This is a genomic window from Rhizobium sp. CF142, assembly GCF_000281145.1.
Taxonomy (GTDB): Bacteria; Pseudomonadota; Alphaproteobacteria; order Rhizobiales; family Rhizobiaceae; genus Rhizobium.
The window spans coordinates 55,379-110,727 of sequence record NZ_AJWE01000098.1 but is presented as its reverse complement, the minus strand read 5'-3'; the positions used below and the strand labels follow the sequence as shown (position 1 = coordinate 110,727).

Genomic DNA, 55,349 nt, shown 5'->3' with positions numbered 1-55,349 from the left:
AAAGGCAGGACCGGATAAGGTAAGCCCGGTCCCTCCCATCATGGGAAGCTCTGATCCGTGTTTCACACGAGAACCCGCGACGTGGCCCGCATGCGAATGCGGGGTCCCGGCGGCATGCGGAGCGTTAAAAGACGCACTCCTCCGGGATTTTATTCTCAAAGGAGATAGTCATGCGTTTGAACCATCTTGATTTCTACGTGCCCGATATTGCCGCTACGGCCGATTTCTTTGTTCGTTATTTCGGTCTGGAATTGCGGCAGATGAACGAACGGATCGGCCGCGCGATCCTTCATGACGACCAGGGAACGGAGATCGTCTTGAGCCGCCCGCTGCCGAAATTCGGCGGTGCCGATCAGGTGGAGCTGCAGCGGCAGACCTATCATATCGGCTTCATCCTCGCCGAAAGATTGGATGTCGATCGGCTTCATGGCCGTCTGGTGACAGATGATGCCGCCGTCTCAGGACCACCGGCCGCCATTCGCGGCGGCTGGCTCTTCTATTGCACCGCGCCCGGCAACCTTCTTGTCGAAGTCGGCTGGCGTCCACCAGCCTGAATAAGGACCTGAAACGAAAATGGGCGGCCGAAGCCGCCCATCCTCATTCAATCATGTCTTTTGCTCAGAATTCCGTCCAGTCGGCTTCCTGGCTGCTGGCGGGGGCTGCGCTGTTCGCGCCGAATGCGCTGGCAAGCTTCTGGCCAAGGGCGCGGGCCGGCGAAGCCTTCGGGCGTGCGGTGCTTTCGGCAACGCGGACCGGGGCTCTGGCGGCCGGCCGTGCGGCAGCGCGCGGCGCGGCCGGTGCCGTCGAGATCGGCGCGCTTGCAACGAAGCCACCGGTGCCCGTCAGGCGGAACTGGCCGAGCAGGCCGTTGAGCGCCGTCGCTTCCGTGGCAAGGCTGTGGCTTGCCGCGGTGGATTCCTCGACCATGGCGGCATTCTGCTGCGTGCCCTGATCCATGGTGTTGACGGCTGTATTGATCTCCTGCAGGCCGGTCGACTGCTCGCGGGCGGCCTCGGCGATCGCATGGACGTGCTGGTTGATCTCCTGCACCTCGTGGACGATCGCATCGAGCGCCTTGCCCGTTTCGCCGACCAGCGAAACGCCGGTCTGCACATGTGTGCCTGACGTGTTGATCAGTGCCTTGATTTCCTTGGCGGCGTTTGCAGAGCGCTGGGCGAGTTCACGCACTTCCTGTGCGACGACCGCAAAGCCCTTGCCCGCTTCACCGGCACGCGCTGCTTCGACACCGGCGTTCAGCGCCAGAAGGTTGGTCTGGAAGGCGATATCGTCGATGACGCCGATGATATTGCCGATCTCGACGGAGGACTGCTCGATCTGCTGCATGGCAGCGACCGCCTTGCGGACGACGTCGCCGGATTTCTCCGCACCAAGGCGGGTGCGGGCGACGAGCTGGCTTGCCTCTTCGGCACGCTTTGCCGCGTCCTTCACCGTTATGGTGATTTCCTCGAGGGCTGCTGCCGTTTCTTCGACGGAAGCGGCCTGCTGTTCGGTGCGCTTCGAAAGCTCATCGGCGGACGACCGGATCTCGTTGGCACCGGCGCTGATGGCACGGGCGTTGGAGCCAACTGCGTGCAGGGTTTCGTTGAGCTTCTCGACCGAATTGTTGAAGTCCTGGCGCAGCGCGTCGAGATGCGCGACGAAAGGCGTTTCGATATGTGAGAGGAGGTCGCCCGCCGAAAGCCGGCGCAGGCCGTCTCCGAGCGCATTGACCGCACGCTCGAGATCGGCGGCTTCCGCGGCCTTCTGTGTTTCGCGTTCACGGCGCTCGCTGTCGCTGAGGCTGCGGTCGGCTTCGGCACGCGCCTCGATCTGAGCACGCTCGATCGCGTTGTCGCGGAAGATCGAGACGGCCTTGGCCATCTGGCCGACCTCGTCGCCGCGGTCGAGACCGCTGATCTCGCTCGCGGTATCGCCTTCGGCAAGCCGCGTCATGCGCAGGCGCAACTGCATCATGGGGCCGGCGATGCCGATCTGCGCCACGGCCACGCTGATCCCGACAGCCGCGAGAACCGCAATGCCGATCAGAATGAAACAGAAGACGATCCGCTCATTGACGGAAGCCGAAAGAGCGTCGCCGCCTTCGTTGAGCATCGCCATCATCGCATCGTTGTTGGCGATCATCTTCGGCGTCAGCGCGTTGAGCTTGGCATTGATCAGGGCGACATTCGCCAGGGCGCCGGCGCTGTCTTTGGCCTTGCTCTGCTCGATGATCTTGTTCGACAGAGTTTCGATTTCATCGATGGCGGCCTGGATTTCATCGATCGCCGCCTTGCGGCTGGGCACAAGCGCCAGCGCCTGTTTCATGCGGTCGCGTGCCTGCGGCAGCTTGCTCGGTGCGGCGACCGCCGTTTGGAATGCCGGCGTATCGGGCTTCATGTCGGCAAGCAGGCTTACCTGCAGCACCGAGGCGACGACCGATGCGCTCGCTCGCGCGCTCAGCATCGAGGCCAGCGCCTCATGATCGATGAAGGCGCTGTAGGCCGCGTCCGTTCGGCGGAATTCGGACATGACATAGATCAGTCCGGCCATGGTGATCAGCCCCAGGAGCGCCACGACCGATATGACTTTTGTGCGGATTTTCAGATGTTTCAGCATGGAAATGTCACCCGATTGGCCGGGTGTGTTGCGAACCCGGTGCTTTTGAAATCGTTTGTTGCAGAACAATTCTTCGGTATTGCGGTGTGGGAGATACCTTGAGAGGTTCGACATGCGCATCATGCGGTCGGCCGGTGAGGTCGGTGTCGTCGGTAACAAATAAGATCGGATATTGCTTAATTCCGCGCTAACGGGCTCGGAGGATTGCCCGTTAATTTTGAGGGCATAGTTGTCATTTGTGCTTGGGTGTTCGAAAAATGCAATTTATGCGGAATTTCTTGTGTGGCTGGCGCAGAGCCGTGTCTTCCGAAAGACTTGCTCTGAAGGCCTGCGCGTATCGCAATTCTGTCCGATCGCCGTCTGCCGTCCGCCAGGCTATATTCCCCGTTGGGCGCGATTCTGTTACATCTCGGCCTGTGGCCAAGCGCCGCTCTTACTCCCGAGGCAGGTTATAATGGTGCAATCTAGACCGGCGTTTCTGGTTCCCAGAGGGATTTTCGTCCTTTGCCTATTTTCGGTTGTACTGCTTTCGGCTTTTTCCGCTTTTGCGCAGCAATCGGGCCTGTCCGTGCCACTGCTTTTCGATTCCCGCGAGCGTCTGGCCAAGCCCGATCTCTCCTCGCTCGTGCGCCTGCGTTTCCTGACCTCGGTGGACTTCCCGCCCTTCAATTTCACCGACCAGAACGGCAAACTCTCCGGCTTCAACGTCGATCTCGCCCGCGAGATCTGCACCGAGCTGGAGATCGCCGACAAGTGCCAGATCCAGGCGCTGCCCTTTGCCGACCTGCAGAAGGCGCTCGCCGGCTTACAGGGCGATGCCGTCATTGCCGGCCTTGCCGTTACGCCCGAGCTGCGCCGTGAATTCCTCTTCTCCCGCCCCTATCTGATGCTGCCGGCCCGCTTCGTCCGCAACGTGGGCGCCTCCGTGACCGGAACGACGGCTGCCGGCCTCGCCGGCCATTCCGTCGGCGTCGTCAAGGGCACTGTGCATGAGGCGATGCTTGCTGCCTTCTTCCCGGCCATCAAGGCTCAACCCTTCGACAATAAGGAAGCGTTGCTGACGGCCTTGAAGGAACACAAGATCGAGGCTGCCTTTGCCGATGCGCTGCAGCTTTCCTTCTGGGTCGCTTCGTCAGCGTCGGACAAATGCTGCGCCCTGTTCGACGGTCCCTATATGTCCGAGCATTTCCTGGGCGAGGGAATGACGATCATGCTGCGCCAGAACGACAGCGTGCTGACGGCGGCGATCGACCATGCGCTGGCAACGCTCTCGCGCAATGGCCGCCTGCAGGAAATCTATCTGCGTTATTTCCCTTACGGGCTCTACTAGCAATTCCAGCAAAAGTGTGTAGCGGTTTTGCGTCCGGAATTGCGTAAAAACAAATAGATAGAGCATTTCCGTGTTTCGAAGAAAAACGGAAATGCTCTAAACCCGATGAAGCTTTAGCCCTTGCGGAAGCGGGCGATCGCGCTGCGCTCGATGGCGGCGCAGGTCAGCTTGTCGAGGCCGAGACGGTCGCGCAGCAGGCTGAGCAGCCGCAGTTCTTCGGCCTTGACGGAAAGGTCGGCCGAGGCGACTTCGACCGCCAGTGCATAGGCCGTGTCATAGAGACGGGCAGGCAGCGTATCGCGAACGGTCTCCAACACGACGTCAAGCCCTTCAGGGCCTGCCAGCAGCGAAGCGCAGTCGCGGGCGATGGAAATCAGATTGTCGTCGTCGAAATCGCGGAAAACCGGCAGGAAGCCGATGAGCTGACCGATCCTCTCCATTTCCCGGTCGTTCATGGTGCTGTCGACGGCGGATGCCATCACCATCACATAGATCAGCGCGTCATGGGCGGAAAGCGGCTTATTCATGTCTGATTCCCTCTTCGATGAGCGGAGATTAGGAATTGGCGGTCTTTATTACAAGGGAGCAGCGGTTTCGGGCCGGGGTGCAGCCGCCGGCCTGCGGCGCGGATCCTCGCCGTGAATGCCTTGCTTTGCCTGTTTTGCTTTTTCGCCGGCAGCGGCAAGCGGTGAGCCCGGCTGCGCTTCCACCCAGCCGTTTTCAACCAGCCATGCGCCGATATCCTGCTGCCCCAGCCGGCAGGCCGCACGCGCCATGTCCTCCCACGCATCGGAAGGCAGATCGCAATCGATCGTGCGGTTGCGCAGGTAAAGCCGCAGCGCCGTCTTCGCCATCATGCCGCACGGCCACTGCTTGCCATCCGATCCGCAGCTCTTGTCGGCGGGCGTCTCGATGACATTGGCAATCTGCAGCCTGCGTTTGCCGAAAGAGAGAATGCCGGCGCTCTCCACCGTCGGCCGCAGCAGTTCCACGCTGTCCTTTCCAGCAGGCGCAATTGATGGCGTCTCAGTCGGCGCAGGAGCGCTTTGCGCCGTTGCATCCGCTGGCGCATTTTCGGAAGAGGCCCCGGCTGTGTTTTTGGATGGAGCCGCTGCCGGCTCTGACGGCGCAGGCTCCGTTGCCCGAGCGATCAATTCGGCATCTTCGTCTGTGAGCGATACGGGCGGTTTTGCTACATCGGCGGTTGTATCGGGCAGCGCCGCAGCTACGCTTCCGGCCTCGGCGTCAGACGACAGGCCCCCGCCTCCATTGAGCCGCGCTTGCCCGGCCAAGAGCAGACCAACCACAACCGCCATCCCCGCGATACCTGTGATGAAGGCTGCAGGGCGCATGATTATTTTCCTATTGGCTGGCCCAGATGATACGGGCAATCCATTCGATGTCAGAAAGCTCGATCGTCCGGTTGGGGTGTTCGGGATTGAGCGACAGCAATTCGATGGAGCGCGGGCTCTGGCGCAGAAGCACCTTGGCCATGACCTCGCCCTCGCGTGTCTTGACGACGACACGGTCGTTGCGGCGCACCTGCGCACCGGGCTCCACGATCAGCACATCGCCGTCGCGATAGAGCGGCATCATGCTTTCGCCCTGTACCTCGAGCGCATAGACGCCAGCCTTCTGCGACGGGCCAGCCGGAAATTCCACCACGTCCCAACCTTGGCCCGCAGGAAAACCGCCATCGTCGAAAAAGCCGCCGGCGCCCGCCTGCGCAAAGCCGAGCAGGGGAATGGAGCTTCCCTGCGAGGCAAAAATACCTTCCGGCAGGCTGGCGGCGGCAGCACCCGCCGGCCGCATGAAGCCGAGGAACTGCTCCATGCTCGCCCCCGTCGCTTCCAGCACCTTGGCGATGGATTCCGTCGAAGGCCAGCGCAGACGCCCGTCTGCCGAGAGCCGCTTGGACTTGTTGAAGGAGGTCGGATCGAGGCCCGCCCGCCGCGCAAGACCGGACGGCGTCAGGTCATGCCCTTCGGCAAGCCTGTCGATCGCTCCCCAGATCTGGTCATGTGACAGCATATGCGTCCGGTTCCGCGGTCCATCCGGCCGCTTTCTATCGCCGGCAGATTAACCGAGGCACTTCCCCGAGTAAAGTGAAAATGAGGAATAAAATCCTGTCTCTTTAGAGCGCCGTGCGTCCATTCGGACGCACAAAGGACGCTCTAACTGTTTAAATCTACGCATCAGGCTTTCCGAAAATCGAATCCGATTTTCGGGCCGATGCCTGTAGGGCGCAGGCTCAGGCGACCATCGCCATATTGATCTTGCCGAGCTGGATGACCGCCTGCGTGCGGCTGTCGACGTTGAGCTTCAGGAGGATTGCCGAGACATGTGCCTTAATCGTCGCTTCGGAAACGCCGAGCTCATAGGCGATCTGCTTGTTTAGGAGTCCTTCGCCGAGCATGGTCAGCACCCGGCTCTGCTGCGGTGTCAGCGTGTGCAGGCGATGGATGAGGTCGGCGACATCGGGATCCTGTTCCTGTCCGTCGCGATAGCTCTCCGGCGTGGCAATGTCGCCCGCGAGCACTGTCAGGATGCCGCGGCGGATATCCTCGATGCCCGAGGATTTCGAAATGAAACCGGAAGCGCCGAGCTCCAGCGCCCGGCGGATCGTCGTGGCGTCATCGGTCGCCGAGATGATGACGATCGGCAGGCTGACGAATTCGGAGCGCAGCGCCATCAGGCCGGAAAAACCGCTGACTCCAGGCATGGCAAGATCGAGCAGCATCAGGTCCGCATCCGGGTGCTCTCCCGCAGCCGTTCTTGCCGCGGAAAAATCCCCGGCTTCGATGATCTCCTGCCGTCCGTCCATGCCGGTCACCGCCTGCCGCAACGCGTCGCGGAAAAGCGGATGGTCGTCAGCGATGATGATGGTCTGTTCCTGCATCGAAAACTCCCTCCCAAGAGCTCGATCCCGTCAGTCCTGTCCGGCTCCTCGCACGAACATGACCCCCTACTTATATGAATATAACCAGATCAACTCCGCTGCGGAAGGGCATTGGCCCCGTCTTCCGCCTGGAATTCCCGAACTATACCCATGAAACTGCGCATCATCCGTTCCATGATGCCAATCGAGCGGTCGACTTCCGCATCCGTCGGCAAGGCGGACCGGGCGGCTGTATTCTTCTCCAGCGCGCTCACCCGGTCGGCAAGCCGGTCGAGTTCGTCCTCATAGGCGGCGCGTTCATCGGCAGCCATCCGGCAGACCAGCGCCCCGTCTTTTTCGGTGCAGAGCGACATCGCCCCCGTCTGCCGGTCGAGGCGCACGAAATGGTCGCCGCTGCGCTCGAGCTGGAAGCGGGCTGCGTCCGGCTCCGCCGCCAATGCCGCAAGCGGCAGAAGACCGGCGGCAAGCATGATTGCAAATGCCTTCATCGTCTCATCCTCCGCAAAGCGTGGTGACTGCCCGTTTTTGCGCCCGCAGGCGTGGACATCGCCGTCTCTTTGGGGCAAAGCCCTCAATAAGAAGGCCAGCCAACGGGATTATCATGACCGCGACACCGACCCTTTACAAGATCGTGCCGGAGGCGCTCTGGCAGGAAGCCAGACAAACCGGCGTTTTTCATGGCGCCGGCATCGATATCAAGGACGGCTTCATCCATTTCTCGACGGCAGACCAGGTCAAGCAGACGGCAGCCCTGCATTTTGCCGGCCAGACTGGCCTTGTCCTAGTTGCCATCGACGGTCGTAATTTCGGTGACAAGCTGGTCTTCGAACCCTCGCGGGGCGGTGCTCTCTTCCCGCATCTCTATGCCGATCTGCCGCTTTCGGCCGTGCTCTGGGAGGCGCCTTTGCCGCTCGACGATGCCGGCCTTCACATCTTCCCGGAGCTTGCCCCGTGATCGATCCCTTCAAGCGCATCGCCCGCCGGGGACTCTTCCTCTTCGATCCGGAAACCGCGCACGGCATGTCGATCGCGGCGCTGAAATCGGGCGTCGTGCCCGCCTGCCGCATCACGCCGGATCCGCGTCTGCGCCAGACCGTTGCTGGTCTCGACTTTGCCAATCCGCTCGGTATGGCGGCAGGCTATGACAAGAACGCGGAAGTGCCGGAAGCACTGCTGAAACTCGGCTTCGGCTTCACTGAGATCGGCACCGTCACGCCGAAGCCGCAATCGGGCAATCCGCGCCCGCGCATCTTCCGCCTGGTGGAGGATGAAGGCGTCATCAACCGCCTCGGCTTCAACAATGAGGGTCATGAAGCGGCCTTCCGCCGTCTGTCGCAGATCGGCCGCGCTGGCATTGTCGGCGTCAATATAGGTGCCAACAAGGACAGCGAGGACCGTATCGCCGATTATGTCGCCGGCATCCGCCGCTTCTATTCGGTCGCCCGCTATTTCACCGCCAATATTTCCTCGCCCAATACGCCGGGCCTGCGCGATCTGCAGGCGCGCGAAAGCCTCGCGGCTCTCCTGTCGGCCGTGCTGACGGCACGCGACGAGGAAGCTGAAAAGGCCGGTCGAAAAATCCCGGTCTTCCTGAAGATCGCCCCTGATCTTACCGAAGAAGGCATGGATGACATTGCCGCGGAGGCGCTGTCGCATGCGCTTGATGGCCTTATCGTCTCGAACACGACGCTCTCCCGCGATGGCCTGAAGGATCAGCTCCAGGCGAAGGAGGCCGGCGGCCTTTCCGGTGCACCGCTCTTCGAGAAATCCACGGTCGTGCTCGCCAAGATGCGTAAACGCGTCGGTGCGGCCCTGCCGATCATCGGTGTCGGTGGAGTCTCCTCGGCCGAAACGGCACTGGAAAAGGTCAGGGCCGGCGCCGATCTCGTGCAGCTCTATTCCTGCATGGTCTATGAAGGCCCAGGCCTTCCCGGCACGATCGTGCGTGGCCTGTCGAAGCTGCTAGATCGCGAGAAGGTTGCCTCGATCCGCGATCTCAGGGATAGCCGCATGGATTACTGGGCCGCGCGGAACGTCTGAGCCGCGCGCGGCTTGATCAGCACCGCCAGGAAGAAACCGCGAAACAGCAGGAAGGCGTTCATCGCCAGCCACAGGCCGTGATTGCCGAAGAGCGGCACGAAGACGGCAAGCATGGCGAGATATCCTGCAAAGGACATCAGCATGCGGTTACGCATGTCGACGGACCATGTCGCGCCGATGAAGACGCCGTCCATCAGAAAGGCAAGCGCACCTGTCAGCCCCGTTACCGCCGCCCAGGGCAGATAGGTCTCGGCCGCTGCCTGTACATCAGGCGAACTGGTCAGCCCGGAGATCAGAGAGGGGCCGGCGAAATAGAAGAAGGCGGAAATGATCGCCGCCAGCCCGAAGGACCAGAGGGTGGTGAGCCTCAAACCGCGGTCGAAGGCCGGCCGGTATTGCGCGCCGATCGCCCGGCCGGTGATCTGCTCGGCGGCATTGGCAAGACCGTCGAGATAATAGCCCGACAATAGGAAGAAATTCATCAGCACGGCGTTGGCCGCCAATGTTATGGCGCCGAAGCTGGTGCCGATGCGGGTCATGATTGCAAATGAGCCGATCAGCACGAAGGTGCGGATCAGGATGTCGCGGTTCAGCGCGAAAAGCTCGGCGAGTTTGCTGCGCGAAAAGATTTCCGTCCGGCTTGGCCGATGTGCCCTGTCGAAGCCGCGCAGTACGATGAAAAGACCGGCAAGCGCCCCTGCCGTTTCACCCGCCATCGTGCCCCAGGCGACACCCGAGACGCCCCAGTCGAGCGAAAGCCCGAGATAGATGGAAAGCAGGATATTGATGCCGTTGATCAGCGCCTGCAGCATGAGCCCGGTCCGACCCTGACCGCGGCCAAGGACGAAGCCGAGAAGGGCGTAGTTGGCAAGGGCCGCCGGCGCCGCAAGGATGCGGATCGAGAAATAGGTGCTGGTCGCCTCGGCAATCCGTCCCTCGGCCCCCATCAGCTTCAGCCCGACAAGGATCAGGAGCGGTGACAGCACCAGAAGTGCCAGTCCGGAGCCGAGCGCCGAGACGATCGCCCGCCAGAAGACGGCCTGCTGCTCATGCGCGTCGCGCCGCCCGAGCGCCTGTGCCGTCAGCCCGGTCGTAGACGCCCGCAGGAAATTGAAGCTGCCCATGATGAGGTCGAACAGCATGGCGCCTATGGCGAGCCCCGCCAGCGCTTCCGGATCGCCCATATGGCCGACCACGGCGGTATTGGTGATGCCGAGCAGCGGCGTGGTCATGAAGCCGAGCGTCATCGGAATGGCGATCGACAGCACCAGCCGGTGCGTCACGTCGAAGGCCAATGCGTTTCTAGGTCTGCCGGTATCCATATCCGCCTCTTGGGGAAAGAGGCGGGGTAGCCTCAGCTGGAAAGCACCATTGCCCAATAGGGCAGATTCTTGGAAGACGTATTATGTGCAACGGCAACGCCGATACCGCTATAGCGTCCGAGCATATTTTCCAGATGGTGGGGGGAGTTGATCCAGGCGGTGACGACCGCATCGACGCTCTGCTGGCCCGAAGCGATATTTTCGGCGGCCGGCAGGGCAACGCCACTCGCCTTCACGCGGGCGCCGAAACTGTCCGTCATGCCCATCAGATGCTTCATCCTGCCCGCACTTGCCATGCGCTTGGCCTGGAAGATGGCGGCAGCACTGGCATGCGGATCGACGCTGAGCGGCGGCAGGCCGTTCTTGGCGCGAAGCTGGTTGACGAGCGGCAGTGCCGAGGCGGTCTCGTCTGCGGCATTGGAAGGCGTGGTCGCAAATTTCGGGGTCGTGGTGCAGCCGGCAATGCCGGCCACCAGTGCGAGGCCGGAAAGTTGCAGCAGGCCGCGGCGTGAAAGGATGATTGAGCTCATGTTATTTGCGATAGCTGAAAAGACGGATGATGATGAAGATCGGGATGACGATGGTGGCGCCGAGGATCAGATAGTCGCCGACGCGGCCGAGCGCAGAGAAGCCCTGCCGCCACAGATGGATCACGAAATCACGGAAGTTGTAGATAAGTTCCCAGGGGGTCAGCCCGAAGATGGCCATGACGAAGCCGACGATCAGCGACACCACCAAAAGTTTGATGATCGTGCGGCCAATGGAATCGCCGAGGAACCTGTTCACTTGATCGGACATGCGCCATCTCCTGTTTGCCTTGAGATACGGTCGCGGCGATTCGCCCGCAAGCCTTTTCCGCCAAGACAGCACCGCCTCTGAAATAGGACTTGAGTTTTTTTGTGGCCGAAGCCAAATGCCGCCAGCCAAAGGGTCCAATCATGCAGCCAAGCCAGCTTTCCTCCGGCGATGTCATCGCCGACCGCCGTGCCGATTACGCGAAGATGCTGGCCGAGGGCGGCGATGCGGAAGCGGCGGCCGAGCTGATGGAACAGGCGCTGGAACTCGCGCCCGCCTGGGCGGCAGGCTGGTATCGCCTTGCCACCTATCGCGAGAAGGCGGGCAGGGTGGGTACTGCCGTCGAAGCCTATCGCCGCACGTTGGAACTCGACCCTGAGGACATTTTCGGCGCAGGCCTGAAACTCGCCTTGCTCGGCGACACTGAGATGCCAGCCCAGCCGCCAAGCCGCTATGTTGAACGCCTCTTCGACGATTATGCCGATCGTTTCGAGACTTCGCTCGTCGAGAAGCTGGACTATTCCGTTCCGCAGAAACTTGCGGCGCTCGTCGCATCGACTGGAAGGCACTATCGGCGTGCCGTCGATCTCGGCTGCGGTACGGGCCTGCTCGGCCCTGAAATCCGCGCCCAAGTTACGGAGCTCGAAGGCTTCGACCTGTCGCAGAACATGCTGGCGAAGGCTGCCGAAAAGCATATCTACGACCATCTCGCCCAGGCAGACCTGTCGTTGGCGCCCGAAGCCTCCGGTCTCTTTGCCGATGGCGGGCGGCACCGCGCCGATCTCGTCACCGCCGCCGATGTGCTGATGTATCTCGGCAATCTGGAAAGCGTCTTTGCGATCGTCGACGACCTCGCCGTGGCGGGCGCCGATTTTGTCTTTTCGGTCGAGGATGGCGGCGAAGGCGATGGCTTCAGCCTGGCCCCGTCACTGCGTTATGCCCACTCGCAGACCTATGTCGAAGGGCTTGCAGCGGCGCACGGTCTCAAAATCCTCGATATCGTCAAAACTATCATTCGCAAAGATGGCGGCAAACCGGTTTCCGGCATTCTGTTCCTTACGCGCAAGGCTGCCTGAACGTATATTTCTTGCGATTTTAAAATAGGTCAGCATTGCTTACATATTTCGCTTGCGTGCAACCTTGCAAGGCCTGATAATCCGGCCATTCCGCGAGAAGCGACGCGCCCCCCCAAAGCGTAGCACACACTGCATCCATCTTACATTTTCTCTTCCTCCGGCCGGCCCGGAGCAGCCGCTATCGGAGATCGCGTCATGAGCCAGCTCATCAATGCCCTCGGCTTCTGGAATACCACCGCGACGCGTCACACGCCGGTCGAGGACGTCCAGGGCATATTCTCCGGCAGCCTCGTGTCTGCGCTCGGCCTTTATGTGCTCGCCAGCGCCGGGCTTCTCACCGGCAGCACCGCCGGCATTGCCTTCCTGCTGCACTACGCTTTCGGCGTGAATTTCGGCCTCGCCTTCTTCCTGCTCAACCTGCCCTTCTTCTACCTCTCGTGGAAACAGCTCGGCATCGCCTTCACGATCAAGACCTTTGTCGCAATCGGCCTGACTTCGGTGCTCACCAGCCTGCAGCCGAAGGTCATGGAAATCGCTGCCATTCATCCGGCCTGGGCCGCTCTCCTTGGTGGCCTGCTGATTGGCTACGGCCTTCTGGCGCTCTATCGCCATCGCGCCAGCCTCGGCGGCGTCGGCATTCTCGGCATCTATATGCAGGAGCGTTTCGGCATCCGTGCCGGCCTTGTGCAGCTCGCCATCGACATGTGCGTTCTGGCTGCCGCCTTCTTCGTCACCACGCCGTCGGTCGTCTTCTATTCCGTGCTCGGTGCCGTGGTCCTCAACCTCTTCGTCGCCGTCAACCACAGGGCCGACCGCTACATCGCGCTCTAGGCAGTTCCAACGTTACAAATCGGTAAGCCATTATAAACAAAACGTAACTTGCCCGTGATCGGTCCTGGCGCGACACTTCTCCTCGCGCCGGATATGATGAGGTGAGCTATGTCAGATTTGGAAAAGCTTGTCAGACGCCGCATGCAGGAAGAATACGCCAAAGGCTCTTCCGCAAAGGAAATCGCCAAGGTCGTTCGCGACATATTCAACAGCATGGACCTCTCGGGCAAATTGCCTGAAGCCGTTGCCGTGAGGTCCGATACGCACCACAGACGATGAATTATTCAACCGACCCGATCTCTCGGGTCGGTCACCGGGACAAAGCCCCTTGTCAGCAAAGAGGTATCAGGCCGCCTTCTGTGGCGTATCGATCGGATGCTGGCTGCGGAAGCCGACGGCAAGCCGGTTCCAGATATTGATCGTGCCGATCGCAACCGTGATCTTGGTCATTTCTTCTTCGGAGAAATGCGCCCTCAGGGCTTCGTAATCGGCATCCGGTGCGCCGGTCTCGGCAATCTTCGTCACCGCATCGACCCAGCCGAGCAGCGCGCGTTCGCGGGCGTCATAGACAGGCGATTCCCGCCATACGCACATCAGGTTGATCCACTGTTCGGAAAGCCCGTGATGGCGCGCTTCCTTCACGTGCATGTCGACGCAATAGGCGCAGCCGTTGATCTGCGAGGCGCGAAGCTTGATCAGGTGGATGAAGCGCTTATCCAGTCCGGATTCCTGCACATACTGCTCCAGAGCGACGACAGCCTTATAGGCATCCGGAGCGGCTTTGCCGAAGTTGAAACGTGCTTGCATGGTATTTCTCCTTGGGTTGGGGGTTTGGGTTGGGGGCTCAGCGAGCCACTTTTCGTTCATGCATGTCCATGAAGGCGCAGCCTCTGGCTGCGATCCCGCCGTCATCATCAGCGGAAAGCTCTGTCAGAATGTCGGCGATGCTGGTGCTCGCGAGTTCGGCGCGATAGGCGCGCTCGGCTCTGAGCATTGCCGCCGTGACCTGGCAGGGTTTGGTGAAATAGCGCTGCGGCAGCGGATTCGGTCCGCGCTGGCGGATCTCGGCGCATCGGAAGGCAGGCGCCGGTCCTTCGACCGCAAGCACGATATCGAGCAGTGAAATGTCTTCCGGCTTCTTCGCCAGCCGGTAACCGCCCTTCGGCCCCGGCACGGTCTCCAGAATTCCGGCTCCCGAAAGCGCCTGCAGGTGCTTCAGCAGATAGCTCGTCGATACGCCGTGATATTCGGCAAGCGCTGCTGCCGATAGCACGCCGCCCGCCGAAAGCCCTGATAGTACCGCCGTGCAATGAATGCTCTGTTCGACGCCGTCACCAAGCTTCACAGCTGATCTCCTTTAATCATGGATATTATTTATCCACGATTATACCGGGGAGTCAATACCGCTTCTATTCGTCCGCGTTTGAACTACATTTGCCCCGTGGATCAGATCGATGCCGAAACCAGCCTTGCCTTGCCTACACCCTTCCTCCGCTGGTTTGCGGAAAAGGGCTGGCGCCCGCGCGCCCACCAGCTTGACCTGCTGGCCCGTGCCGAAGCTGGCGAGAGCACGCTGCTCATCGCGCCCACCGGCGCCGGCAAGACGCTCGCCGGCTTTCTGCCGTCGCTGACCGACCTCACGCGCCGCGGCAAGATCCCGCCGGGCTCGGCCTTCACTGGCATTCATACGCTCTACGTCTCGCCGCTGAAGGCGCTGGCGGTCGATATCGAGCGCAATCTCATGAAGCCTGTCACCGAGATGGGCTTGCCGATATCGATCGAGAACCGCACGGGCGACACGCCGAACGCCAAACGACAGCGCCAGAAGCTCAATCCTCCCGATATCCTGCTGACGACGCCGGAACAGGTCGCCCTCCTATTGGCAAACCGGGAAGCCGAACGCTTCTTCAAGGATTTGAAATACGTCATTTTCGACGAACTCCACTCGCTCGTCACCTCAAAGCGCGGCCATATGCTTTCGCTCGGCCTTGCCCGCCTGCGCAGGCTTGCACCCGATCTGAAGACCATCGGCCTCTCCGCCACCGTGGCCGAGCCCCGGGATCTGCAGAAATGGCTGGTGGCGCAGCAGGAGGGCAGGGAAAACCATGCCGGCCTCGTGCTCGTCGAAGGCGGCGCCAAGCCCAATATCTCCATTCTCGATACCGAGGAGCGCATCCCCTGGTCCGGCCATGCCGCCAAATATGCGATCCCGGATGTCTACCGGCAGCTGATCGATCACAAGACGACGCTGCTCTTCGTCAATACCCGCTCGCAGGCCGAAATGCTCTTCCAGGAGCTCTGGACGGTCAACGAGGAAAACCTGCCGATCGCGCTCCATCATGGTTCGCTGGATGTTGCCCAGCGCCGCAAGGTCGAAGCCGCGATGGCCGCCAACCGACTGCGGGCCGTCGTCGCCACTTCGACCCTCGACCTCGGCATCGACTGGGGCGATGTCGATCTGGTCATTCATGTCGGTGCGCCGAAAGGTGCGTCACGTCTCGCCCAGCGCATCGGCCGCGCCAATCACCGCATGGATGAGCCGTCGAAGGCGATCCTGGTTCCTGCCAATCGCTTCGAGGTCATGGAGTGCCAGGCAGCACTCGATGCGAATTATATCGGCGCGCAGGATACGCCCCCCGTCGGCCGCGGTGGGCTCGATGTACTCGCCCAGCACGTGCTCGGCATGGCCTGCGCCGAACCCTTCGACATGCTGGAACTCTATGACGAGATCACCAGCGCCTCACCTTATGCCGATCTTGCCTGGGAGACATTCGAGCGTGTCGTCGATTTTGTGGCGACCGGCGGTTATGCGCTCCGCACCTATGAGCGTTATGCCCGCATCCGCAAGACCAAGGAAGGCCGCTGGCGCGTCTCCAATCCGCAGGTCGCACAGCAATATCGCCTGAACCTCGGCACCATCGTCGAGGATCCGATGCTGAATATCCGCATGGCCAAACGCGGCGAGGGCGGCAGGCTCGGCCGCCCCGGTGCCGTGCTCGGCAAGGTCGAGGAATATTTCCTCGAACAGCTCGCACCGGGCGATACGTTCATCTTCTCCGGCAAGGTGCTCCGCTTCGAAGGCATCCGGGAAAACGAGGCGCTTGTGAGCCAGGCCTATTCCTTCGATCCGAAAATCCCTTCCTACGCCGGCGGCAAGTTCCCGCTCTCGACCTACCTTGCCGATCAGGTCCGCTCGATGCTCGACGATCCCGACCGCTGGCACCGCCTGCCGGATCAGGTGCGAGACTGGCTCTCACTGCAGCAAGAAAAATCTCTCCTGCCGAAACGCGACGAGCTGTTGATCGAGACCTTCCCGCGCGGCAGCCGCGGTTACATGGTCATCTACCCCTTCGAAGGGCGGCTCGCACACCAGACGCTCGGCATGCTGCTCACCCGCCGTCTGGACAGGGCAGGCGCAAAACCTCTCGGCTTCGTCGCCACCGATTATTCCCTCGCCATCTGGGGGCTTGAAGATCTCGGCCTGATGATCGCCAACGGCCGCCTCAGTCTTTCCGATCTCTTCGACGAGGACATGCTGGGCGACGATCTGGAATCCTGGCTGAATGAATCCTTCCTTCTGAAGCGCACCTTCCGCAATTGTGCCGTGATCGCAGGCTTGATCGAACGGCGTCATCCCGGAAAGGAAAAGACCGGCCGACAGATCACCGTCTCCGCCGACCTGATCTATGATGTGCTCCGAACCCACGAGCCCGACCACATCCTGCTGCAGGCAACACGACAGGATGCGTCTACCGGCCTTTTGGATATTTCCCGACTTGGCGATATGCTGAGACGAATCAAGGGCCACATCACCCACCGGGCGCTGGACCACATTTCGCCGCTTGCCGTGCCGGTCATGCTGGAAATCGGCAAGGAATCGGTGCCCGGTCAGGCTCACGATGCACTGCTTGCCGAAGCCGCCGACGATCTGATCGCCGAGGCGATGGCCTGAAATTTTTAGGCCTGAAATTTTAGGAATGAAGAGAGTGATGAACCGCCTTGCGCTCGCGCGCGACATGAGTGGCCTTGCCGCAATACCGGGCGTCGAAACCGCCATTCACGGTGTTGCTGCCGTCTGCGATCCGCTTGGCGCGCTCTATCTGCCGGATGCCGGCATTCTCGTCGTCTCCGACCTGCATCTGGAAAAAGGGGCGGCCTTTGCCCGCCGCGGCATGATGCTGCCGCCTTACGATACGCTGGCGACGCTCACTGTGCTCGCCGCCGTCATCTCCCGCTACGATCCGAAACTCGTCATTTCGCTCGGCGACAATTTCCACGATCGCGTCGGCTCCGAACATCTGCCGGATGCCTTCCGCACGCTGATCATCGAGATGGCCCGCGGTCGCGAATGGATCTGGATCAACGGCAACCACGATCCCGACGGCACCGTCAACCTGCCGGGCACCTGTTCGGACGAGCTTCACTATGCCGGCCTGACCTTCCGCCACGAGCCGCGGGCCGGCTTGCAGAGGGGGGAGATTGCCGGCCATTTGCATCCGGCCGCCACCGTCCGCCGCCGTGAAAAATCCGTCCGCCGTCCCTGCTTTGCTACCGATGGCGCCCGCCTGCTGATGCCCGCCTTCGGCGTCATGAGCGGTGGTCTCGACCTCGGCCACAAGGCGATGAAGGACCTCTTCGACAAGGCGTCGCTGATCGCCCATCTGCTCGGCCGCGACCGGATCTATTCGGTCAGATACGGCAATTTGCGAGGCTGACACGTTCTCCCTCTCCCCGCCGGGGGAGGGAAATAGCTCTAATTACACCCCTGCAACTGCTGCTGATAGCTGCCGGCCATCCGCGCAAATTTCTGTGCCGTCTGCTGCAATTGGCCATTGTTGCGCCAGTCGCCGCGCTTGTATCCGGTTGGGCCGGAATAATAGGCGAGGTAGAGATTGTAGGCGTCGTTCGGTTGAATGCCCGTCGCCTGGCTGTTGCTGTAGTGGTACCAGCCGATGAAATCGATCGCGTCGGCGAAGTTGGTACGCGTTGCGGCCCAGTTGCCGGTTTCAGACTGGTAGTGGTCCCAGGTTCCGTTCAGCGCCTGCGAATAGCCATAGGCCGTCGAAGGCCGCGTCCAGGGGATGAAGCCGAAGAGTTTCGTGCGCGGCGGCCGCGCATAAGGCTGGAAGCCGGATTCGACATACATGGTCGCCATCAGGATTGGCACCGGCACGCCGTATTTCTTCTCCGCACGCTCCGCAGCACCCTGCCAGCTTGTGAAGAGACCGTCCTTCTGATCGAAGACGGCGCAGATATTTCTCGTCTGGCGGGGCGCTGTCGCGCAGCCGGCAAGCAGGGCCAGCCCGATGACCGCGAGCACGATACGAGTACGCATGACACAAACCTCTCGTTTCCGAGAGATTACTAACTCGTAAACGTTAAAGAGCGGTTTTTATGCGAATACGAGATGTTCCGACGGCTTTTTACCAGGCCAGGGATTGGTGCCGTCCCGCAGCCAGAGCAGAGTGTCGAGCCAGAAGCCGGCGGCGTGGCGCACGTGGAAAAGATCGAAATGTCCGATCCTCGGAAATCCAAGATCTTCAGGCATCAGCAGCACTTCTTCCACCTTTGCGTTGTGATAATGAGAAAGACCGCGCCTGATAGCCCGGACGGTCGCAATCTCGTCATCGGTGACGGTGAGGCTCAGGATTGGCGCATGAAAATTCTCAAAGGGCTTCGATGCACCGGCCCTTTCGGCAGCCGACGGATGAGGGGCGATCCACCCCCGCTGGAACGCCCAGTCGAGCGCAACGCCCTTCGGAAGATCCTCGAGCCAGCCGAGACGCCGCCCCGGAAAATAGCCGAACAGCAAGGTCGCCGCTGGCATGAAAAGATGCCATTTCAGGAGCAGCCGCCAGCGGTGCGCGAGGGTATAGTCTCGCCAGTTCCCATATTGCGCGCCGACCGCAAGCATGCGCGTGATGCGGTCGGCATGCACCGAAAGGCCGGGCAGAAAGCCGCCGATACTGTGCCCGACGACGAAAAGCGGCTGGCCGGGTCGCGGGCCTTCCATAAAAAGCAGTGCCGCATCGAAATCCCGCTCGCCCCAGTCCCGCCAGCGATAGCCGCAGCCGCGTAGCCGTTCCGGGCGCGACAGGCCGATGCCGCGATAATCATAGGTCAGCACGTCAAAGCCGTGTTCGGCAAGAAAGCGCGCATAATAGTGATAATAGCGTGCAACAACGCCGGTTGCCGGATTGATGATAACGCTGCCGATGCTGCGGTCGCTGACTGCACTCCAGAGATGGCCGCGAAGTTCCACCCCGTCGCGGCAGCCGATCGCGACAGCTTCCGCCTCCTGTGCAAGGTCGCTCTTCCTCCGTTTTCCTGCAGCCGGCATATCTCTCTCCCCTTGCCTGCACTTGGCCGGGACAGTAGGCGACAGTTGATGTTGAGGATACTCACTAGTCGGTATACATTGCCGACATGGTCAAATCCGCTTCCGACACACGCGAACGCATCGTCGCCGCTGCCGCCAAACTGTTCTACAGCGAAGGTATCCGGGCCGTGAGCGTCGATGCCGTGGCGGAGAAAGCCGATGTCACGAAGCGTACCCTCTATTATCATTTCGACAGCAAGGACGACCTGATCGCCGCCTATCTGGAAACCCGCGACCAGCCCAATCTTGCAGTTTATCGGCGCTGGTTTTCGGAAACGGATGGGGATCTGCCGGCGAAGGTGAAGGGTATCTTCGACAATCTGGCTCGCTCGGCCCGGCATCCGAAATGGAAAGGCTGCGGTTATCTCAGGACCTCGGCCGAACTCGCCAATATGCCCGGCCATCCCGCTATCAAGGTTGGCGCTGCGCACAAGAAGAATGTCGAGCAATGGCTCGCTGCTCTCTTCGAGGAACAGCACCTTGTCGAGGCGCCAAAGCTCGCCCGCCAGGTCATTCTGCTGCTCGACGGCTCCTTTGCCGCCGTGCTCCTGCATCGCGATCCCACCTATATGGAAACAGCGGGCGAAGCGGCCGCAGCCTTGGTGGCTGCAGCCGGTAAAGGCAAATGATCATTCTGCCCTGACGGGCTCGTAACGCAGGATCACCGCGCCGCTCTTCGTCACAGACGAGTCGAGCAGTTTCAGCGGCTGCTGTGCATCCGCGGGCTTGAAATGCGGATTACCGCCACCGAGAATGACGGGCACGAGGCAGATGCGGATTTCATCCACCAACCCCGCCTTCAGCAGGGTATCGGCAAGCTCGGCGCTGCCGAAGATGAAGATCGTCTTGCCATCCTCTTCCTTCAGCTGCTTCAGTTCGGATACCGGATCATTGACGACGCGCGTATTGTTCCAGTCCGCCTTTTCCATGGTCCGCGAGACGGCGATCTTGGCGATGCCGTTCATATAGGCCTTGATCTTGTCTTCGCTCTCCGCGCTCGGCCAGTAGGCGGCCATGCCCTCATAGGTCTTGCGGCCAAAGACCAAAAGGTCGCCTTCCTCGCCGAACTGCTCTGCATATTTTTCGAGCTCTGGTCCCCAGGCCAGATTGTGGAACTCGATGTCCCACGGCTTCGCCCCTTCGAAGTACCCATCCAGCGTCATCAGGTTCCAGACAACAAGCTTCCTCATCTCATCCTCCATGCTCTTCAAAACCAGTTGCTATAAACAACTGGTTTTGAAGTTAGCTTGACTGATAGCAAAATGCAAGCGGTAGGGTTCAGGGAGAGTTTGAATGGTGGTTGTGGCGGGCACCGGGACGAGCGTCTGCCACCGGGCACGTCGTTGTCCCCGGACGTTTGATGAGAACTTATTTGAAAGTCATCGCCCGATGGCGGAAATCCGCCCGATCAATCCTTGCGGAAAATCAGGCTGGCACCCCATCCCGTCAGCACGGCCAGCAGCACCGCAAAGCAGCCGTAGAAAATCGGTTGCTCATGCGCCGCATCGGTAATCGTCTGCTCGATGCCCGTCTTGATGACGCGCAGCGGCTGCGATTTCTGCGTCACGAACTTCCCGCTCTTGAACAGGTAGGCGCGCACCGTATGCACGCCGTTCGGAATATTGGCCGGCAGCCGCAGGCTTGCCTTGAAGAGGTTGGAGGAGACGAAACGAACGCCGCTCGGATCGCGCTCGTAGAGCCCGCCCGACTGCTGCAGACGCCGGAAGGCGGTGCGGAATTCGTTGAGACTGTTGAAGTTGCCGGCAAAATCGATCGGCCGCAGCGGAATATGGTCGATGCCGATACCCTCTCCGGTCAGGTCGAGCGGCGTCGTGATGTCGTCGATGGAGCGCGAACTCGACATCGAATAGGAATGCGGTACGTCGGCAAAGGTCATTGACGAGGTATTGATCCAGATGCCGAAGACCCGCTCCTTCTTGCGCACCGTGGCGTCTTCGCGCGGGCCTTCCAGAACCACGATGACATCATACTGGCCGATGGCGAGCAGCAGGTCGTCGGTATTCGTCACCGCGCCGAAAATCGTTAGGTCTGCCCCGCGGAAATCGGAGGTGATGGCGATTTCGCTGGTGGAAGTACCGATTTCCAGCCCCTCCCGCTCGGACTGTGTTCCCTGTCCGGGCAGCATCTGTGCCGCCGCCAGCGATGGCGGCAAAAGTGCGAGCAGCAGGGCAAGAACGCGCCAAAGCATCAGTTTCCCGCTCCCATGACCACCGAATAGATGTCTTCCGGTGTCACGACCAGTGCGACTGCAAGGCGCAGGCCGACGGCAAGAACCAGCAGGCCGAGCAGGGCGCGCAACTGTTCGCCACGCAGCCGCTGGCCGACGCGCACGCCATATTGCGCACCGATGACGCCGGCGAGCATCAGGAAGAAGGCGAGCACGATATCGACGGAATAGTTGGTCGCCGCCTGCACGATCGTCGTGTAGGCGGTCACGAAAATGATCTGGAAGAGCGAGGTCCCGACGACCACGTTGGTCGGGATGCGCAGCAGGTAGATCATCGCCGGCACCATGATGAAGCCGCCGCCGACACCCATCACAGAGGTGAGGATGCCGATCGAAAATCCGAGTGTCACGATCGGGATCACCGAGAGATAGATCTTCGATTTCTTGAATCGCACCTTGAGCGGCAGCTTGTGCACCCAGTGCTGATGGCCGGGCCGGCGCGGCGCTGGCGCTTCGTTACGGGCCGCACGGCGCATGGCGTTGACGCTTTCCCACAGCATCAGCCCGCCGACCGTGCCGAGGAAGACGACGTAAAGCAGGGAGATGAAGAGGTCGAGCTGACCGATGGCGCGCAGCAGCGAGAAAATCCAGATGCCGACCGTCGCGCCCGAAAGACCGCCGACAAGCAGCACCGTGCCGAGCTTCACATCCAGCGTGCCGCGCCGGAAATGCGTGATCGCCCCTGATATCGAGGAAGCCACCACCTGGTTGGCGCCTGTCGCGACGGCGACGACCGGGGGGATGTTGTAGAAGATCAGGAGGGGCGTGATCAGGAAGCCGCCACCGACGCCGAACATGCCGGACAGGAAGCCGACGGCAGCCCCCATGCCGAGAATGATGAAGATGTTCACCGACAATTCTGCGATGGGCAGATAGATTGTCACAGCCGACCCCGCTTGTCGCCGCGCCCGCCGCGGCGGTCCGTCTCACGTCCCGTTCGAATGGCGCATCCTACTGTGAAATCGTTGCCAGAGGCTTTCGAAGGGAAAAAGCGCGATCAGCCGGATGCGGGCCTCGATATGTCCCGCATAATCCGGCTTTTTTCAGGTTTTGTGACAGCTGGCCCTAAAAGGCGGAAAGCCCTGCGGCAGAGTGCCGCCGGGTTATCTCAGATAGCCTTGGCGCCTGGTTTGTTACGCTCCAGAAGCGCCTTCACCGTGTCGTCGTTGACCTTGCCGGTCGGTTCCTGGCCGATCGACTTCTGGAAGTTCTTGATGGCGGTCACCGTCTTGGCGCCCATCTCTCCGTCCGGCGGGCCGGCGTCGAAGCCGTTATTGTTGAGGATCGCCTGGATGTTGCGGATGGCCTTCTTCATGTCGACGGTTGCCGTCTTCGGCGCAGCGCCGCTTGCCCATGCGTCCGGAATCTCGACGCCGTTCGCCTTGTTGTCGAGTGGCTGCGGCTTCCAGAGGTCGGCCTTGGCACGGGCGCGCTCGAGCTGGTCCGGCTTCATGGCATTCGCCACTTCGTCGCGCTTCTGGGCGGCATCCTTGTCGCCGGAGCGGGCAGCGATCGCAAACCACTTGTAGGATTCTTCCAGATCCGCCGGCACGCCATTGCCGCGGGCGCAGAGGATGGCGAGGTTGAACTGGCTGTCGGTGATGCCGAGGTCGGCCGCCTTCTGGAACCACGAGGCGGCCGTCGCATAATCCTGCTGGCCGAGTGCGCCGGAGGCGTAGAGTACGGCGAGATTGTGCATGGCGCTGGCATTGCCCTGGGCTGCGGCCTGTTCGTAGAGGGCCTTGGCCTTCTGCACGTCGCGGCCGACGCCATTGCCCTTCTCATACATGCTGCCGAGACGGTACTGCGCCGGCGCAAAGCCCTTGCCGGCCGAAAGCTGGTACCAGCTCGCGGCCTGCTTCTGGTCGGCTGCAAGGCCGTTGCGGCCTTCGGTATAACGCGCACCGATCTCGAAAAGCGCCAGCGCATCGCCGTTGCGTGCCGCGTCGGCGAGCGGCTGCGGCTGGATCGTGTCGGGAACGATGATGGCGGCAGCAGCAGGAGCTGCCAGCGTCGTTGCCACCGGTGCGGCGGGCGCGTTCGGAACGAAGCCGGACATCTCCTGTACCGGTGCCTGATCGAAGGATTCGGCTCCTTCGCCGTCAAGCGGCGCGGCATCGGTCAGGTGGTCGGGTGTCGCCGCCTGCGGCTCCGCAGGAGCGGCCGCCTCGGGAGGTGTTGTCTCCGGCGTCATCGCCGGCGCCTGGGCCCCGATTTCCGGCGCGGTTGCTTCCGGCGCAACCGGTACAGGGGCTGCCATGTTGGCCTGCGGCGTTTCGGCCGCGCCGGTCAGGGCCGAGACTTCAGCCGGCGGCGGGGCCTTCTCGCCCGTCGTCAGCGTGCGGGCAAGCGGGAAGGCCATGATGGCAAGCAGCACGGCGCCGACTGCCAGCAGGATCGGCCGGCGGAAGCGCGAGAAGGCGCCACCCTTGCCTGCTTTTTCAGGCTTGGCGGCACGACGCTCGGCGCGCGTTGCAGGCTTGGCGTTGCTGTCGATCTCCATGGCGGCAGCCTGTGCGGCGCGGCGCGCAGCGGCGATGTAGTCCGCCCGATCGTTTTCGGTGGTCGGCTTGCCGCGCTGGGCGTTCTGGCTGGCTCGAACGCGCTCCAGGATCTTCTTCACGTCAGGTGCGCCAGAGCCCGGTTCCAGCAGTTCGTTTGCCGCCTCAGTCGGCATCACGTCGACGGGATCGATCGACGGAGCGGGATCGATGACCGTGCGCTCGGCGACCGCCTTTGCTTCCGGCTTGCGCGATGGCATCAGCTTGCGGCCAAGGGTTGCGAACAGGCTGCCTTTGGCGGGAACAACAGGCTTTTCCGGCTGGCTGGTGGCTTCGATGGCGATTGCGCTGGTGCTGTCGGCCAACGCCGCTTCCGGCATACGCGGCGTCTCTTCGGCGATAGCGGCCGTGCGCAGCACAGGCGAAGCCTTCGGCGCCTGCATCATCGGAGCTTTAGCCTGCTCCCGGGCTGCGTCGACCAATGCGTAGGGATCGACGTCGAAATCGACTTCTGCCGCTGGTATTCGGGCGGCCGGGCGAACCCGCTCTTCCATCGTATCCAGCCGGTCAGCAATATGTACCAGCGTCTCGTGCAAGGCCTGGAAGGTCTTGTGGGTGCGCTCTTCGCCGTCGCGGCTCAGATCTTCGAGATGCCGCAGATCTTCGGCAAGCGCGACCAGGGCCGACATGTCGGCTGCTGCAGGTGCAGCGCCTTGCGTTCCGCCATTGCGCGAATAGGCATCGACCACCGCTTCTGCCGCCTGCCGCGCCGCCTCGATGATATACTCGTCGTTCGTCGCGATATAATCTTCGATCGCGCCCATGCGGCGGTCGAGATTTGCCGACACTTCGGCGTTTTCGCGCGGTGCGCTCAAGAGTTCGGAGAGATTGGCGATCTGATCTTCGAGGTTCTTCAGCGCGCGTGTGTCGGTCGGCGCAGCTGCCGTGCTTTCTTCGAGCCGCGCGGCGATGTCGCTGAGCCGCCCTTCGAGACGCTGAAAAGCGCTGTCGTCGATAACGGGCGCCGGGGCAGGGCGGATTTCCATCTCGTCGATGCGGCGTGCGAGATAGTCGAGCCGCTTGGCGAGCGCATCATTGACCGAGCCGCTTTCCAGCGCATCGATCTTGCGGGAGATGTCGGAAAGCGTGCCGGTCAGGTCCGGCTGCGGCGCGACCTTCTGCGTGCGTTCGAGCAGATAGGAAAGGTGCTCCAGCCGCTCGTCGAGACGCGAAGTCGCTTCGGTCTTGGCGAGGTCTTCAACGCGCGCCGTCAGCGCTTCCAGCCGGCCTGCCATCTCGTCGGCAGGGTTGGGGCGACTCATGGCGGTCCGGCCCATCAGCTCGATCTGGTCGCCAAGTGCTGAAAGGCGGTTTTCCAGCCGCTGCATCAGTGCCGGGTCGGTACCCGTGGCAGTGCGTCCGCTGGCGGCGATCGCGCGGCTGATCTCGTCGAGCCGCGTATCCATGGCGGCGAACTGTTCGGACATGATCCGGTCGTGCGGCTGGATCAGATTGCCGAACTGCTCGACGGCGGAGGCGATGGTGATGAGCTTGTCTTCCAGCGCCTGCACGGCCGGGCTTTCGCCCATGCCGCCAAGATGCCGCTTGATGTCGTCAAGCCGGTAGGCGAGCGATACCAGCTCTTCCTGCAGCCCGGCCGTGTCGAGCTCTGCCAGGCGATTTTCCACATTGTCCCAGCGCTGTTCCATGTGGCGCATCGAATCCTCGCGCGCCAGCCCGTCCATCAGCGAACGCAGTTCCTCGAAGTCGTTGCGCAGGCCGGTAGCCTCCGGTCCGGCCGAGCGGTTGCTGAGCTGCGCAATGCTCTGTGACAGACGACCCATGTCGGCGCGGATGTCGTCGGCGAAATGCCGGTCCTGCGCGCTGGTCTTGATCTCGCGCAGTTCCGTGCGCAGCGCATTCATCTCGCGCGTGACACCTTCGGAAATGTCGCGCTTCAGGTCCTGCCGCAGGTTGACGAGCGCCTGGGCGATTTCAGTCATCGTGTCATCGGAGGCACGGAAGGCGGGTGCCGCCGGCTGCGGCGCCGGAGCGCGCTGCAGGGCAGGCGCGAGAGCCGGTTCGCGCAGAAGAGCCGGTGCCGCTTCGCGCGTATAGGCGCGCTCGCGGTTTTCTCTGGTAGCGTCGAGCGCGCGCTGGCGCTGGCGGATTTCCGCAAGCGGATCGGCTGCGCGCGGCGCGTAGGAACTGGCGTAGGGATCGCGTTCGGGCGTCGGATTGCGGGGCCGCTGTTCGCGCCCGCTGCCCATCAGGCCTTCTATCCGCGCTTCCAGCCCTTCGATGGTGCGGTTCAACGCGTCGAGCGAGGTCCTGTCGGAATGCCGGGAAGAATGTGATCGCGATCCGTTCATGTTCTTGCTCGCTTCGATTGCCCGGTCCGGGCCCGATCATTGCCTTTTCCGAAGCATACCGGGGTACACGTCGGAGAGCGCCATCCATAAGGAAATAGTCAATTAGACTTTCCTCAAGCTGGATAGGTTTTGGCGGCACTCCTGAAACGCGAGACAAAGAAAAGGAATGCAGATCGCCAATGCTCACCGCGCACCTTTTACGAAACGTGGTAAAGAACTCGTTAACCCGGATGAGAATTTTTTAACTTTTGCCCTTTTCGGCGCATTTCCACTGATGGAAATCGTCAGATCGGCCGTTTGTACTGCAGCTCGATCTTCACGCCTTCGGGGCCGTAGACGAAGACCTGGCCGAGATCGGTTTCCGGAATATCGTAATATTCGTAGCGATAGCCGCTCGCCTTGATGCGGGCGAGCGCCGGTTCGAATTCGAAGAGGCTGAAGGCCACATGGTTGAAGATGCCGGGCGGAAAGTCGCCTTCGCGCTCCGTCAGACTCAGATGGATCACCGGCCGGTCGTCGAGATAAAGCCAGTGGCCCGGCGTGGAAAAGGGCGGCCGATAGCCTTCCTTCACGCCGAGAATGCTCTCGAGAAAGCCCATCATCACAGGCGCATTGCGGGTATCGATCGTCACATGGTCCAGGCGCAGCATCGTTCCCTCCCAAGCTTTCGAAGCCAGTCAGATCCTACCGGTTTCGGCGCCTTCGGGAAAGCGCATATGCCGCGCCGGCCGGATCAGAAACTTTCCGTCCAGGGCCGCAGTTCCACCTCCTGCGACCAGGCGCTGCGGTGCTGCAGCAGCACGTCGATATAGGACTGCGCGATCGCATCGGGCGACAGCGTACCGTCAGGCTTGTCCTCCCGATCGGGTCTCACCGCCGATCGTACCCCGCCGTCGATGATGAAATGCGCCACATGGATGCCGAGCGGTCCGAGTTCACGGGCGGCACTTTGGGCTAGTCCGCGCAGAGCGAATTTTCCCATCGCGAAGGGCGCCGATTGCGCATAACCCTTGATGCTGGCCGTCGCTCCCGTCAGCAGGATCGCGCCGCGTCCCCTTGGGATCATGCGTTTCGCCGCCTGCTGCGTGACGAGGAAGCCGCCGAAGGCACTGGTGGCAATTGCCTGTTCCACCTCTGCGGGATCGAGCTCGGCGATCGGCCCGCGCACCCGGCCGCTGGCATTGTAGATCACGATGTCAGGCTCGCCGATCTCAGCATCCACGCGCTCGAACAGCGCCGAAACCGCCGCCGGTTGTGCGGCATCAGTGGCGAAGGCCTTGGCTCCGGTTTCGTCGAGCAGCGGCCCGAGCTTGCCGATATTGCGGGCTGCAAGGCCAACCTTCACGCCGCGCTCTGAAAGCTTGCGGGCGAGCGAGCCGCTGATGCCGGAACCAGCGCCGACAATCAGCGCGCTGCGATAGGGAAACTCGGCCATGATCTTCTCCTTCGGATGAACCTTTCGAGAGAGGTAGGCAGTCCCGGCCCTTCAAAAAACCGTCGGGCGGAATTTTTTCACGCTTCGGGCGCGTCGATCGAAAGCCCGCAGATGCGCGAGAGATAGGCAAGCGGCAGCCCCGTTTCCTTGGCCCAGCGGTTAAACGTCTGCTGGATCAGCTGCCGATCCTTCTTGCCGGTCCCGGACGTCGAGAGCGGTACACCCGCATCCCTCAGGCAGGCGAGCACATCTGATGTCATGATGAAGCTGTCGCGGCCGATGCCGCGCAGGAAATATTGACCCGTGGCTCCGCCCAGCCGGCTGCCGCGCTTGGTAAGCACTTCAAGCAGGCCGATATGATCCTCACGCGGCCAATCGGCGAAAAAGGCGCCGGCGCTGCCCGCTTCGTTCGCCAGTTCGCGCACGAAGGCCGCATTGGCGCGTACCGACATGATCTTCGCACCGTTCTTGACGATGCGGTCATCACCAGTCAGATCATGCCAAAATTCGTCGGGAGCGATGTTGAGGGCGGCAGGATCGAAGCCATCGAAAGCTTCTTCGAAGCCCTGCCATTTATTGTCGATGACCTTGTGAACGAAGCCGCTGTAGAAGATGCGCCGGGTCATCTGAGAAAGAATGCGATCGTCAGGCAGCGCGCGCAGCGCCTCATGGTCAGGCATGGCCGGCAGCATCACTTTCAGCGCATCGGCGCCACCTTTTCTCTGCTCGGCGCGTTTGCGGATAATGTCGAAATCGCTCAAGACCTCACTCCCGGATGGACTTTGCTCACGCAAGCCTATTCCGGGAGCTGTCCTGCCTTCAAGCGGTTTGGACCTTCAAGTCGTGAGATCCATGCTCAGGCTGCTACGGTTTCGCGCACCTCATCTAAGAGGAAATGCACGATCAGATAATCGATCTTGTAATGCCGTCCGCTGTCGCTGACTTTCTCCTCGCTGCCGCCATCGGCAGGGTGCCAGGGGTGATAGTGCGGGTTGGTGGCGATCAGCGTCACCGCCTTGCCGGCGTAGGGACCTTCTCCCGGCCGGAACCGCATCTCTGCCAGCGGCCAGATGCGTTCGTAGGTTTCCATGGGAATACGCACTCTCAGCGCCTTGCGCAGAACCGGAGGCTCGTCATGCGCAACAAGCCGTTCGCCGTTGACCGGCTCGACTGTTATGGGCTCGATGGTCACTTCCTCCGCCGTATCGAAAATGGAATTGAACTCCGCAGGCCACGCTCTCTTCATGAAACAGCTCCTCCCAGGCTTCTCCAAAGTCGCAAGAGGAGTGTAGCGCGCTTAGCCGGAGAAGCAACGCACTATTCCCGCTGAAGCGATAATGGCGCTGCATGGTTGCCTCTCTCCACCCACTTCACAAAATTGCGCGCATCCGGAATTTGACGTTTACGCAAACGTCAATATTTTGTAAGAGAGTCTCAAGGCCGGAGCGATCCGGTTGCCGAATTGGAGGAATTCGAACGATGCCAATCTACAAGGCCCCGGTGAACGACACGCTCTTCGTGCTCAACGATGTGCTGGGTCTGGAGCGCTACAACAATCTCCCGGGTTTTGCCGATACCACGCCTGACATGGTGGAGGCCATTCTGGGCGAGGCGGCGAAGGTGGCCGAAGAAGCCCTGTTCCCTCTCAATTATTCCGGTGATCAGGAAGGCTGCCTGCGCCACGACGATGGCACGGTCTCGACGCCGAAAGGTTTCAGGCAAGCCTATCAGGCCTATCGCGAAGGCGGCTGGATCGGCCTTGCTGTGCCGGAGGAATTCGGTGGTCAGGGCTTGCCCTACACGTTGCACGCTGCCGTCGGCGAATATACCTCGGCCGCCAATATGTCGCTAATGATGTATCCGGGTCTGACGCAGGGCGCTATCGCTGCGATCCTCGTCCACGGCACCGACGAGCAGAAGAGCACCTACCTGCCGAAGATGGTGGACGGCAGCTGGTCCGGCACCATGAACCTCACCGAGCCGCATTGCGGCACCGATCTCGGCATGCTGCGCACCAAGGCAGTGCCGCAGGCCGATGGCAGCTACAGGATCTCAGGCCAGAAGATCTTCATCTCCGCCGGCGAGCATGACCTGGCCGATAACATCATCCACCTGGTGCTGGCCCGCATCGAAGGCGCGCCTGAGGGCACCAAGGGCATCTCGCTCTTCATCGTTCCGAAATTCCATGTCGGCAAGGACGGCGCGGAGGGCGCCCGCAATGGCGTCTCCTGCGGAGCCATCGAGCACAAGATGGGCATCCACGGCAACGCCACCTGCGTTATGAACTACGACGAGGCGACCGGCTTCCTGATCGGTGCGGAAAACCGCGGCCTCAACGCCATGTTCGTGATGATGAACGAGGCCCGCCTGATGGTCGGCCTGCAGGGCATCGCCATTTCCGAGATCGCCTATCAGAACGCCGCCAATTACGCCCGCGATCGCATCCAGGGCCGCTCGCTGTCAGGCCCCAAGGCGCCGGACAAGAAGGCCGACCCGATCATCGTCCATCCCGATATCCGCCGCTCGCTGATGACCATCCGCGCCTTCAACGAGGCCGGCCGCGCCTTCCTGCTCTGGACCGCGCTCAAGTCTGATATCGCCCATCGCGCCACTGACGAGAAGGAGCGCCAGACGGCCGACGATATTCTCGGCCTCGTCACCCCGATTCTGAAGGGCGTGATGACCGACAAGGGCTTCGATCATGCCGTCATGGCCCAGCAGGTCTTCGGCGGTCACGGCTACATCGAAGAGCACGGCATGAGCCAGTATGTGCGCGATGCCCGTATCGCCATGATCTATGAAGGGGCGAACGGCATCCAGGCGCTCGATCTCGTCGGCCGTAAATTGGCGCTGAACGGCGGCCGCGCCGCCATGGCGCTCTTCAAGGAGATCGGCGATTTCTGCGAGGAAAACCGCAATGACGAGCAGCTGAGCTTCTTCACCAAGCACCTGAAGAAGGGCTTGAACGATGTGCAGGGCGCGACCATGTGGTTCATGCAGAATGCCATGGCCAAGCCAGACAATGCCGGCGCCGGCTCCACCGATTACATGCACCTCTTCGGCCTCGTCGTTCTCGGCTATATGTGGGCGCGCATGGCAAAAGCCGCCAACGAACGCCTTGCCGCCGGCGATGCCAGGGAGGACTATCTGAAGAACAAGCTGATCACGGCGAAATTCTTCATGGAACGCGTCATGCCGGAAACCGCATTGCGCAAGGCCCGCATCGAAACCGGCGCCGACACGATGATGGAACTGGCCGCCGAAGCGTTTTGATAGCTATTCCCTTCTCCCTATCGGGGAGAAGGTGGCCCGAAGGGCCGGATGAGGGGGCCACAGGCGCGGCCCTCTCCGGCTCCGGCCCGCCGGAAGATCCAAATTCACAGGCACGTCCGCGCCGCCAGGGAGATGAGACAATGACCGAGGTTTTCATTTACGATCACGTCCGCACGCCCCGCGGCCGCGGCAAGAAGGATGGCGCACTCCACGAAGTGCCTTCCGTTCGCCTCGCGGCGAAGACGCTGGAGGCAATCCGCGACCGCAACGGTCTCAATACCGAGACGGTCGATGACATCATCATGGGCTGTGTCGATCCGGTTATGGATGCCGGCGCCGTCATCCCCAAGGCCGCTGCTTTCGAGGCCGGTTATTCGACCAGGGCGCCCGGCATGCAGATCTCCCGCTTCTGCGCCTCCGGCCTCGATGCCGTAAATTTCGGTGCCGGCAAAATTGCGCAGGGCGCTGACGATATCGTCATCGCCGGCGGTGTCGAAAGCATGTCCCGCGTTGGCCTCGGCATGTCCGGCGGCGCCTGGTTCATGGACCCCTCTGTCAATTTCCCGGCCTATTTCATGCCGCAGGGTGTCTCCGCCGATCTCATCGCCACCAAATACGGTTTCTCGCGTGATGACGTCGATGCCTATGCCGTCGAAAGCCAGAAGCGCGCGGCGAATGCCTGGAACAATGGCTGGTTCAAGAATTCCGTCATCTCGGTCAAGGACCAGAACGGCCTGACCATCCTTGCCCATGACGAGCATATGCGCCCCGGCACCGACATGCAGGCGCTCGCCTCCCTCAATCCTTCCTTCCAGATGCCCGGCGAAATGGGCGGCTTTGAAGCCGTCGCCATCCAGGCCCATCCGGAAGTCGAGCGCGTCAACTACGTCCACCATGCTGGCAATTCCTCAGGGATCGTCGATGGAGCCGCTGCCGTCCTGCTCGGCTCCAAAGCCGGTGGCGAGAGCATGGGCCTGAAGCCCCGCGCCCGCATCAAAGCCTTCGCCAATATCGGTTCCGACCCGGCCCTCATGCTGACCGGTCCCGTCGATGTTACCGAAAAGCTCCTGAAGCGCACGGGCATGACGCTTGCCGATATCGACCTCTTCGAGCTGAACGAGGCCTTCGCCGCCGTCGTGCTGCGCTACATGCAGGCCTTCGACATTCCCCACGACCAGATCAACGTCAATGGCGGCGCAATCGCCATGGGCCACCCGCTCGGCGCCACCGGCGCCATGATCCTCGGCACCGTGCTGGACGAGTTGGAGCGCCGCGACCTCAACACCGCGCTGGTCACCCTCTGCATCGGCGCCGGCATGGGCACGGCAACCGTCATCGAACGCGTCTAAGGGAGAGAGACGATGAGCTACACCAACTTCACCGTCGAGACCGATGCGGATGGTATTGCCCTGGTCACGTGGGACATGCCGGGCAAATCGATGAACGTCTTCACCGAAGAGGTGATGAACGAACTCGATGCCATCATCGACGCCACGGTTGCCGACAGCGCCGTCAAGGGCGTCGTGATCACTTCGGGCAAGTCCTCCTTCTCGGGCGGCGCCGATCTGTCGATGATCAAGTCCATGTTCACTCTCTACCAGCAGGAGAAAGCCGCAAATCCTGACGGTGCGGCACAGAAACTCTTCGATCTCGTCGGCCGCATGACTGGCCTCTTCCGCAAGCTCGAAACCTGCGGCAAGCCCTGGGTTTCCGCCATCAACGGCACTTGCATGGGCGGCGCACTGGAAATGTCGCTCGCCTGCCACGGTCGCGTCGCCTCCAATACCAAGAGCGTCAAGATCGCCCTGCCGGAAGTCAAGGTCGGCATTTTCCCAGGCGCCGGCGGAACGCAGCGCATTGCGCGTCTGACCGATGCCCAGTCCGCCTTGCAGATGATGACGACGGGCCAGTCGCTGAACGCTTCGCGCGCCAAGGCCATGAACCTCATCCATCAGGTGGTCGATCCGGATCAGCTGATCCCGGCTGCCAAACAGATGATCAAGGATGGCCTGAAGCCTATCGCCCCCTGGGACGAAAAAGGCTTCAAGGTTCCCGGCGGCGGCATCTGGACACCGGCCGCAGCTCAGCTCTGGCCGGCAGCGCCCGCCATCCTACGCCGCGAGACGGCTGGTAACTATCCGGGCGCCCTCGCCATTCTGAAATGCGTCTATGAGGGCCTGCAGGTGCCCTTCGACACTGCGCTGAAGATCGAGCAGCGCTATTTCACGCAGGTGCTGCAGACCACCGAGGCCTTTTCGATGATCCGTTCGCTTTTCATCTCCATGCAGGAACTCGGCAAGGGCGCCCGCCGTCCGTCCGGCGTTCCCAAGACGGAGCTGAAGAAGGTCGGCGTCGTCGGCGCCGGCTTCATGGGCGCCTCGATCGCCTATGTCACGGCCGCCGCCGGTTTCGAGGTCGTGCTGATCGACCGCGATATCGAGGCCGCTACCAAGGGCAGGGGCGTTGGCGAAGGCCTCGTCAAGGATTCCATCGGTAAGGGTCGTCTTACGCAGGAGGAGGGTGCTGCACTTCTCGCCCGCCTGACACCCTCTGCCGATTATGCCGATTTGAAAGATGCCGATCTCGTCATCGAAGCGGTCTTCGAGGACCGCGCCGTCAAGAAGGCGGTCATCGAGCAGGTGGAAGCCGTCATCCCGGAAACGACGATCTTCGCCTCCAATACCTCGACCCTGCCGATCACGGGCCTTGCCGAAAATTCGAAACGCCCGGACCAGTTCATCGGCGTGCATTTCTTCTCGCCGGTCGAGAAGATGATGCTGACCGAGGTCATTCTCGGCAAGAATACGGGTGACCGTGCACTCGCTGTGGCACTCGACTATGTCGCCGCGATCAAGAAGACGCCGATCGTCGTCAACGATACCAGAGGCTTCTTCGTCAACCGCTGCGTCTTCCGCTATATCCACGAAGCCTATGACATGCTGATCGAAGGCGTGCCGGCGGCGATGATCGAGAACGCCGCCAAGATGGCCGGCATGCCGGTTGGCCCCCTCTCGCTGAACGACGAAGTGGCGATCGATCTCTCGCAGAAGATCCTCAAGGCAACCGTCGCCGATCTCGGCCCCAAGGCTGTCGACGAGCGCCACCTGGCGCTCATCGACAAGCTGGTGGACGAACTCGACCGCCGCGGCCGCAAGAACGGCAGGGGCTTCTACGAATATCCGGCCAAGCCCGCCAAGAAGTTCCTCTGGCCGGAGCTTAAGACCCTCTATCCGCAGAAGCCGGCCGATGAGATCGACGTCAATACCCTGAAGCAGCGCTTCCTGGTCACCATCGCGCTCGAAGCCGCCCGTACCATGGAAGAGGGAATTGTCACCGACCCGCGCGAAGCCGATGTCGGCTCCATCCTCGGCTTCGGCTTTGCGCCCTATACCGGCGGCGCGCTGAGCTACATCGACGGTATCGGCGCAAAGGCCTTCGTGGACCTCGCCGAAAAGCTGGCCTCCAGCTATGGCGACCACTTCAAGCCGACGCCGCTCTTGAAGGACATGGCTGCCAAGGGCGAAACCTTCTATAGCCGTTTCGATCCCTATCCGGCCGCTGATAAGGCTGCATAATTGGTGAGGCGCCCCGGCTCGTGAGGGCCGCAGGCGCCGCTCTCACACTCCCTCCATCTCTGGCTGGGCTTGAGCGGAGAATCCTGCTGCAAGCGCACGAACAGTCAACTCAAAACACTTAGCTCTTGCGCTAAGTATCGGATCCTGATACTTAGCCTTATGGATTACTATTCACATCAACTCGACAGCATATTCCTGGCACTGGCCGATCCCACGCGCCGCGCCGTCATCGGTCGGTTAGGCACCGGTCCGGCCAGCATCAGCGACCTTGCAAAGCCTTTCGACATGGCCTTGCCGTCCTTCATGAAACACATCCACCTTCTCGAAGAGACAGGCCTGATCGAAACGAGAAAGCAGGGCAGGGTGCGCACGTGCACGCTGGAAAAGAAGCGTTTCGCGATGGTCGAAGGTTGGCTTTCGGCTCAGCGCGCCATCTGGGAAGCCCGAACCGACAGACTCGAAGCTTTCGTTACTGCGGTCCAATCGAAGGAGGAGAAGTCCCAATGAACGCCCCAACCAAAGTGAATCCTGATCTCGATCTCACCCTTTCGCGCATCATCAAGGCCCCGCCGTCCGCTGTTTGGAGCGCTTGGACCGACCCGGCAAAATTCGAAAAATGGTGGATTCCCGCGCCAGCGCTTTGCCGCGTCGCCACCATGGACGTCAAACCTGGCGGTGCTCTCGTCACTGAGATGAGTGAAGACGGTGGTCCCTTCCAGCATCATCTCAGTGCCTGCTACCTGGATATTCAGGAGGGCCGGCGCATCGTCTTCACCAATGCGCTCCTCGGCGGCTGGCGCCCTGCGCCAACCCCCTTCATGACGGCCATCATCACCTTCGCCGATCATCCCGAAGGCACCGAATACAACGCCCTCGTCATGCACAAGGATAAGGAGACCCGCAACACGCATGAAGAATTGGGCTTCTACGACGGCTGGGGCACGGTCGCCGAGCAACTGGCAAAGCTTGTCGAGAAATAAAGAAAATTCATGCCCGGCACAGCAGGCAAGGCTATGGCAGATAACTGGTGACGGCGGAGAATGCCAGGTGACACGAAGTCTCCTAACCTGCCAGCAGACGATCCGTTGTCTGGCCCTCGTCGAACATTTCGCTCAGCATTTCAAGGATCACATGGACCCTCTCGGATTTGACCGAGTAGTAGATCGTCTGCGCATCGCGCCGCGTCTTGACGAGGTCTCTGCTGCGGAGCTTGGCAAGGTGTTGGGAGAGTGCCGATTGGCTGATTCCGATAATATCGGCGAGGTTGTTGACCGCCACCTCGCGCTCGGCAAGCGTCTTCAGCATCCGCAGTCGATGGGCGTTCGCCATGACCAGCAGCAGGTCGGCTTTCTTTTCAAAACTATCTGTATTCATTGCTTTCCCTTCACGACTTAGCGGACGGCAATTTATATGACTAATTAAGAATTGTCTTAATAGTGTGGCCGGGAACAAATTTTTCCCCTGTTTTTCGGAGGCTTCCAGATAGACCGCGTTCTGTACTGCAACTGCGCGGCGCCGATTTCGCATTTGATCAGTCATCCGGTTCAGAAATCTCCTGCGAGCGCCTATATGCCTGTCAGGAATCATGACAAGAAACGTGCAGGGCACACTTCAGTTTAAGCGATGGAATCATGAAGAAGATCGGTTTTCTCTCGTTCGGGCATTGGACGCCCTCGCCGCAATCCCAGACGCGCTCGGCAGGTGATACGCTGCTGCAGTCGATCGATCTCGCGGTCGCCGCTGAAGAACTTGGCGCTGACGGCGCCTATTTCCGCGTCCATCATTTCGCCCGTCAGCTTGCTTCGCCATACCCGCTGCTCGCGGCCGTCGGCGCCCGGACCAGCCGCATCGAGATCGGCACCGCGGTCATCGACATGCGCTACGAGAACCCGCTCTACATGGCTGAAGATGCCGGCGCGGCCGATCTGATTTCCCGCGGACGCCTGCAGCTGGGCATCAGCCGCGGCTCGCCCGAGCAGGTCATCGATGGCTGGCGCTATTTCGGCTACAACCCGCCGGAAGGCCAGAGCGATGCCGATATGGGCCGCCGCCATGCCGAGGTCTTCCTGGAAGTGCTGCGCGGCGAAGGCTTCGCCGAGCCCAATCCGCGGCCGATGTTCCCCAATCCGCCCGGCCTGCTACGGCTCGAGCCGCATTCGGCTGGTCTGCGTGAGCGCATCTGGTGGGGCGCAGGCTCGAACGCTACGGCCGTCTGGGCCGCCAAGCTCGGCATGAACCTGCAGAGTTCGACGCTGAAGGATGACGAGACGGGCGAAGCCTTCCATATCCAGCAGGCCAAGCAGATCCGCGCTTATCGCGAGGCCTGGAAGGAAGCCGGCCATCAGCGCGAGCCGCGCGTTTCCGTCAGCCGCAGCATCTTCGCACTGGTGAACGATCGCGACCGTTCCTATTTCGGCTATGGCAATGAAGGGCAGGACAAGATCGGTTTCATCGACGAGAATACCAGGGCAATCTTCGGCCGTTCCTATGCCGCCGAGCCCGATGCTCTCATCGAGGAGCTTAAGAAGGACGAGGCGATCGCCGAGGCCGATACGCTGCTGCTCACCGTCCCCAACCAGCTTGGCGTGGAATACAATGTCCACGTCATCGAATCGATCCTGAAATATGTCGCGCCGGCGCTCGGCTGGCGCTGATCGCATCCTGCGATGGCATATAGCATGTCGCGCAAAAATGTGTGCGATTTTGCGATAACGACGTTCGAAAACAAGAGCTTAAAGCGTGGCGGATCTGAAGGATCGCGACACGCTTTAAGCCGCCGCCGTCTCCCTTGTCGTGCGCATCACCATCAGCCCGGCAAGGCTGACGAGGACGATGGCGGTTGCGTAGATGTCTGTGGTCATGCCGTAGCCGATCGACTTGACGAGGAAGCCGGCAAGGATTGCCGGCAGGCTGAAGGCGAGATAGCTCTGAATATAAAAGGCCGAAAGCAGGCCGGCCCGCTCTTCCGGCTTGGCAAGCGGCATGATCGTGCCGATCGAGCCGAGGAAATTGGTGCCGAAACCGGCGCCCGTCAAAAGCGTGCCGACGAGCAGCAGCGGCACATTGGCAAGATGCACGCCCGCGACGACCGTTGCGATGCCTGATGTTTGGGAAGCGACTCCGAAGATGAGATTTGCTTTCGGGCTGCGGTTGCGGCGCAGGAAGACGGCGATTGCGCCCGACAGCATCAGCGCTGCCACGACCGCGCCACCCGTCAGCGGCGCACGGCTCCCGGTGGTCGAAGCGACCAGGGAGGGCACGAGCGACAGGTAGAAGCCGCCGAGCGTCCAGTTGGCGATATTGATCGGCGTCACCAGCGACAGCGGCTTCTTCACCTGCTGCGGAATGAAAATCGTCGGCTTCAGCGAGTTGAAGACACCGGGCCGTGTGCCGCCCGTCTCTCGCGTCAGCCACAGCGCAACGGCCTGCACGGCAAAGGCGGCAAGCAGCAGGGCATAGACGAGATGCAGTGGCTCGGGTCCATACTGGATCAGCGCGCTGGTGCCGATGGCGCCGATCGCCATGCCGGAAAGCGGTGCGAGCGAGTTGACGATCTGCCCCTTTGCCCGGTCGATATCGACAAGGGCGGCACCCAGCGAAGCGCCGGCAATGCCGGTCGCAAGCCCCTGTACGATACGTGCTGCGATCAGCCATTCCGGCCCGTTGGCAATGGAAAACAGCGCCATGGCGATGATTTCGAGCACCAGCGCACCGAAAATGACGGGCCGCCGTCCGAGATGATCGGAGATGGAGCCCGCAATCAGCAGGGCTGCGAGCAGTGCGAAGGCGTAGACTGCGAAGATCACGGTGATCAGGATGGGGGAAACGGCAAAGCTTTCCTGATAGATGCGATAGAGAGGCGTCGGCGCTGCTGATGCGCCAAAGAAGATCGCAAGCGTCAGAGCATGGAAGCCCATGGGCGACGAATTCTTGATGGATTCGGAAGCGGCGACCATATAAGCTCCTTAAAGCTAATTTATTGCGTTAGCTCTATCTAGGACGCGCAAAGTCTAAAGGCAAATAATTTGCGTTTATGGATGTATGAAAGTTTCTGAACTGTTGGCCGCGGTTTTGCACCCGGAATTGCGTAAAAGGGCCTGAAGCGTGCTAGGCGAATCTGAAAGATCGCAGCACACTTCAGGCGGTGAAGGTTGGGTTCGAAATGGCAGTGAAAGAGAATATTCGTCCGGGTGGCAGAAGCGCGCGTGTCCAGGCTTCCGTGCATGCCGCCGTGCGTGACCTCCTCGTAGAGATCAGCCGTGCAGAGATAACCGTGCCGCTGATCGCGACGCGTGCGGGCGTGACGCCTTCCACCATCTATCGCCGCTGGGGTGACCTGCAGCAATTGCTGGCCGACGTCGCCGTGGAGCGCCTGCGCCCCGACATGGAGCCGGCCGATACCGGTACCGGCGCCGGTGATCTGGAGGCCTGGGCCGAGCAATATGCCGAGGAAATGTCTTCCGGTCCTGGCCGCGAATATGTCCGCGACGTGCTTTCCGCCCAGACCGGCGACAATGCCAACAAATGTTGCAACTTTACCCGTCAGCAGATCGAGGCGATTGCCGGTCGGGCGAAGGAGAGGGGCGAGGCGTTCCCCGATGTCGATGCAGTGATGGATCGCGTAGTCGCCCCCATCATGTACCGTATCCTGTTCGGCGATGTCCCGACCGCCGCCCGCGTCCAGGAGCTTGTCGGCCACGTCTTTGGCCGGCGCAAGGCAGTCTGATCTTCACTCGGCGGCGGTGCGCTTCAGGCCGGAAATCTGGGTGATATAGGCGCGAAGTGCCGCCGGCCGCACCGGCTTGTGCTGAACGGCGATGCCATGCTTCTCCGCCTCAGCCCGCACCTCCGGCGTCCTGTCGGCGGTGACGAGCAAGGCCGGAATATCGACACCGAAATGCTGCCGCAGATGCAGGATCGCTTCGACCCCGGTCCCGTCGGCAAGATGATAGTCGGCAATGACAAGATCGGGCGGCTGACGCATCGAGAGCGCCTGGACAACGGAAAGCGAATCCGCTGCCTGTGTGTCGCAGCCCCATCCGTCGATCAGCAGCCGCATGCCTTCGAGGATCTTGGTTTCGTTGTCGATGCAGAGGATGCGCAATCCCTTCAGCGGCTGCGCCGTGCGGTCGACGGGAACGACGGCTGCTGCCGCGTCCGTGCTCTTCGAGATATCGAGCGGCATGAGAATACGGAATTCCGTGCCCTTGCCATGCGTTGAATGAAGTTCGACCTTGTGATTGAGCACGCGGGCTATCCGGTCGACGATCGAGAGGCCGAGCCCGAGGCCCGATGCGGTCTTGGCACCCTCATCCAGTCGCGCGAATTCCTTGAACACTGTCCGGAATTTCGAAGGCGGAATGCCGATGCCGGAATCCATCACCTGGATCATCACTTGATTGCCACGTCGCCTTACCCCGACCAGCACCTTGCCGCTAACAGTATATTTGATGGCATTGGAAACGAGGTTCTGCACCAGGCGGCGCAGCAGGTTCGGATCGGAGCGCACCCGTAGCGAAGTCGGCATGACCTTGAGCTTCAGTTTCTTCTCGCGGGCGATCGGAGCAAAATCGGTCTCGATGCGCTCGAGCAGATCTGAAAGCGGCACGGACGCCAGCCGCGGGCGCATGGCGCCGGTATCGAGCCGGGAAATATCGAGCACGGCGCCGAGAATGGATTCGACCGATTCCAGCGCGGAATCGATATTGCGGACGATTGGGCTGTTTTCCGATTGCGCCATGCGTTCGACGAGCGCCGAAGAATAGAGCCGGGCCGCATTGAGTGGCTGCAGAATATCGTGGCCGGCGGCGGCAAAGAAGCGGGTCTTGCCGATATTGGCTTCGTCTGCCGCCGCGCGCGCCTCGGCAAGCTCCTTGTTGACGCGGGTCAGTTCCGCGGTGCGCTCGACGACACGCTGCTCCAGCGTCTCGTTTGCCTGTTTCAGCGCCCGGTCGGCGGCCACACGCTGGGTAATGTCGGTGAAGGTCGCGACGATACCCTTGTCCGGCATGGCGTTGGAACGCACTTCGATGATGCGCTCGCCGCCGCCAAGCACCAGCGGGAAGGGCTTGTCGAGCGTCAGGAAATGCCGCACCGCTTGGCCCTGGTCGCCCGGCGCGATATCGCCGCGCTGGCTGAGGATATTGACGATTTCCGATAGCGGAAAACCCACCTGGCCGGCATTTTCCGGCAGATCCAGCAATTGCCGGAAGCGCCGGTTCCAGATCGTCAGCCGATTGGAACTGTCGAAGACTGCGATGCCCTGATCCATCTGCGAAAGTGCCGTCTGCAGCATGTCCTGATTATATTGCAGCGCTTCACTCGCCTGATCGAGCAGCCAGGCCGTGTCCGAGGAAGCATCCTCGATCTTCTGCAGGATCAACGACAGCACGAGCCGCGCCGAGGAGGAACCGATGGCGCTGCCGAGAAGCTGCTCGGTGAAATGGATGAGCGCCATGTCGGCCGGCTGGTCGTCCTCCAGCTTGCGGCCGGACGTCTGCTCATAGGTCGCAAGCGAGCGCTGCATGCGCTCCTCGCCGAGATAGCGGGCGATCGCCGTCTTGAGATCTCCGACGCTGATGCGGGTCTTCCAGCCCCGCGTGGCAAATTGCGAGCGCGAATGCCGCTTGACGAAGATGCCGGCCTGGATGCGTTCCAGCGGCTTGGCGTTGCGCGTCAGCGATCCCACGATGAAGGCGGCGGTATTGACGAGCAGGCTCATTGCCGTCGCATTGACAAGCGGATCGGCATCCGGGCCGGTGAAGAGCGTCGTGCCGGGAAAGATAAAGCCGAGGAAACTGCTCGCCACATAGGAATAGTCCGGGCCTCCGAATGAGGGCAGGAACAGCAGGTAGACCCAGATGACGAAGCCGGACGAGAGGCCGAGGATGGCGCCGCGTGCATTCGCCCGCCGCCAGATCATGCCGCCGAAGAGGGCGGGCGCAATCTGCGCGATGGCGGCAAAGGAGAGCAGGCCGATCGAGGCGAGCCCTGCCGTGCTATCGGTCGAACGGTAATAGGCATAGCCAAGCAGCAGCACGGCGAAGATGGCGCTGCGGCGGATATTGAGCAGGCTCTTTGCGAAGTCGTCGCGCTGGCTCGCAAGGCCCGCGAGCTTCCGGCGCAGGAAGAACGGCATGACGATGTCATTCGACACCATGATGGAAAGCGCCACGGAATCGACGATCACCATGGCGGTCGCCGCCGAAAAGCCGCCGATGAAGGTGACCAGCGAGACAACGGGCATTTGCCCCACAAGCGGCAGAGAGAGCACGTAAAGGTCAGCATTGCCATTGCCGCCGAAGGTCAGCAGCCCGCCGATCGCGACCGGCAGCACGAAGAGATTGATGGCGATCAGATAAAGCGGGAAGAGAAAGCCCGCGAGCCGGAGCTGCTTTGCAGTGCGGTTTTCGACGACGGTGACATGGAACTGGCGCGGCAGCATGATAATGGCGAAGGCCGAAAGCAGCGTCAGCGTGATCCATCGGCTGAGCGGGGTCTGATAGTCGAGTGCGGCGGTGACCAGGGCGTTCTCCGATCCCTTCTGCCACAGGTCGCTTGGCCCGTCGAACAGGAACCAGATGACGCAGATGCCCGCCGTCAGGAAGGCAACGAGCTTCACCATCGATTCCATCGATACTGCGAGGATGAGCCCGTCCTGATGTTCCGTCGCATCGGTGTGGCGGGTGCCGAACATGATCGCGAAGCAGGCAAGCACCAGCGTGACGATCAGCGGAAGATCGAGGAAATAGAGGTTGCCGCTGCCGATGCCATAGTCGGACGGATTGACCATGGCCGTGACCGTCGCTGAAATGGATTTCAGCTGCAGCGCGATATAGGGGATGGTGCCGATGAGGCAGATCAGCGCCACGATGGTTGCGACAGTAGAATTCTTGCCGTAGCGCGCGGCAATGAAATCGGCGACGGATGTAAGCTTCTCGGCCTTGGCGAGTTCGATGATGCGCTTCAAAAGCGGCATGCCGAGCGTGAAGACGAGGATTGGCCCGATATAGATGCCGGCAAATTCCAGCCCGTGATGGGCAGCTAAGCCGACACCGCCGAAATAGGTCCAGGACGTGCAGTAGATCGCAAGGCTGAGCGCATAGACCACAGGCCGGCCGCCTTCCGGCACGCCGAATTTCCGGCTTCGGCGGTCGCCGTAGCTTGCTACTGCGAAAAGCAGCAGAAGATAACCCAAGGCAAACGCAAATATGACCCAGCCTGGAAGCATTGACCCTCCGCCGACGGACAATCCGCCGTCCTCCCGGAACAGTCCGAGATTAGGGCAATTCAGCAAGTTTGAAAATTCCCGCGGCCTTGGTCTTAAGTTCTACGCGGATGGGGGCAGTGTCCGAATATTTCCAATTGCCGATTGATTAATTGAGATGAAGGTGTAGCTAATGAAAACAACGGCATGTCTTTGAAAATGCATCAAGGGGAGACAGATCGGATGCTCAATGACTTCAAAGCTTTCATCGCCCGCGGCAATGTCATGGATCTCGCAGTCGGTGTCATCATCGGCGGCGCCTTCGGCGGTATCGTCAAGTCGCTGGTCGAAGATATCATCATGCCGATCGTCGGTGCGATCTTCGGCGGTTTCGACTTCTCCAACTACTACATTCCGCTGGCGAAGGACGCCTATGGGCAGCCAACCCTTGCAGATGCCCGCAGCCACGGGGCCGTTTTCGCGTACGGCAATTTCATCACGGTCCTCATCAATTTTGTGATCCTCGCCTGGATCATCTTCCTGATGATCAAGGCTGTGAATATTCTGCGCGAGCAGGTTGAGCGCAAGGCGAAGGAAGCACCGGCAGAGGTTCCGCCGCCGCCGGCCGATGTCGCGCTGCTGACCGAAATCCGCGATCTTCTCGCCAAGCGCCCAGCGGTCTGATTCGGCAGAGAGCCCGTCCGCTCCGGCGGGCTCATCCATCACGAAAATCGATATGCCATCACGCATTCTCATGGGATTTGCATCTGCAAATCCGCTATGAAGGCGTGAACTGGAGATATGCATGTCGATTATAAGCAGCCTCAGCCCGCGCGCCGTCGCAGCGCCAGAAAGCGGGATCGTCGAAGTCGTGAATTATGCCCGTGGCCGTGAAGGCCTTTTGCCGCTCTGGGTCGGCGAGGGTGATCTTCCTACCCCCGATTTCATCAATCAGGCCGCCATCCAGGCGCTTGCCGCCGGCGAGACTTTCTATACCTGGCAGCGCGGCATCCCCGAACTGCGCCAGGCGCTGTCGGACTATTATTTCAGGCATTTTGGCATCCGCCTTCCGGTCGAGCATTTCTACGTCACCGGTTCCGGCATGCAGGCGATCCAGATCGCCGTCCAGGCGCTGACTTCGCCCGGTGACGAGTTCGTCTACCTCACTCCGGCCTGGCCGAACATCGCCGCTGCGCTCGAAATCGCCGGCGCGCGGTCGGTTGGCGTAGAGCTCCAGTTCGAGGGCGGTAAATGGGCGGCTGATCTTGATCGTATCGAGGCCGCCATTACGCCGAAGACGCGCGGCCTCTTCATCAACACGCCGTCGAACCCGACCGGCTGGACCGCGACCAAGAAGGATTTGGCCGATATCCTGGCGCTCGCGCGCAAGCATGATCTCTGGATCATGGCGGACGAGATCTATGCGCGTTATTTCTATGCCGGCGGACGTGCTTCGTCCTTCCTCGACGTCATGGATCCTGAAGACAAGATCATCTTCGTCAACTCCTTCTCCAAGAACTGGTCGATGACCGGCTGGCGCGTCGGCTGGATCGTCGCGCTGCCGGAAACCGGGCAAGTACTGGAAAACCTGATCCAGTATTCGACCTCGGGCGTCGCACAGTTCATGCAGAAAGGCGCGGTCGCAGCCCTCAACGAAGGTGATGCCTTCGTGCAGTCGAACATCGCCAAGGCAACCAGTACCCGAGATATCCTCTGCGATGCACTGATCGCCACCAATCGGGTCGAAACACTAAAGCCCGATGGCGCGCTTTATGCCTTCCTCAAGATCGACGGCGTTACCGACAGCCGCAAGGCTGCGATCGACATCGTCGACAAGACCGGTGTCGGCCTTGCCCCTGGCACGGCCTTCGGACCCGGGGGCGAGCTTTTTCTGCGCGCCTGCTTCCTGCGCGATCCGGCGCAGGTGACAGTCGCGGCCGAGCGGCTTTGCGACTATATCCTGAAGCTCTAAAGCATGTCGCGCAAAAGTGTGCAGCGGTTTTGCGATAACGACATGCGAAAAACAGAGGCCTAAAGCATGACAAGCGAATCTGAAAGATCGCGGCACGCTTTAGGCGGAGCGACGCATCGCTTCCGGCAGCACCGGTAGCAGCGTCACGTTCCGGCCCTCGACGATGATGACTTCGCCGTCTCTCAGTGGCTGAAAGGGCGTGCCGGCTTCTTCAAGGAAGTTGACGGTCTTTTCGGCAGCTTCGGCCTCTTCATGCGCCGAGCGGTAATGCGGGACGATGGAGAAATCGACGAGTCCGAGACCGCCCCACAGGATTGCTTCGTCGTAATCCGGTGCAAGCTGCTGCGGATCGTCCATGATGTCGATGCCCTTTAGCGAGGGTGTTGCAACGACCGCCCCGGCGCTGAAGCCGCCATAGACGATCGCATCCTCGCGTAGCAATTCTCCGATGATGCGATCGAAGCCGCTCTGCCGCATGGCCCGCCGCAGAAGAAAGGCATTGCCGCCGACGGCCCAGACGAGGTCGAAGCCGGCGAGCGCCTCTTTCAGCGCGTGCGGTTGCCCAAAATAGTCTCGCAGATCCAGTTCGTCTGCCTCGATCCCCCAATCCGCAAGTTCTTCCTTGGGATCGTAGATATTGGCCTCGTAGGCACGCCGGGCCTCGGCCGGAATAAAATCCAGCGCGTTCTGGATGACGGCGGCGCGCTGTCCGCCATTGAGAAGTTTCCTCAGCCGGAAGGCGCTGGCTCCGAGCCGATAGGATGACAGGTAGAGTCTCATCGTTGCCGCTCCCTGTTTTGGAGAAGCGGGTAACGAACCGGCATTGAGAGAAGATCTTGTGCCACGAGAAGTCCTTTGCATGGGCCGGACATCGGGGCAGAAACAAAAAACCCCGCGCGTGTCCGGCGGGGTTGGATCGGGTGAAGTGAACAGTTTCAGGTCACAAGCCGACGCCCCCACCGCAAAGGGTGGTCGTCATGCCCATCGTCATAGCCTGGAACGAGAAGTTGTTCATGACACTAATTTGCCCCGCCGCGTGCTTGATGTCAACGAACCTAAAAAGAGGGGTCGCGAGGCGTTTTCGTCCCAAAACCGGCTGGTCGATAAAATTATAGCAAAGCCTGAAATGCGCCTCTAACCACATCTCCAAACATACCGGCCGCACAGCCTTTCCGGGGCCGTTTGATAACAAAATCGGAAAGGAAAAAGCCGTTCTGATGCTCCCGAAAAATATAAAACAGGGAATGCAGACATGGCGGTTCTGGTGACGGGTGGGGCTGGATATATCGGCAGCCACATGGTTTGGACGCTGTTGGATGTCGGTGAAGAAGTCGTCGTGCTCGACAACCTCTCCACCGGCTTTCGCTGGGCCGTGGCGCCGGCCGCGCGCTTCTATCTCGGCGATGTCGCCGATCCGGATGTGCTGAAGAAGATCTTCATCGAAAACGACATCGAGGCGATCATCCATTTCGCCGGCTCTGCCGTCGTGCCGGTCTCGGTCTCTGACCCTCTTTCTTATTACGACAACAATTCCGGCAAGACGCGCGCCCTGCTGAGTGCTGCGATCAAGGCGGGCATCCGTAACTTCGTCTTCTCGTCGACAGCCGCTGTCTACGGTCAGCAGAAGGGCTCCGTCCCCGTGAAGGAGACGGCGCCGCTCAATCCGGAAAATCCATACGGCCAGTCGAAGTTGATGACTGAAATGATGCTTCGGGACGCTGCTGCCGCCTATGACTTCGGCTATGTGGCGCTACGCTATTTCAACGTTGCAGGCGCCGATCCGCAACTGCGCACCGGCCAGTCGACATCGGGCGCGACCCATCTCATCAAGGTCGCCTGTGAGGCCGCACTCGGAAAGCGCGACAGCATCGCCGTCTACGGCTTCGACTACCCGACCCATGACGGCACCGGTGTGCGCGACTACATCCATGTGAGCGATTTGACGGCGGCGCATTTGAAAGCGCTCCAGCATTTGCGTCTGGGTAGGGGGCCACTTGTCGCCAACTGCGGCTATGGCAACGGCTATTCCGTGCTCGATGTGTTGAATATGGTCACCCGCTTGAACGGTCACTCGTTCAAGATCAACATGGCGCCACGCCGGCCGGGCGATGCGGCAAGCGTCGTCGCCGACGCAACGCTTGCCCGTCGCGTGCTGGACTGGACACCGAAACACGACTCGCTTGAAACCATCGTCCGCAGCTCGCTCGATTGGGAACTCTTCCTGATGAGCAGGAGCGTCGACGATCTGCACAGCATTCATCGCGCGCTGGCTGCGGCTTCCTTCTGAAATGCAACCGAACATTTACCATCCCAGCGCAGATGCGGGTGACCTGACGTTACGTGAATAAGGAATAATCAAACTTTCTCTGGCTCGTTTCGGCCAAGGGAAAAGGGATCATGAAGAACTTCATAGCCTCATTGCGGCTGCAAAAAGATAATCCGAAGTTTCTGGTGGCGCAGTTCGAAGCTTTGTCATCGCAGATTCCGATTCTGTACGTTCTGCTCGTCATCAATGCGCTGGCTGTGGCCATAACCCACATCAAGTCGGCGCCTCTTTGGCTTTCGCTCTACATTCCGGTCGGCCTCAGCATCGTCTGCGTCTTCCGCCTCTGCTGGTGGGAGATATCAGCCAAGGAAAATGTCACGCCGGAGCGCGCGCTGCGGCTGATGAAGGTGACGCTAGCAGGCGCGGTTATCCTTACGATCGGCTTCGGCGGCTGGGCTATCGCGCTCTATCAATATGGCGACGCCTCGCAGCAGGGCCAGATCGCCTATTTCCTGATTGTAACCGGCATTTCCTGCGTTTTCTGCCTTATGCATCTGCCACTCGCCGCGGCAATCACCACGATCATCACTTTCACAGCCATGATCGTGACCTTCCTCTTTTCCGGCAACCCGGTTTTCGTCGCAACGGCGGTCAGCGGCTTGTTCCTGGTGCTGCCGTTCCTGCGCGTCATCAACAGCTACTTCCAGAATTTTGCGCACCTGGTGCGGCTTGCCGAAGAGCTCAAGCAGAAACAGGCCGAAGCCGAGGAGTTGAACCTCGTCAACAGCCGCAACGCGCTGCAGGACCAGCTGACCGGCCTTGCCAATCGCCGCAGCTTCTTCCTGTCACTCGAAAAGATGCTGCTGCAGGATCCGTCTTCACCGCCTGTCATCGGCATCGTCGATCTCGATGGTTTCAAGCCGGTCAATGACGTCTTCGGCCATGCGGCCGGCGACGTCGTATTGAAGGAGACGGCGCGCCGCTTCGTCTCGTTGTTGGGTGATCAGGGCATCGTCTCACGTCTTGGCGGCGATGAATTCGGCATCATCTTCCCCTCCGACATGCCGCTCAGGGCCGTCTCTGACCTCGGCGTGGCGCTCTGTGCGGCAGTACGTGAACCCTTCGACATTCCTGACGGGTCGGTGCGCGTTTCCGGCTCCTGCGGCATCGTCTATCCTGACGCGGGCGAGTACACGGCCGAAGATCTCTACGAGAAAGCGGATTTCGCGCTCTACCAGGTCAAGAGCAAGCGCATTGGCGGTGTGGAATTCTTCTCGCCGGAACACGAAAAAATCCTGACACAACGCTACCTGATCGAGCTGGAGCTGCAGGCCGACAATTTCGCCAAGGAGTTGAAGCTCGAATATCAGCCGATCCTGGAGCTGCGCAGCGGCCGCGTCGTCGGTTTTGAGGCCCTTGCGCGCTGGGATAGCGCCCGCTTCGGCCGCATCAGTCCGGACGCCTTCATTCCGGCTGCCGAACGCACGGCGGTGATCGGCCGCATAACACGCATTCTCTTCGGCCAGGCGCTCGACGCACTGAAGATCATGCCGGCGCATCTGCGCGTCTCCTTCAACCTGTCAGCCCGCGACATCTGCGATCATGAAACATCGATGGCATTGCTCGCCATGATCAGCCGCTCCGGCGTCGATCCGAAACGCATCGAGTTCGAGATCACCGAGACAGCACTCCTGTCCGATTTCGACACTGCCGATCAGGTGATTGGCATGCTGCGTGGTGCCGGCATCTCGATCGCGCTTGACGATTTCGGCACCGGCTATTCGAGCTTGAGCCACATCCACCGCCTGGCCTTCGACAAGCTGAAGATCGACAAGGCCTTTGTGATGAATTTCGACCGCGATGCGCGCTGCATGAATATCACCCGCTCCGTCGCCAGTCTCTGCCAGAACCTCGGCATCGCCTCCGTGGCCGAGGGTGTCGAAAGCGAGGATGTCGCCGAGTCGCTGAAAGGCATCGGCGTAAGATTGGCACAGGGCTATTATTTCTCGCGGCCACTGCCGCTGGAACTGGCGATCGATTACGCGGTGCGGCGCGATGTTGCCGTTTCGCAGTCCCTCTCGGCCTGATTGATCAGCTAGCCACTGGAACCCCGACCCGACCCGGTTTATTCATGGGGCAGGAGCGAGGTGGATCATGGATAGCAGCAATCAGAGCGAAGTCATTGTCGAGCGACGGGGCACGGCAGGCCTCATCCGGCTGAACCGCCCAAAGGCGCTGAACAGCCTGACGATCCCCATGGTGCGCGCGATTACCGCTGCGCTTGATGAGTTCGCCGCCGATCAAACCGTGGCGAGTATTGTCGTAATGGGCGAGGGCGAGCGCGGCTTCTGCGCCGGCGGCGATATCCGCGCCATTCACCTGAGTGGCCGCGCCGGCGATGGTCTCGCGGAAACCTTCTGGCGCGAGGAATTCCGCCTCAACCACAGGATCGCCTCCTATCCGAAGCCCTATGTGGCGCTGATGGACGGCATCACCATGGGCGGCGGCGTCGGGCTTTCCAGCCACGGCCGCCATCGCATCGTCACCGAGCGCACCCGCCTTGCCATGCCGGAAACCGGCATCGGCTATTTTCCCGATATCGGTGCCACATGGCTGCTGCCCCGCACGCCGGGCGAAAGCGGCACATGGATGGCCCTGACCGGGCTCGATATCAATGCCGCCGATACGATCCATACCGGGCTTGCCGATTTCTATATGCCTTCCTCGCGTCTCGAAGAGGCGGTCCAGCGCCTGACGAACCTGCCTGAGGGAAGTTCGTCGGACGATGTGGACGCAGTGCTGCGCGATCTCTCGGAGCAGCCGGGCGAGGGCAGATTACAGGCCAATGCCGCGATGATCGACCGTGCTTTTCACTTCAACCGTGTCGAGGACATCGTATCCGCACTGGGTGCGGCAGAAGGCGAATTCGCCGCCGAAACCCGGCGTGTGATGCTCACACGTTCGCCGACCAGTCTCAAGCTTGCCTTGCGGCTGCTGAGAGCCGGCCGCCAGAGCCGCACGCTTGGCGAATGTCTTGCCCGCGAGCTCGGCGCCTGCATGCACATCCTGCATGGTCCGGATTTCTACGAGGGCGTCCGCGCAGCCGTCATCGACAAGGACCGCAATCCGAAATGGTCGCCGCCGACGATCGCCCTGGTCAATGATGAGATGATCGGTCGCTTCTTCGAGCCGGCCAAGCCGCCGCTTTTGCTCTGACCCTGCTGGTCAGGAGAGGCTTCAACGCCACATGCCGCGCATACGAGCGCCGACATCGATACGCACTTGCCGCGCCTGCTGGGCGGCTGCCGTATCGGTCTTGACTTGCGGCCAGCCGCAGACCTCGAAGAATTGCAGCAGCGTGGCCGGAATGAAGCGGCTGCGCGACGCATAGACATGCCGATCGCCCTGCGAATTCTGCCCATAGGTGAAGAAACGCTGCGGCACGACGAGATCGAGGCTGTCCTTGGCGCGGGTCATCGCCACATAAAGCAATCGCCGCTCCTCCTCGATTTCCGCCGTCGTGCCGACTGCGAGATCCGAAGGGATACAGCCGTCGATGACGTTCAGCATGAAGACCTTGGTCCATTCCTGCCCCTTGGCCGAATGGATGGTCGAGAGGATGAGATAGTCTTCGTCGAGCAGCGGCACGCCTGCCTGATCCGAAGTCGCATCGGGCGGATCGAGCGTGAGCTCCGTCAGGAAGCGCTCACGCGAGGCATAACCACCGGCGATCTGTTCGAGCTGCACGAGATCGGCAAGCCGCGCGCTCGCATCCTCATGCAGCCGTTCCAGATGCGGCTCATACCATCGCCGCACCAGTTCGATCTCGGCCGGCCAGCCGGCCTTGCCAGTCTTCAATTCCTGCATGGTGGACACGAAAGAGGTCCAGTCCTCGCCCGAGCGCGGCGGCGCCGGCATGGCGGCAAGCGCCGTCACCGGGCTCGGATCCTCAGCCATATGGTCCAGCACCTTTTGTGCCGTGGAAGGCCCCACGCCTGGAAGGATCTGCATCAGCCGGAAGCCCGCCACCCGGTCACGTGGGTTCTGGGCAAAGCGCAGAGCCGCCAGCATGTCCTTCACATGCGCGCTGTCGAGGAATTTCAACCCGCCGAATTTCACGAAAGGAATGTTGCGGCGGGTCAGTTCCACCTCCAGCGGGCCGCTGTGATGTGAGGCGCGGAAGAGCACGGCCTGGCTTTTCAGCTTCACGCCCTCCTCGCGATTGTCGAGAACCTTGTCGGCCACGTAACGCGCCTGATCGTTCTCGTCGCGCACCGTCACCAGCCGTGGCCGTTCCGGCGATTCCCGCTCCGTCCAGAGGTTCTTGGTGAAACGCTCGGAAGCAAGGTCGATCACAGCATTGGCGGCGGCAAGGATCGGCTGCGTCGAGCGATAGTTGCGGTCGAGCGTGACGATATTGGCGGCCGGGCTGAAGGACGCCGGAAAATCGAGAATGTTGCGCACCGTTGCCGCGCGGAAGGAATAGATCGACTGCGCATCGTCGCCGACAACGGTCAGGCCCTCGCCGGTCGGTTTCAAAGCAAGCAGGATCGAAGACTGCAGCCTGTTGGTGTCTTGATACTCGTCGACAAGCACATGGTCGAAGCGGCTGCCGATATCCTCGGCAATGAGAGGCTCGGCCACTATCTGCGCCCAGTAGAGCAGCAGGTCGTCGTAATCGAGCACATTCTGGCTCTGCTTGGCCTCGACATAACAGGCAAAAAGCTCGCGAAGCTGCCTTTCCCAGGTGGCGCACCAGGGAAAGGCGTCGCGCAGCACCAGCGGCAGTTCTGTTTCGGAGTTCACCGCACGGGAATAGATCGCAAGGCAGGTACCCTTCGTCGGAAACCGGCTTTCGGTCTTGGAGAAGCCGAGCTCGTGGCGCACGAGGTTCATCAGGTCGGCGCTGTCTTCCCGGTCATGGATGGAAAAGGCCGGGTCGAGGCCGATCTGCTCGGCATAGTCGCGCAAGAGGCGCGCGCCGATGCCGTGGAAAGTGCCGCTCCAGGCGAGCGCATCGGCCATGATGCCGGAATTCTTGCCGAGAACCTCGCCGCAGATACGCTCGACGCGCCGGCCCATTTCGGCCGCCGCCCGGCGGGAAAAGGTCATCAGCAGGATACGGCGCGGATCGGCGCCCTTGAGGATGAGATGGGCGACGCGATGGGCAAGCGTATTCGTCTTGCCGGAACCGGCGCCGGCGATGACCAGCAGCGGCCCGGCCACATGGCTGCCGTCTGTGAGTGTGCCGTGCTCCACGGCCATGCGTTGCTGGGGATTGAGTCTTTCGAGATACATCCAGCCGTCCGGTTGGGCTTCGCGGGAGAATCAGCGCCTGCGAATAAAATCAGATGTTCCTTGGATGTTCTCGATTGGCGCCGCTGTCAAGCAGGCGCGGGCCGCCATGCACTATTACGGAAAGTCCGGCACAATCTGGCGCCGCACCAGCTTCAAGCTGCGGTCGGGCTGGAGAATATAGGTTTCGTAGACGCGCTGGCCCTGCTGATCGTAGAAGTCGTTATGGACGGTGCTGCCGATCGGCGATTTCGTCAGCTTCGTGCGCGGCTGCCCGCCATAGGTGATGCTGCCGGGAATGGGTTCCAGCGCAGGCGCGTCCGCGGCGGAACAGCCGGCCAGCAAGGGTGCAGCCAGAAGGGTCGTGGCAAGAAGGGCAGGCACCAGCGCTTTCATCGTCGTCTCCTTCGGCTTCAATCGAATATGGCGACGGCTGGCGCCTCCAGCAAGATCGGCAATATCGAAGCACTACAATCCCGGTGGCTATGTATCCGGCCGCCGCGCGCAACAAAACGTCGTCTTCTTGCGTTAAATCCCTATTAGCCAATGTCAGGAACGGTCATGGTGCCGCGGTTTCATAGCTCGCCACCCCACGAGGAGGCCCGGATGAAGGGCCACAACACGGCCGCTATACGTGCGTCCGTGGAAAGCGCCCTGCATGCCGCAGCCGATCTCGATGCGACCGAAATCATCGTCTCGACCATCGGCCCCTCCGTCATTCTCGAAGGTTTCGTGAGCCAATGGGGTGATAGTGAGCGGGCTTTGGCAATCGCCGAGGACATTGTCGGGAGCGGTTACGTGCATTGCCGCCTGCTGGTGAGATAAATCGCGATCCGCAACAGGAATTTCCAAGGAACCAACTCTCTGTCCCGTGTGTTGAAGAGCTGATTTCAATACTGGAGACAATAATGCAAACGCTTATACGCCTTTGGGCCACGGCCCTTCTTCTGGGGTGCGGCGCCTTTGCCGGCTCCGCCTACGCCTCACTCGAAACCGATATGAGTTATTCGGCCCTGCCGAAAGACGAAATAGCACTGAACGAATATACCAGCGCCGCCGTCTGCAAGCCCGCCGAACCGCATTACCTGCCGTCCTTCATCCGTGCCGCAGATGGCACAATCATCGGTGTAGGATATATTCAGGTGGAGGATGAGGATACTTCGGACTGCTGATCGAATATTCGAAGTTTCTTTCGGACGAGGCTCGTCAGCAGTCTCCCGCAGAGGGTGACGAGCCTCTAACCATCATCATGATGGCTGGCGTCGTTCTATTGATGAACGGATGAATGGCGCAATGTCTTTCGAGACAAAGCCCTGCGCGAGCTCAGTGCAGGGTTAAGTGAAAATTAAGCATTGCTTCGTTTCGGAACAGATCTGACTTTTATTGTCTCCGATGCCGCCGCCGAAAGCTTAATGCACTTTAAGCTTTGCTTCCTCGGCCGCCGCCATAAACTCCGCGCGGGCCTCTTCGACAGTCTTTCTTCCATCGAGTGCGGCGCGGCAGGCGCTGCGTGCCTTGAGATATTTCAGTCCGCGCACGGCAGGCCAGAGATCGGTCAGGCAGGTCAGCGCGTCAAACGGTCCGTTAACCGTGCGTGCTCCCGCCTCTTCGAAGCCTACCTTGATCGGACTATTCCATCGTTCAGTTGCCATCGACGCTCCTCCAGCATGTCTCGATAGAAACATTGAATGAAGCCTTCGGGTTCCTCCGCAAAGGCTTCAGAATGCTAATATTCTACCGAGATTTTTGCCGGCAGCAATGGTGCCGATTGGCACGGAGGATATCCCCTCGAGGTTTGGGATCGGAAGGCGGGACCGCTACGTTCGAAACCGACCGAAACAGGCAGGCGCAACCTCTCTCGAAAGTAGAGCGAGCACTTTTGGCGGCAGGCTTTCCACCGCGATCGCTGACGGCGCATCGTGACAGTGATCCAATCGATTCCAAACCAGCGCAGCGTGAATCTCAAATCCAGACTACCAACCGGCCAAAGTCCAAGATCGATCAGGCCTTCGAGGACTACACATTTGTCGAAGCGTTCGACGCGTCAACAAAGGGTTCGCGATAAACTTATGCGAATTCTTTCTACGGGACGCGCAAGAATTCCGCGTTCCATTTCGCTGACGCGCATTGGTCACGCGGTAGTCGAGGAGCGGTAACAGGGACTTAAGCTGGAGGTTTCGCAGCGGCGACTTCAGCTTGACGCTGAACAAATGAACCCAGAAAGGCGCCGAGAGTTAGTTTCGCCAAATCAAAAAACTGAGCATTGAAGATGCCCAGAATCGCGAGAATTAGCGTCAATACGATTGTTGCAAGCGGAAGCCCTGTGAGGCCCACTTTGGTGAATGTACCTGTGGCCCCGGAAAGGCTGCTAAGGCGAATGAATTGATCAATAGCGCTCGAATTCCCACCAGCGATGGCAGGCCCCAATAGTCCATAGTCCTGTGGCGCTATTACATGCGTCGCCGCTGCGCCGGATGTTTTGAGTAGTCTTATCCCAAGAAACGAACACATGAAGCCCGCTATTAGGCAAAGCAGTGGGGCCATGAAAACGCCCCCCACACTCGCCAAGACATTTAACATGCGGTCGTTTGTCGTAACTGATTCCGAACCACTTTGATTAATTGCTGCCATAACGAAGCTCGGCAGCTGTTGATTTGTTTGAATTGCCAGCCAAGCCGCAGACGCAAATAGCGCAAGTGAACAACACAGGAATACCAAACCACCAATCAGGAAGTATCTGCTATATAGAATTTCGGGAGATATTGCTTTATAAGGTTCTGTCTTTGTGCCGTCGCCTTCCGTTACATCGCTCATTGTCGCCCCCTGCGTGCGTAACCGACAAGAGAACTATAATTGCACGTGTAAATTGTTCAAGTGTATTTGATCGCGGCTGATCTTTCTTAGCGGCTCTCTGTCAG

Annotated in this window: 53 protein-coding genes; 24 read left to right on the top strand and 29 right to left on the bottom strand. The window is 60.9% G+C overall.

Annotation, left to right across the window (positions count from 1 at the left end):
- Positions 1-170 precede the first annotated feature (170 nt).
- Positions 171-554 (top strand): VOC family protein, encoded by a 384-nt coding sequence (locus PMI11_RS21655; protein ID WP_007821251.1) that lies wholly within the window; start codon positions 171-173, stop codon positions 552-554.
- A gap of 64 nt (positions 555-618) precedes the next feature.
- On the opposite strand, the gene PMI11_RS21650 is transcribed toward PMI11_RS21655, so the two are convergent.
- The gene (locus tag PMI11_RS21650) at positions 619-2,616 is read right to left on the bottom strand and encodes a methyl-accepting chemotaxis protein (protein ID WP_037071856.1); all 1,998 of its coding nucleotides are present in this window, start codon (positions 2,614-2,616) and stop codon (positions 619-621) included.
- Positions 2,617-3,070: 454 nt separating this feature from the next.
- Between PMI11_RS21650 and PMI11_RS21645 the strand changes: the two genes are divergently transcribed.
- On the top strand, positions 3,071-3,946 hold the full coding sequence (locus tag PMI11_RS21645) for a transporter substrate-binding domain-containing protein (protein ID WP_007821247.1): 876 nt from the start codon (positions 3,071-3,073) through the stop codon (positions 3,944-3,946).
- Positions 3,947-4,059: 113 nt separating this feature from the next.
- Here PMI11_RS21645 and PMI11_RS21640 read toward each other — a convergent pair whose 3' ends face one another.
- The 5 genes from PMI11_RS21640 to PMI11_RS21620 all read right to left on the bottom strand — a co-directional run bounded on the left by PMI11_RS21640 (position 4,060) and on the right by PMI11_RS21620 (position 7,333).
- Complete coding sequence (locus PMI11_RS21640; RefSeq protein WP_007821246.1) at positions 4,060-4,473, bottom strand: tellurite resistance TerB family protein; 414 nt, start codon at positions 4,471-4,473, stop codon at positions 4,060-4,062.
- A gap of 48 nt (positions 4,474-4,521) precedes the next feature.
- Positions 4,522-4,938 (bottom strand): thermonuclease family protein, encoded by a 417-nt coding sequence (locus PMI11_RS38525; RefSeq protein WP_348257848.1) that lies wholly within the window; start codon positions 4,936-4,938, stop codon positions 4,522-4,524.
- A gap of 370 nt (positions 4,939-5,308) precedes the next feature.
- Positions 5,309-5,977, bottom strand: coding sequence for a S24 family peptidase (locus tag PMI11_RS21630; RefSeq protein WP_007821242.1), 669 nt, complete (start codon positions 5,975-5,977; stop codon positions 5,309-5,311).
- 220 nt (positions 5,978-6,197) lie between these two features.
- Positions 6,198-6,845, bottom strand: a complete 648-nt coding sequence (locus tag PMI11_RS21625; protein ID WP_007821240.1) for a response regulator — start codon at positions 6,843-6,845, stop codon at positions 6,198-6,200.
- Positions 6,846-6,934: 89 nt separating this feature from the next.
- Positions 6,935-7,333, bottom strand: coding sequence for a hypothetical protein (locus tag PMI11_RS21620; RefSeq protein ID WP_007821238.1), 399 nt, complete (start codon positions 7,331-7,333; stop codon positions 6,935-6,937).
- 113 nt (positions 7,334-7,446) lie between these two features.
- Here PMI11_RS21620 and PMI11_RS21615 point away from each other — a divergent pair, with 113 nt between their 5' ends.
- Together PMI11_RS21615 and PMI11_RS21610 are read left to right on the top strand one after the other, a co-directional pair.
- The gene (locus PMI11_RS21615) at positions 7,447-7,800 is read left to right on the top strand and encodes a DUF952 domain-containing protein (RefSeq protein ID WP_007821236.1); all 354 of its coding nucleotides are present in this window, start codon (positions 7,447-7,449) and stop codon (positions 7,798-7,800) included.
- Complete coding sequence (locus PMI11_RS21610) at positions 7,797-8,885, top strand: quinone-dependent dihydroorotate dehydrogenase (RefSeq protein ID WP_007821234.1); 1,089 nt, start codon at positions 7,797-7,799, stop codon at positions 8,883-8,885. The genes PMI11_RS21615 and PMI11_RS21610 overlap by 4 nt, the downstream gene beginning before the upstream one ends.
- Here PMI11_RS21610 and PMI11_RS21605 read toward each other — a convergent pair.
- From PMI11_RS21605 to PMI11_RS21595, 3 genes are read right to left on the bottom strand one after another with little or no spacing between them, the layout of a single operon-like run.
- Positions 8,861-10,207, bottom strand: coding sequence for an MATE family efflux transporter (locus PMI11_RS21605; RefSeq protein WP_007821232.1), 1,347 nt, complete (start codon positions 10,205-10,207; stop codon positions 8,861-8,863). The two genes, PMI11_RS21610 and PMI11_RS21605, sit on opposite strands and share 25 nt — an antisense overlap.
- Before the next feature lie 32 nt (positions 10,208-10,239).
- Positions 10,240-10,737: a CAP domain-containing protein gene (locus tag PMI11_RS21600; RefSeq protein ID WP_007821230.1), complete on the bottom strand. Its 498-nt coding sequence runs from the start codon at positions 10,735-10,737 to the stop codon at positions 10,240-10,242.
- 1 nt (position 10,738) lies between these two features.
- A complete protein-coding gene (locus PMI11_RS21595; RefSeq protein WP_007821228.1) occupies positions 10,739-11,005 on the bottom strand; it encodes a DUF6460 domain-containing protein in 267 nt (88 codons plus the stop codon).
- 140 nt (positions 11,006-11,145) lie between these two features.
- On the opposite strand from PMI11_RS21595, the gene PMI11_RS21590 reads away from it, so the two are divergent.
- From PMI11_RS21590 to PMI11_RS37410, 3 genes are all read left to right on the top strand, one after another.
- Positions 11,146-12,078, top strand: a complete 933-nt coding sequence (locus tag PMI11_RS21590) for a class I SAM-dependent DNA methyltransferase (RefSeq protein ID WP_007821226.1) — start codon at positions 11,146-11,148, stop codon at positions 12,076-12,078.
- Between the two features lie 195 nt (positions 12,079-12,273).
- Positions 12,274-12,909 (top strand): YitT family protein, encoded by a 636-nt coding sequence (locus PMI11_RS21585; RefSeq protein ID WP_007821224.1) that lies wholly within the window; start codon positions 12,274-12,276, stop codon positions 12,907-12,909.
- A 108-nt stretch (positions 12,910-13,017) separates the two neighbouring features.
- On the top strand, positions 13,018-13,188 hold the full coding sequence (locus tag PMI11_RS37410; protein ID WP_007821222.1) for a hypothetical protein: 171 nt from the start codon (positions 13,018-13,020) through the stop codon (positions 13,186-13,188).
- Between the two features lie 66 nt (positions 13,189-13,254).
- Here PMI11_RS37410 and PMI11_RS21580 read toward each other — a convergent pair whose 3' ends face one another.
- Positions 13,255-13,716, bottom strand: a complete 462-nt coding sequence (locus PMI11_RS21580; RefSeq protein WP_007821220.1) for a carboxymuconolactone decarboxylase family protein — start codon at positions 13,714-13,716, stop codon at positions 13,255-13,257.
- Between the two features lie 37 nt (positions 13,717-13,753).
- Entirely contained in the window at positions 13,754-14,254 is a 501-nt protein-coding gene (locus PMI11_RS21575) for an RrF2 family transcriptional regulator (protein ID WP_007821218.1), read from the bottom strand.
- 96 nt (positions 14,255-14,350) lie between these two features.
- Here PMI11_RS21575 and PMI11_RS21570 point away from each other — a divergent pair, with 96 nt between their 5' ends.
- A complete protein-coding gene (locus tag PMI11_RS21570; protein WP_037071854.1) occupies positions 14,351-16,861 on the top strand; it encodes a ligase-associated DNA damage response DEXH box helicase in 2,511 nt (836 codons plus the stop codon).
- A gap of 37 nt (positions 16,862-16,898) precedes the next feature.
- The gene (gene pdeM / locus PMI11_RS21565) at positions 16,899-17,624 is read left to right on the top strand and encodes a ligase-associated DNA damage response endonuclease PdeM (protein ID WP_007821216.1); all 726 of its coding nucleotides are present in this window, start codon (positions 16,899-16,901) and stop codon (positions 17,622-17,624) included.
- A 38-nt stretch (positions 17,625-17,662) separates the two neighbouring features.
- On the opposite strand, the gene PMI11_RS21560 is transcribed toward pdeM, so the two are convergent.
- Positions 17,663-18,244, bottom strand: coding sequence for a transglycosylase SLT domain-containing protein (locus PMI11_RS21560; protein WP_007821215.1), 582 nt, complete (start codon positions 18,242-18,244; stop codon positions 17,663-17,665).
- A gap of 57 nt (positions 18,245-18,301) precedes the next feature.
- Complete coding sequence (locus PMI11_RS21555; RefSeq protein WP_007821214.1) at positions 18,302-19,249, bottom strand: alpha/beta hydrolase family protein; 948 nt, start codon at positions 19,247-19,249, stop codon at positions 18,302-18,304.
- Positions 19,250-19,335: 86 nt separating this feature from the next.
- On the opposite strand from PMI11_RS21555, the gene PMI11_RS21550 reads away from it, so the two are divergent.
- Positions 19,336-19,917, top strand: coding sequence for a TetR/AcrR family transcriptional regulator (locus PMI11_RS21550; RefSeq protein WP_007821206.1), 582 nt, complete (start codon positions 19,336-19,338; stop codon positions 19,915-19,917).
- On the opposite strand, the gene PMI11_RS21545 is transcribed toward PMI11_RS21550, so the two are convergent.
- The 8 genes from PMI11_RS21545 to PMI11_RS21510 form a co-directional block, all read right to left on the bottom strand.
- The gene (locus tag PMI11_RS21545; RefSeq protein ID WP_007821204.1) at positions 19,918-20,478 is read right to left on the bottom strand and encodes a dihydrofolate reductase family protein; all 561 of its coding nucleotides are present in this window, start codon (positions 20,476-20,478) and stop codon (positions 19,918-19,920) included.
- Between the two features lie 218 nt (positions 20,479-20,696).
- On the bottom strand, positions 20,697-21,497 hold the full coding sequence (locus PMI11_RS21540) for a TIGR02186 family protein (protein ID WP_007821203.1): 801 nt from the start codon (positions 21,495-21,497) through the stop codon (positions 20,697-20,699).
- Positions 21,497-22,420, bottom strand: coding sequence for a sulfite exporter TauE/SafE family protein (locus tag PMI11_RS21535; protein ID WP_007821201.1), 924 nt, complete (start codon positions 22,418-22,420; stop codon positions 21,497-21,499). Before PMI11_RS21535 ends, PMI11_RS21540 begins: the two co-directional genes overlap by 1 nt.
- Positions 22,421-22,644: 224 nt before the next feature.
- A complete protein-coding gene (locus tag PMI11_RS21530) occupies positions 22,645-26,409 on the bottom strand; it encodes a peptidoglycan-binding protein (RefSeq protein WP_007821199.1) in 3,765 nt (1,254 codons plus the stop codon).
- 284 nt (positions 26,410-26,693) lie between these two features.
- Positions 26,694-27,059, bottom strand: a complete 366-nt coding sequence (locus PMI11_RS21525) for a VOC family protein (protein ID WP_007821198.1) — start codon at positions 27,057-27,059, stop codon at positions 26,694-26,696.
- An 83-nt stretch (positions 27,060-27,142) separates the two neighbouring features.
- On the bottom strand, positions 27,143-27,844 hold the full coding sequence (locus PMI11_RS21520) for an SDR family NAD(P)-dependent oxidoreductase (protein ID WP_007821197.1): 702 nt from the start codon (positions 27,842-27,844) through the stop codon (positions 27,143-27,145).
- Between the two features lie 77 nt (positions 27,845-27,921).
- Positions 27,922-28,605: a DNA-3-methyladenine glycosylase I gene (locus tag PMI11_RS21515; RefSeq protein WP_007821196.1), complete on the bottom strand. Its 684-nt coding sequence runs from the start codon at positions 28,603-28,605 to the stop codon at positions 27,922-27,924.
- 95 nt (positions 28,606-28,700) lie between these two features.
- Entirely contained in the window at positions 28,701-29,090 is a 390-nt protein-coding gene (locus PMI11_RS21510) for a hypothetical protein (protein WP_007821195.1), read from the bottom strand.
- Positions 29,091-29,323: 233 nt separating this feature from the next.
- On the opposite strand from PMI11_RS21510, the gene PMI11_RS21505 reads away from it, so the two are divergent.
- The 5 genes from PMI11_RS21505 (at position 29,324) to PMI11_RS21485 (ending at position 35,672) form a co-directional block, all read left to right on the top strand.
- Positions 29,324-31,117 carry an acyl-CoA dehydrogenase C-terminal domain-containing protein gene (locus PMI11_RS21505; RefSeq protein ID WP_007821194.1) on the top strand — a complete coding sequence of 598 codons (1,794 nt, stop codon included), beginning with the start codon at positions 29,324-29,326 and terminating at the stop codon, positions 31,115-31,117.
- Between the two features lie 140 nt (positions 31,118-31,257).
- Positions 31,258-32,466, top strand: a complete 1,209-nt coding sequence (locus PMI11_RS21500) for an acetyl-CoA C-acetyltransferase (protein WP_007821193.1) — start codon at positions 31,258-31,260, stop codon at positions 32,464-32,466.
- A 12-nt stretch (positions 32,467-32,478) separates the two neighbouring features.
- Positions 32,479-34,692, top strand: coding sequence for a 3-hydroxyacyl-CoA dehydrogenase NAD-binding domain-containing protein (locus PMI11_RS21495; RefSeq protein ID WP_007821192.1), 2,214 nt, complete (start codon positions 32,479-32,481; stop codon positions 34,690-34,692).
- A 159-nt stretch (positions 34,693-34,851) separates the two neighbouring features.
- Positions 34,852-35,199 (top strand): ArsR/SmtB family transcription factor, encoded by a 348-nt coding sequence (locus tag PMI11_RS21490; RefSeq protein WP_007821180.1) that lies wholly within the window; start codon positions 34,852-34,854, stop codon positions 35,197-35,199.
- Positions 35,196-35,672 carry an SRPBCC family protein gene (locus PMI11_RS21485; protein WP_007821179.1) on the top strand — a complete coding sequence of 159 codons (477 nt, stop codon included), beginning with the start codon at positions 35,196-35,198 and terminating at the stop codon, positions 35,670-35,672. Before PMI11_RS21490 ends, PMI11_RS21485 begins: the two co-directional genes overlap by 4 nt.
- A gap of 82 nt (positions 35,673-35,754) precedes the next feature.
- Here PMI11_RS21485 and PMI11_RS21480 read toward each other — a convergent pair whose 3' ends face one another.
- Entirely contained in the window at positions 35,755-36,231 is a 477-nt protein-coding gene (locus PMI11_RS21480) for an ArsR/SmtB family transcription factor (protein WP_348257847.1), read from the bottom strand.
- Positions 36,232-36,323: 92 nt separating this feature from the next.
- Here PMI11_RS21480 and PMI11_RS21475 point away from each other — a divergent pair, with 92 nt between their 5' ends.
- Positions 36,324-37,346, top strand: a complete 1,023-nt coding sequence (locus PMI11_RS21475; protein WP_007821176.1) for an LLM class flavin-dependent oxidoreductase — start codon at positions 36,324-36,326, stop codon at positions 37,344-37,346.
- 114 nt (positions 37,347-37,460) lie between these two features.
- Here PMI11_RS21475 and PMI11_RS21470 read toward each other — a convergent pair whose 3' ends face one another.
- Entirely contained in the window at positions 37,461-38,648 is a 1,188-nt protein-coding gene (locus PMI11_RS21470) for an MFS transporter (protein ID WP_007821174.1), read from the bottom strand.
- A 206-nt stretch (positions 38,649-38,854) separates the two neighbouring features.
- Between PMI11_RS21470 and PMI11_RS21465 the strand changes: the two genes are divergently transcribed.
- On the top strand, positions 38,855-39,418 hold the full coding sequence (locus PMI11_RS21465; RefSeq protein WP_007821172.1) for a TetR/AcrR family transcriptional regulator: 564 nt from the start codon (positions 38,855-38,857) through the stop codon (positions 39,416-39,418).
- 3 nt (positions 39,419-39,421) lie between these two features.
- On the opposite strand, the gene PMI11_RS21460 is transcribed toward PMI11_RS21465, so the two are convergent.
- Entirely contained in the window at positions 39,422-42,922 is a 3,501-nt protein-coding gene (locus PMI11_RS21460) for a PAS domain-containing hybrid sensor histidine kinase/response regulator (RefSeq protein WP_007821170.1), read from the bottom strand.
- Positions 42,923-43,141: 219 nt separating this feature from the next.
- On the opposite strand from PMI11_RS21460, the gene mscL reads away from it, so the two are divergent.
- Together mscL and PMI11_RS21450 are read left to right on the top strand one after the other, a co-directional pair.
- Positions 43,142-43,582: a large conductance mechanosensitive channel protein MscL gene (gene mscL / locus PMI11_RS21455; RefSeq protein ID WP_007821168.1), complete on the top strand. Its 441-nt coding sequence runs from the start codon at positions 43,142-43,144 to the stop codon at positions 43,580-43,582.
- Positions 43,583-43,703: 121 nt separating this feature from the next.
- Positions 43,704-44,870 carry a pyridoxal phosphate-dependent aminotransferase gene (locus PMI11_RS21450; protein ID WP_007821167.1) on the top strand — a complete coding sequence of 389 codons (1,167 nt, stop codon included), beginning with the start codon at positions 43,704-43,706 and terminating at the stop codon, positions 44,868-44,870.
- 99 nt (positions 44,871-44,969) lie between these two features.
- On the opposite strand, the gene PMI11_RS21445 is transcribed toward PMI11_RS21450, so the two are convergent.
- Positions 44,970-45,650 carry a Type 1 glutamine amidotransferase-like domain-containing protein gene (locus PMI11_RS21445; RefSeq protein ID WP_007821166.1) on the bottom strand — a complete coding sequence of 227 codons (681 nt, stop codon included), beginning with the start codon at positions 45,648-45,650 and terminating at the stop codon, positions 44,970-44,972.
- 472 nt (positions 45,651-46,122) lie between these two features.
- Between PMI11_RS21445 and galE the strand changes: the two genes are divergently transcribed.
- The 3 genes from galE to PMI11_RS21425 all read left to right on the top strand — a co-directional run bounded on the left by galE (position 46,123) and on the right by PMI11_RS21425 (position 50,352).
- A complete protein-coding gene (galE, locus tag PMI11_RS21435) occupies positions 46,123-47,157 on the top strand; it encodes a UDP-glucose 4-epimerase GalE (RefSeq protein ID WP_007821164.1) in 1,035 nt (344 codons plus the stop codon).
- Positions 47,158-47,267: 110 nt separating this feature from the next.
- Entirely contained in the window at positions 47,268-49,223 is a 1,956-nt protein-coding gene (locus tag PMI11_RS21430) for a putative bifunctional diguanylate cyclase/phosphodiesterase (RefSeq protein WP_007821159.1), read from the top strand.
- 67 nt (positions 49,224-49,290) lie between these two features.
- The gene (locus PMI11_RS21425; protein WP_007821158.1) at positions 49,291-50,352 is read left to right on the top strand and encodes an enoyl-CoA hydratase/isomerase family protein; all 1,062 of its coding nucleotides are present in this window, start codon (positions 49,291-49,293) and stop codon (positions 50,350-50,352) included.
- Positions 50,353-50,373: 21 nt separating this feature from the next.
- Here PMI11_RS21425 and PMI11_RS21420 read toward each other — a convergent pair whose 3' ends face one another.
- Positions 50,374-52,434 (bottom strand): ATP-dependent helicase, encoded by a 2,061-nt coding sequence (locus tag PMI11_RS21420; protein ID WP_007821157.1) that lies wholly within the window; start codon positions 52,432-52,434, stop codon positions 50,374-50,376.
- Between the two features lie 114 nt (positions 52,435-52,548).
- The gene (locus PMI11_RS21415) at positions 52,549-52,827 is read right to left on the bottom strand and encodes a hypothetical protein (protein WP_007821156.1); all 279 of its coding nucleotides are present in this window, start codon (positions 52,825-52,827) and stop codon (positions 52,549-52,551) included.
- 165 nt (positions 52,828-52,992) lie between these two features.
- Between PMI11_RS21415 and PMI11_RS21410 the strand changes: the two genes are divergently transcribed.
- A complete protein-coding gene (locus PMI11_RS21410) occupies positions 52,993-53,256 on the top strand; it encodes a BON domain-containing protein (protein ID WP_007821150.1) in 264 nt (87 codons plus the stop codon).
- 83 nt (positions 53,257-53,339) lie between these two features.
- Positions 53,340-53,603 carry a hypothetical protein gene (locus PMI11_RS21405; RefSeq protein WP_007821148.1) on the top strand — a complete coding sequence of 88 codons (264 nt, stop codon included), beginning with the start codon at positions 53,340-53,342 and terminating at the stop codon, positions 53,601-53,603.
- Between the two features lie 237 nt (positions 53,604-53,840).
- On the opposite strand, the gene PMI11_RS21400 is transcribed toward PMI11_RS21405, so the two are convergent.
- Entirely contained in the window at positions 53,841-54,083 is a 243-nt protein-coding gene (locus PMI11_RS21400) for a DUF982 domain-containing protein (protein ID WP_007821147.1), read from the bottom strand.
- A 511-nt stretch (positions 54,084-54,594) separates the two neighbouring features.
- Positions 54,595-55,245 carry a hypothetical protein gene (locus PMI11_RS21395; RefSeq protein ID WP_007821146.1) on the bottom strand — a complete coding sequence of 217 codons (651 nt, stop codon included), beginning with the start codon at positions 55,243-55,245 and terminating at the stop codon, positions 54,595-54,597.
- Positions 55,246-55,349 lie beyond the last annotated feature (104 nt).

What these genes read in the sequence shown, in the direction of transcription:
- PMI11_RS21475 (WP_007821176.1), top strand. Translation starts at nt 36,324, where the DNA reads ATGAAGAAGATCGGTTTTCTCTCGTTCGGGCATTGGACGCCCTCGCCG.
- PMI11_RS21640 (WP_007821246.1), bottom strand. Translation starts at nt 4,473, where the DNA reads ATGAATAAGCCGCTTTCCGCCCATGACGCGCTGATCTATGTGATGGTG.
- PMI11_RS21595 (WP_007821228.1), bottom strand. Translation starts at nt 11,005, where the DNA reads ATGTCCGATCAAGTGAACAGGTTCCTCGGCGATTCCATTGGCCGCACG.
- PMI11_RS21550 (WP_007821206.1), top strand. Translation starts at nt 19,336, where the DNA reads ATGGTCAAATCCGCTTCCGACACACGCGAACGCATCGTCGCCGCTGCC.
- PMI11_RS21525 (WP_007821198.1), bottom strand. Translation starts at nt 27,059, where the DNA reads ATGCTGCGCCTGGACCATGTGACGATCGATACCCGCAATGCGCCTGTG.
- PMI11_RS21425 (WP_007821158.1), top strand. Translation starts at nt 49,291, where the DNA reads ATGGATAGCAGCAATCAGAGCGAAGTCATTGTCGAGCGACGGGGCACG.
- PMI11_RS21520 (WP_007821197.1), bottom strand. Translation starts at nt 27,844, where the DNA reads ATGGCCGAGTTTCCCTATCGCAGCGCGCTGATTGTCGGCGCTGGTTCC.
- PMI11_RS21625 (WP_007821240.1), bottom strand. Translation starts at nt 6,845, where the DNA reads ATGCAGGAACAGACCATCATCATCGCTGACGACCATCCGCTTTTCCGC.
- PMI11_RS21645 (WP_007821247.1), top strand. Translation starts at nt 3,071, where the DNA reads ATGGTGCAATCTAGACCGGCGTTTCTGGTTCCCAGAGGGATTTTCGTC.
- PMI11_RS21580 (WP_007821220.1), bottom strand. Translation starts at nt 13,716, where the DNA reads ATGCAAGCACGTTTCAACTTCGGCAAAGCCGCTCCGGATGCCTATAAG.
- pdeM (WP_007821216.1), top strand. Translation starts at nt 16,899, where the DNA reads ATGAACCGCCTTGCGCTCGCGCGCGACATGAGTGGCCTTGCCGCAATA.
- PMI11_RS21470 (WP_007821174.1), bottom strand. Translation starts at nt 38,648, where the DNA reads ATGGTCGCCGCTTCCGAATCCATCAAGAATTCGTCGCCCATGGGCTTC.
- PMI11_RS21560 (WP_007821215.1), bottom strand. Translation starts at nt 18,244, where the DNA reads ATGCGTACTCGTATCGTGCTCGCGGTCATCGGGCTGGCCCTGCTTGCC.
- PMI11_RS21650 (WP_037071856.1), bottom strand. Translation starts at nt 2,616, where the DNA reads ATGCTGAAACATCTGAAAATCCGCACAAAAGTCATATCGGTCGTGGCG.
- PMI11_RS21450 (WP_007821167.1), top strand. Translation starts at nt 43,704, where the DNA reads ATGTCGATTATAAGCAGCCTCAGCCCGCGCGCCGTCGCAGCGCCAGAA.
- PMI11_RS21615 (WP_007821236.1), top strand. Translation starts at nt 7,447, where the DNA reads ATGACCGCGACACCGACCCTTTACAAGATCGTGCCGGAGGCGCTCTGG.
- PMI11_RS21500 (WP_007821193.1), top strand. Translation starts at nt 31,258, where the DNA reads ATGACCGAGGTTTTCATTTACGATCACGTCCGCACGCCCCGCGGCCGC.
- PMI11_RS21405 (WP_007821148.1), top strand. Translation starts at nt 53,340, where the DNA reads ATGCAAACGCTTATACGCCTTTGGGCCACGGCCCTTCTTCTGGGGTGC.
- PMI11_RS21445 (WP_007821166.1), bottom strand. Translation starts at nt 45,650, where the DNA reads ATGAGACTCTACCTGTCATCCTATCGGCTCGGAGCCAGCGCCTTCCGG.
- PMI11_RS21545 (WP_007821204.1), bottom strand. Translation starts at nt 20,478, where the DNA reads ATGAGGAAGCTTGTTGTCTGGAACCTGATGACGCTGGATGGGTACTTC.
- PMI11_RS21460 (WP_007821170.1), bottom strand. Translation starts at nt 42,922, where the DNA reads ATGCTTCCAGGCTGGGTCATATTTGCGTTTGCCTTGGGTTATCTTCTG.
- PMI11_RS21620 (WP_007821238.1), bottom strand. Translation starts at nt 7,333, where the DNA reads ATGAAGGCATTTGCAATCATGCTTGCCGCCGGTCTTCTGCCGCTTGCG.
- PMI11_RS21585 (WP_007821224.1), top strand. Translation starts at nt 12,274, where the DNA reads ATGAGCCAGCTCATCAATGCCCTCGGCTTCTGGAATACCACCGCGACG.
- PMI11_RS21480 (WP_348257847.1), bottom strand. Translation starts at nt 36,231, where the DNA reads ATGACTGATCAAATGCGAAATCGGCGCCGCGCAGTTGCAGTACAGAAC.
- PMI11_RS21590 (WP_007821226.1), top strand. Translation starts at nt 11,146, where the DNA reads ATGCAGCCAAGCCAGCTTTCCTCCGGCGATGTCATCGCCGACCGCCGT.
- PMI11_RS21415 (WP_007821156.1), bottom strand. Translation starts at nt 52,827, where the DNA reads ATGAAAGCGCTGGTGCCTGCCCTTCTTGCCACGACCCTTCTGGCTGCA.
- PMI11_RS21465 (WP_007821172.1), top strand. Translation starts at nt 38,855, where the DNA reads ATGGCAGTGAAAGAGAATATTCGTCCGGGTGGCAGAAGCGCGCGTGTC.
- PMI11_RS21655 (WP_007821251.1), top strand. Translation starts at nt 171, where the DNA reads ATGCGTTTGAACCATCTTGATTTCTACGTGCCCGATATTGCCGCTACG.
- PMI11_RS21410 (WP_007821150.1), top strand. Translation starts at nt 52,993, where the DNA reads ATGGTGCCGCGGTTTCATAGCTCGCCACCCCACGAGGAGGCCCGGATG.
- PMI11_RS21540 (WP_007821203.1), bottom strand. Translation starts at nt 21,497, where the DNA reads ATGCTTTGGCGCGTTCTTGCCCTGCTGCTCGCACTTTTGCCGCCATCG.
- PMI11_RS21510 (WP_007821195.1), bottom strand. Translation starts at nt 29,090, where the DNA reads ATGAAGAGAGCGTGGCCTGCGGAGTTCAATTCCATTTTCGATACGGCG.
- PMI11_RS21600 (WP_007821230.1), bottom strand. Translation starts at nt 10,737, where the DNA reads ATGAGCTCAATCATCCTTTCACGCCGCGGCCTGCTGCAACTTTCCGGC.
- mscL (WP_007821168.1), top strand. Translation starts at nt 43,142, where the DNA reads ATGCTCAATGACTTCAAAGCTTTCATCGCCCGCGGCAATGTCATGGAT.
- PMI11_RS21630 (WP_007821242.1), bottom strand. Translation starts at nt 5,977, where the DNA reads ATGCTGTCACATGACCAGATCTGGGGAGCGATCGACAGGCTTGCCGAA.
- PMI11_RS21505 (WP_007821194.1), top strand. Translation starts at nt 29,324, where the DNA reads ATGCCAATCTACAAGGCCCCGGTGAACGACACGCTCTTCGTGCTCAAC.
- galE (WP_007821164.1), top strand. Translation starts at nt 46,123, where the DNA reads ATGGCGGTTCTGGTGACGGGTGGGGCTGGATATATCGGCAGCCACATG.
- PMI11_RS21420 (WP_007821157.1), bottom strand. Translation starts at nt 52,434, where the DNA reads ATGTATCTCGAAAGACTCAATCCCCAGCAACGCATGGCCGTGGAGCAC.
- PMI11_RS21555 (WP_007821214.1), bottom strand. Translation starts at nt 19,249, where the DNA reads ATGCCGGCTGCAGGAAAACGGAGGAAGAGCGACCTTGCACAGGAGGCG.
- PMI11_RS21430 (WP_007821159.1), top strand. Translation starts at nt 47,268, where the DNA reads ATGAAGAACTTCATAGCCTCATTGCGGCTGCAAAAAGATAATCCGAAG.
- PMI11_RS21495 (WP_007821192.1), top strand. Translation starts at nt 32,479, where the DNA reads ATGAGCTACACCAACTTCACCGTCGAGACCGATGCGGATGGTATTGCC.
- PMI11_RS21605 (WP_007821232.1), bottom strand. Translation starts at nt 10,207, where the DNA reads ATGGATACCGGCAGACCTAGAAACGCATTGGCCTTCGACGTGACGCAC.
- PMI11_RS21530 (WP_007821199.1), bottom strand. Translation starts at nt 26,409, where the DNA reads ATGAACGGATCGCGATCACATTCTTCCCGGCATTCCGACAGGACCTCG.
- PMI11_RS21490 (WP_007821180.1), top strand. Translation starts at nt 34,852, where the DNA reads ATGGATTACTATTCACATCAACTCGACAGCATATTCCTGGCACTGGCC.
- PMI11_RS37410 (WP_007821222.1), top strand. Translation starts at nt 13,018, where the DNA reads ATGTCAGATTTGGAAAAGCTTGTCAGACGCCGCATGCAGGAAGAATAC.
- PMI11_RS21400 (WP_007821147.1), bottom strand. Translation starts at nt 54,083, where the DNA reads ATGGCAACTGAACGATGGAATAGTCCGATCAAGGTAGGCTTCGAAGAG.
- PMI11_RS21485 (WP_007821179.1), top strand. Translation starts at nt 35,196, where the DNA reads ATGAACGCCCCAACCAAAGTGAATCCTGATCTCGATCTCACCCTTTCG.
- PMI11_RS21395 (WP_007821146.1), bottom strand. Translation starts at nt 55,245, where the DNA reads ATGAGCGATGTAACGGAAGGCGACGGCACAAAGACAGAACCTTATAAA.